Origin of the sequence: Streptomyces sp. NPDC056144 (genome assembly GCF_042264145.1) — a bacterium.
Lineage (GTDB): Bacteria > Actinomycetota > Actinomycetes > Streptomycetales > Streptomycetaceae > Streptomyces.
The window spans coordinates 1-56,795 of record NZ_JBHJVF010000015.1 but is presented as its reverse complement, the minus strand read 5'-3'; the positions used below and the strand labels follow the sequence as shown (position 1 = coordinate 56,795).

Annotated in this window: 49 protein-coding genes (1 of these 49 running past the window's edge); 14 read left to right on the top strand and 35 right to left on the bottom strand. The window is 70.9% G+C overall.

The features are described 5' to 3' along the window. On the top strand, positions 1-1,680 hold the 3' portion of the coding sequence (locus ACFC0Z_RS31460) for a CocE/NonD family hydrolase (RefSeq protein ID WP_376445212.1). The gene continues 321 nt to the left of window position 1, outside the view; 1,680 of the gene's 2,001 nt are visible here — the last part of the coding sequence; its start codon lies beyond the left edge, outside the window; it ends in the stop codon at positions 1,678-1,680. A 75-nt stretch (positions 1,681-1,755) separates the two neighbouring features. Here ACFC0Z_RS31460 and ACFC0Z_RS31455 read toward each other — a convergent pair whose 3' ends face one another. Further along, positions 1,756-3,168 (bottom strand): hypothetical protein, encoded by a 1,413-nt coding sequence (locus tag ACFC0Z_RS31455; RefSeq protein ID WP_376445210.1) that lies wholly within the window; start codon positions 3,166-3,168, stop codon positions 1,756-1,758. Between the two features lie 289 nt (positions 3,169-3,457). Here ACFC0Z_RS31455 and fahA point away from each other — a divergent pair, with 289 nt between their 5' ends. Then, positions 3,458-4,684, top strand: a complete 1,227-nt coding sequence (gene fahA / locus ACFC0Z_RS31450; RefSeq protein WP_376445208.1) for a fumarylacetoacetase — start codon at positions 3,458-3,460, stop codon at positions 4,682-4,684. A 15-nt stretch (positions 4,685-4,699) separates the two neighbouring features. Here fahA and ACFC0Z_RS31445 read toward each other — a convergent pair whose 3' ends face one another. Together ACFC0Z_RS31445 and ACFC0Z_RS31440 are read right to left on the bottom strand one after the other, a co-directional pair. Next, positions 4,700-5,542 carry a carbohydrate-binding protein gene (locus ACFC0Z_RS31445; RefSeq protein WP_376445205.1) on the bottom strand — a complete coding sequence of 281 codons (843 nt, stop codon included), beginning with the start codon at positions 5,540-5,542 and terminating at the stop codon, positions 4,700-4,702. A 39-nt stretch (positions 5,543-5,581) separates the two neighbouring features. Next, positions 5,582-6,526, bottom strand: coding sequence for an AraC family transcriptional regulator (locus ACFC0Z_RS31440; protein WP_376445202.1), 945 nt, complete (start codon positions 6,524-6,526; stop codon positions 5,582-5,584). 198 nt (positions 6,527-6,724) lie between these two features. Between ACFC0Z_RS31440 and ACFC0Z_RS31435 the strand changes: the two genes are divergently transcribed. Continuing rightward, positions 6,725-7,270 carry a hypothetical protein gene (locus tag ACFC0Z_RS31435; RefSeq protein ID WP_376445199.1) on the top strand — a complete coding sequence of 182 codons (546 nt, stop codon included), beginning with the start codon at positions 6,725-6,727 and terminating at the stop codon, positions 7,268-7,270. 65 nt (positions 7,271-7,335) lie between these two features. On the opposite strand, the gene nuoN is transcribed toward ACFC0Z_RS31435, so the two are convergent. From nuoN to ACFC0Z_RS31365, 14 genes are read right to left on the bottom strand one after another with little or no spacing between them, the layout of a single operon-like run. Next, the gene (nuoN, locus tag ACFC0Z_RS31430; protein WP_376445196.1) at positions 7,336-8,988 is read right to left on the bottom strand and encodes an NADH-quinone oxidoreductase subunit NuoN; all 1,653 of its coding nucleotides are present in this window, start codon (positions 8,986-8,988) and stop codon (positions 7,336-7,338) included. Beyond that, positions 8,985-10,565: an NADH-quinone oxidoreductase subunit M gene (locus tag ACFC0Z_RS31425; protein WP_376445194.1), complete on the bottom strand. Its 1,581-nt coding sequence runs from the start codon at positions 10,563-10,565 to the stop codon at positions 8,985-8,987. The genes nuoN and ACFC0Z_RS31425 overlap by 4 nt, the downstream gene beginning before the upstream one ends. Positions 10,566-10,571: 6 nt before the next feature. Then, positions 10,572-12,464, bottom strand: coding sequence for an NADH-quinone oxidoreductase subunit L (nuoL, locus tag ACFC0Z_RS31420; RefSeq protein WP_376445191.1), 1,893 nt, complete (start codon positions 12,462-12,464; stop codon positions 10,572-10,574). 11 nt (positions 12,465-12,475) lie between these two features. Further along, positions 12,476-12,775, bottom strand: a complete 300-nt coding sequence (gene nuoK / locus ACFC0Z_RS31415) for an NADH-quinone oxidoreductase subunit NuoK (protein WP_086826527.1) — start codon at positions 12,773-12,775, stop codon at positions 12,476-12,478. Further along, positions 12,772-13,602 carry an NADH-quinone oxidoreductase subunit J gene (locus ACFC0Z_RS31410; RefSeq protein WP_376445188.1) on the bottom strand — a complete coding sequence of 277 codons (831 nt, stop codon included), beginning with the start codon at positions 13,600-13,602 and terminating at the stop codon, positions 12,772-12,774. Before ACFC0Z_RS31410 ends, nuoK begins: the two co-directional genes overlap by 4 nt. Then, positions 13,599-14,195: an NADH-quinone oxidoreductase subunit NuoI gene (gene nuoI / locus ACFC0Z_RS31405; protein WP_376445185.1), complete on the bottom strand. Its 597-nt coding sequence runs from the start codon at positions 14,193-14,195 to the stop codon at positions 13,599-13,601. The genes ACFC0Z_RS31410 and nuoI overlap by 4 nt, the downstream gene beginning before the upstream one ends. After that, positions 14,188-15,549, bottom strand: a complete 1,362-nt coding sequence (gene nuoH / locus ACFC0Z_RS31400; RefSeq protein WP_376445182.1) for an NADH-quinone oxidoreductase subunit NuoH — start codon at positions 15,547-15,549, stop codon at positions 14,188-14,190. The genes nuoI and nuoH overlap by 8 nt, the downstream gene beginning before the upstream one ends. After that, positions 15,546-18,047, bottom strand: a complete 2,502-nt coding sequence (locus ACFC0Z_RS31395; protein ID WP_376445179.1) for an NADH-quinone oxidoreductase subunit G — start codon at positions 18,045-18,047, stop codon at positions 15,546-15,548. The genes nuoH and ACFC0Z_RS31395 overlap by 4 nt, the downstream gene beginning before the upstream one ends. Continuing rightward, entirely contained in the window at positions 18,044-19,405 is a 1,362-nt protein-coding gene (gene nuoF, locus ACFC0Z_RS31390; RefSeq protein ID WP_376445176.1) for an NADH-quinone oxidoreductase subunit NuoF, read from the bottom strand. The genes ACFC0Z_RS31395 and nuoF overlap by 4 nt, the downstream gene beginning before the upstream one ends. Continuing rightward, entirely contained in the window at positions 19,405-20,145 is a 741-nt protein-coding gene (gene nuoE, locus ACFC0Z_RS31385) for an NADH-quinone oxidoreductase subunit NuoE (protein WP_376445174.1), read from the bottom strand. The genes nuoF and nuoE overlap by 1 nt, the downstream gene beginning before the upstream one ends. Further along, positions 20,142-21,464, bottom strand: a complete 1,323-nt coding sequence (locus tag ACFC0Z_RS31380) for an NADH-quinone oxidoreductase subunit D (protein WP_376445172.1) — start codon at positions 21,462-21,464, stop codon at positions 20,142-20,144. The genes nuoE and ACFC0Z_RS31380 overlap by 4 nt, the downstream gene beginning before the upstream one ends. Further along, positions 21,461-22,192 carry an NADH-quinone oxidoreductase subunit C gene (locus ACFC0Z_RS31375; protein WP_376445169.1) on the bottom strand — a complete coding sequence of 244 codons (732 nt, stop codon included), beginning with the start codon at positions 22,190-22,192 and terminating at the stop codon, positions 21,461-21,463. Before ACFC0Z_RS31375 ends, ACFC0Z_RS31380 begins: the two co-directional genes overlap by 4 nt. Continuing rightward, positions 22,189-22,743, bottom strand: a complete 555-nt coding sequence (locus ACFC0Z_RS31370) for an NADH-quinone oxidoreductase subunit B family protein (protein WP_030208804.1) — start codon at positions 22,741-22,743, stop codon at positions 22,189-22,191. The genes ACFC0Z_RS31375 and ACFC0Z_RS31370 overlap by 4 nt, the downstream gene beginning before the upstream one ends. A 17-nt stretch (positions 22,744-22,760) precedes the next feature. Continuing rightward, the gene (locus ACFC0Z_RS31365; RefSeq protein ID WP_250299117.1) at positions 22,761-23,120 is read right to left on the bottom strand and encodes an NADH-quinone oxidoreductase subunit A; all 360 of its coding nucleotides are present in this window, start codon (positions 23,118-23,120) and stop codon (positions 22,761-22,763) included. Positions 23,121-23,781: 661 nt separating this feature from the next. Here ACFC0Z_RS31365 and ACFC0Z_RS31360 point away from each other — a divergent pair. After that, positions 23,782-24,738, top strand: coding sequence for a C40 family peptidase (locus ACFC0Z_RS31360; protein ID WP_376445166.1), 957 nt, complete (start codon positions 23,782-23,784; stop codon positions 24,736-24,738). 77 nt (positions 24,739-24,815) lie between these two features. Here ACFC0Z_RS31360 and ACFC0Z_RS31355 read toward each other — a convergent pair whose 3' ends face one another. The 5 genes from ACFC0Z_RS31355 to ACFC0Z_RS31335 form a co-directional block, all read right to left on the bottom strand. Then, positions 24,816-26,105, bottom strand: coding sequence for a geranylgeranyl reductase family protein (locus tag ACFC0Z_RS31355; RefSeq protein ID WP_376445163.1), 1,290 nt, complete (start codon positions 26,103-26,105; stop codon positions 24,816-24,818). Between the two features lie 56 nt (positions 26,106-26,161). Continuing rightward, positions 26,162-26,854 (bottom strand): demethylmenaquinone methyltransferase, encoded by a 693-nt coding sequence (locus tag ACFC0Z_RS31350; RefSeq protein WP_376445160.1) that lies wholly within the window; start codon positions 26,852-26,854, stop codon positions 26,162-26,164. 87 nt (positions 26,855-26,941) lie between these two features. Then, positions 26,942-27,541, bottom strand: coding sequence for a hypothetical protein (locus tag ACFC0Z_RS31345; protein WP_376445158.1), 600 nt, complete (start codon positions 27,539-27,541; stop codon positions 26,942-26,944). Positions 27,542-27,552: 11 nt separating this feature from the next. Beyond that, positions 27,553-28,752: a cyclic dehypoxanthinyl futalosine synthase gene (gene mqnC / locus ACFC0Z_RS31340; protein WP_376445155.1), complete on the bottom strand. Its 1,200-nt coding sequence runs from the start codon at positions 28,750-28,752 to the stop codon at positions 27,553-27,555. A gap of 203 nt (positions 28,753-28,955) precedes the next feature. Next, a complete protein-coding gene (locus ACFC0Z_RS31335) occupies positions 28,956-29,831 on the bottom strand; it encodes a menaquinone biosynthetic enzyme MqnA/MqnD family protein (RefSeq protein WP_376445153.1) in 876 nt (291 codons plus the stop codon). Between the two features lie 296 nt (positions 29,832-30,127). Here ACFC0Z_RS31335 and ACFC0Z_RS31330 point away from each other — a divergent pair, with 296 nt between their 5' ends. Further along, positions 30,128-30,331, top strand: a complete 204-nt coding sequence (locus ACFC0Z_RS31330) for a cold-shock protein (protein WP_376445150.1) — start codon at positions 30,128-30,130, stop codon at positions 30,329-30,331. 108 nt (positions 30,332-30,439) lie between these two features. Here the strand turns inward: ACFC0Z_RS31330 and ACFC0Z_RS31325 are convergent, their stop codons facing one another. Then, a complete protein-coding gene (locus ACFC0Z_RS31325; RefSeq protein WP_376445147.1) occupies positions 30,440-31,312 on the bottom strand; it encodes a M23 family metallopeptidase in 873 nt (290 codons plus the stop codon). 137 nt (positions 31,313-31,449) lie between these two features. Here ACFC0Z_RS31325 and ACFC0Z_RS31320 point away from each other — a divergent pair, with 137 nt between their 5' ends. Together ACFC0Z_RS31320 and ACFC0Z_RS31315 are read left to right on the top strand one after the other, a co-directional pair. Further along, positions 31,450-31,866, top strand: coding sequence for a DUF1992 domain-containing protein (locus ACFC0Z_RS31320; protein WP_376445145.1), 417 nt, complete (start codon positions 31,450-31,452; stop codon positions 31,864-31,866). Next, on the top strand, positions 31,863-32,363 hold the full coding sequence (locus ACFC0Z_RS31315; protein WP_376445144.1) for a DUF664 domain-containing protein: 501 nt from the start codon (positions 31,863-31,865) through the stop codon (positions 32,361-32,363). Before ACFC0Z_RS31320 ends, ACFC0Z_RS31315 begins: the two co-directional genes overlap by 4 nt. Here ACFC0Z_RS31315 and ACFC0Z_RS31310 read toward each other — a convergent pair. The 4 genes from ACFC0Z_RS31310 to ACFC0Z_RS31295 all read right to left on the bottom strand — a co-directional run bounded on the left by ACFC0Z_RS31310 (position 32,339) and on the right by ACFC0Z_RS31295 (position 39,415). Continuing rightward, positions 32,339-33,820, bottom strand: a complete 1,482-nt coding sequence (locus tag ACFC0Z_RS31310) for a GH1 family beta-glucosidase (RefSeq protein WP_376445142.1) — start codon at positions 33,818-33,820, stop codon at positions 32,339-32,341. The two genes, ACFC0Z_RS31315 and ACFC0Z_RS31310, sit on opposite strands and share 25 nt — an antisense overlap. 86 nt (positions 33,821-33,906) lie before the next feature. Further along, entirely contained in the window at positions 33,907-34,986 is a 1,080-nt protein-coding gene (locus ACFC0Z_RS31305; RefSeq protein WP_376445140.1) for a DUF1996 domain-containing protein, read from the bottom strand. 23 nt (positions 34,987-35,009) lie between these two features. Next, positions 35,010-37,169 carry a discoidin domain-containing protein gene (locus ACFC0Z_RS31300; protein ID WP_376445137.1) on the bottom strand — a complete coding sequence of 720 codons (2,160 nt, stop codon included), beginning with the start codon at positions 37,167-37,169 and terminating at the stop codon, positions 35,010-35,012. Between the two features lie 95 nt (positions 37,170-37,264). Then, positions 37,265-39,415, bottom strand: coding sequence for a discoidin domain-containing protein (locus ACFC0Z_RS31295; RefSeq protein WP_376445135.1), 2,151 nt, complete (start codon positions 39,413-39,415; stop codon positions 37,265-37,267). Between the two features lie 159 nt (positions 39,416-39,574). Here ACFC0Z_RS31295 and ACFC0Z_RS31290 point away from each other — a divergent pair, with 159 nt between their 5' ends. Then, the gene (locus ACFC0Z_RS31290) at positions 39,575-40,609 is read left to right on the top strand and encodes a LacI family DNA-binding transcriptional regulator (RefSeq protein WP_376445133.1); all 1,035 of its coding nucleotides are present in this window, start codon (positions 39,575-39,577) and stop codon (positions 40,607-40,609) included. Between the two features lie 26 nt (positions 40,610-40,635). Here ACFC0Z_RS31290 and ACFC0Z_RS31285 read toward each other — a convergent pair whose 3' ends face one another. From ACFC0Z_RS31285 to ACFC0Z_RS31270, 4 genes are all read right to left on the bottom strand, one after another. Further along, the gene (locus tag ACFC0Z_RS31285; protein WP_376445445.1) at positions 40,636-42,000 is read right to left on the bottom strand and encodes a GH1 family beta-glucosidase; all 1,365 of its coding nucleotides are present in this window, start codon (positions 41,998-42,000) and stop codon (positions 40,636-40,638) included. A gap of 74 nt (positions 42,001-42,074) precedes the next feature. Beyond that, complete coding sequence (locus ACFC0Z_RS31280) at positions 42,075-42,935, bottom strand: carbohydrate ABC transporter permease (RefSeq protein ID WP_376445130.1); 861 nt, start codon at positions 42,933-42,935, stop codon at positions 42,075-42,077. Continuing rightward, positions 42,928-43,920, bottom strand: a complete 993-nt coding sequence (locus tag ACFC0Z_RS31275; protein WP_376445128.1) for a carbohydrate ABC transporter permease — start codon at positions 43,918-43,920, stop codon at positions 42,928-42,930. Before ACFC0Z_RS31275 ends, ACFC0Z_RS31280 begins: the two co-directional genes overlap by 8 nt. A 63-nt stretch (positions 43,921-43,983) precedes the next feature. Further along, positions 43,984-45,291 (bottom strand): extracellular solute-binding protein, encoded by a 1,308-nt coding sequence (locus tag ACFC0Z_RS31270; protein WP_376445126.1) that lies wholly within the window; start codon positions 45,289-45,291, stop codon positions 43,984-43,986. Positions 45,292-45,473: 182 nt separating this feature from the next. On the opposite strand from ACFC0Z_RS31270, the gene ACFC0Z_RS31265 reads away from it, so the two are divergent. The 3 genes from ACFC0Z_RS31265 to ACFC0Z_RS31255 all read left to right on the top strand — a co-directional run bounded on the left by ACFC0Z_RS31265 (position 45,474) and on the right by ACFC0Z_RS31255 (position 51,512). Next, a complete protein-coding gene (locus ACFC0Z_RS31265) occupies positions 45,474-46,775 on the top strand; it encodes an ROK family protein (protein WP_376445123.1) in 1,302 nt (433 codons plus the stop codon). Between the two features lie 154 nt (positions 46,776-46,929). Beyond that, on the top strand, positions 46,930-49,161 hold the full coding sequence (locus ACFC0Z_RS31260; protein ID WP_376445120.1) for an FG-GAP-like repeat-containing protein: 2,232 nt from the start codon (positions 46,930-46,932) through the stop codon (positions 49,159-49,161). A 146-nt stretch (positions 49,162-49,307) separates the two neighbouring features. Continuing rightward, positions 49,308-51,512 carry an FG-GAP repeat domain-containing protein gene (locus ACFC0Z_RS31255; RefSeq protein ID WP_376445117.1) on the top strand — a complete coding sequence of 735 codons (2,205 nt, stop codon included), beginning with the start codon at positions 49,308-49,310 and terminating at the stop codon, positions 51,510-51,512. Here ACFC0Z_RS31255 and ACFC0Z_RS31250 read toward each other — a convergent pair. Continuing rightward, positions 51,488-51,922, bottom strand: a complete 435-nt coding sequence (locus ACFC0Z_RS31250; RefSeq protein ID WP_376445115.1) for an ATP-binding protein — start codon at positions 51,920-51,922, stop codon at positions 51,488-51,490. The two genes, ACFC0Z_RS31255 and ACFC0Z_RS31250, sit on opposite strands and share 25 nt — an antisense overlap. A gap of 92 nt (positions 51,923-52,014) precedes the next feature. On the opposite strand from ACFC0Z_RS31250, the gene ACFC0Z_RS31245 reads away from it, so the two are divergent. Together ACFC0Z_RS31245 and ACFC0Z_RS31240 are read left to right on the top strand one after the other, a co-directional pair. Next, positions 52,015-52,878, top strand: a complete 864-nt coding sequence (locus ACFC0Z_RS31245; RefSeq protein ID WP_376445113.1) for a helix-turn-helix domain-containing protein — start codon at positions 52,015-52,017, stop codon at positions 52,876-52,878. After that, entirely contained in the window at positions 52,875-53,123 is a 249-nt protein-coding gene (locus tag ACFC0Z_RS31240) for a DUF397 domain-containing protein (RefSeq protein ID WP_376445111.1), read from the top strand. Before ACFC0Z_RS31245 ends, ACFC0Z_RS31240 begins: the two co-directional genes overlap by 4 nt. A gap of 58 nt (positions 53,124-53,181) precedes the next feature. Here ACFC0Z_RS31240 and ACFC0Z_RS31235 read toward each other — a convergent pair whose 3' ends face one another. Together ACFC0Z_RS31235 and ACFC0Z_RS31230 are read right to left on the bottom strand one after the other, a co-directional pair. After that, the gene (locus tag ACFC0Z_RS31235; RefSeq protein ID WP_376445108.1) at positions 53,182-54,372 is read right to left on the bottom strand and encodes an FG-GAP-like repeat-containing protein; all 1,191 of its coding nucleotides are present in this window, start codon (positions 54,370-54,372) and stop codon (positions 53,182-53,184) included. A gap of 78 nt (positions 54,373-54,450) precedes the next feature. After that, positions 54,451-54,894, bottom strand: a complete 444-nt coding sequence (locus tag ACFC0Z_RS31230) for an SSI family serine proteinase inhibitor (protein ID WP_376445105.1) — start codon at positions 54,892-54,894, stop codon at positions 54,451-54,453. Between the two features lie 573 nt (positions 54,895-55,467). Between ACFC0Z_RS31230 and ACFC0Z_RS31225 the strand changes: the two genes are divergently transcribed. Next, positions 55,468-56,079: an HAD-IA family hydrolase gene (locus ACFC0Z_RS31225; protein WP_376445443.1), complete on the top strand. Its 612-nt coding sequence runs from the start codon at positions 55,468-55,470 to the stop codon at positions 56,077-56,079. A gap of 10 nt (positions 56,080-56,089) precedes the next feature. On the opposite strand, the gene ACFC0Z_RS31220 is transcribed toward ACFC0Z_RS31225, so the two are convergent. Continuing rightward, the gene (locus ACFC0Z_RS31220; protein WP_376445103.1) at positions 56,090-56,626 is read right to left on the bottom strand and encodes a hypothetical protein; all 537 of its coding nucleotides are present in this window, start codon (positions 56,624-56,626) and stop codon (positions 56,090-56,092) included. Positions 56,627-56,795 lie beyond the last annotated feature (169 nt).

Below are 56,795 nucleotides of genomic sequence, written 5' to 3'. Positions count from 1 at the left end.
GCCGAGCAGCCCTGGTGCACCGGCAAGGTCGGCATGTTCGGCATCTCCTGGGGCGGCTTCAACTCGCTCCAGATCGCCGCGCTCGCCCCCGAACCGCTCAAGGCCGTCGTCACCGTCTGCTCCACCGACGACCGCTACGACAACGACGTCCACTACATGGGCGGCTCGGTCCTCGGCGTCGACATGCACGCCTGGGCCGCGACCATGCTCGCCTTCGTCGCCCGCCCGCCGGACCCGATGTACGTCGGCGAGGCCTGGCGGGAGCAGTGGCTGGCGCGCCTGGAGTCCGTCGAGCCGCTCATCCACACCTGGCTCGGCCACCAGACCCGGGACGCGTACTGGAAGCACGGCAGCGTCTGCGAGGACTACTCCGCGATCCAGGCCGCCGTCCTCGCCGTCGGCGGCTGGCACGACCCGTACCGGGACACCGTCCTGCGGCTCGCCGAGCACCTCCCCCAGGACCGGGTGCGCGGGATCATCGGCCCCTGGTCCCACCAGTACCCGGACCGCGGCCTGCCGCCCGGCCCCGCGATCGGCTTCCTCCAGGAGACCCTGCGCTGGTGGGACCACCACCTCAAGGGCGCCGACAACGACGTGATGGCCGAGCCGCTGCTGCGTTCCTGGATCAGCGAGTCGCACCCGCCGGCCACCGTCTACGAGGAGCTGCCGGGCCGCTGGGTCGCCGACCCCGCCTGGCCGTCCCCGCACGTCGCCCCCGTGACGTACGCCTTCCAGGGCGCGCCGGTCGTCGTCGACTCGCCGCAGCAGACGGGCATCGACGCGGGCCGCTTCTTCCCCTTCGGCAACGACGCCGACCTGCCGCCGGACCAGCGCGACGAGGACGCCCACTCGGCCTGCTTCGACTTCCCCGTGCCCGAGGACGGCGGCCCGATCGAGATCCTCGGCCGCCCGTCGGTGAGCCTCGCCCTGAAGGCGGGCGCGCCGACCGGTCAGGTCATCGCCCGGCTCTGCGACATCGCGCCCGACGGCTCCTCGACGCTCGTCACGCGCGGCGCGCTGAACTTCTCCGCCCGCTACGGCCGCGACCGGGCGGTGGAGGCGCAGATCGGCGAGACGGAGAGCTTCGTCTTCGAGCTGAACGGCATCGGGCACACCTTCCCGCCCGGCCACCGGGTACGGCTCGCGGTCTCGTCGACGTACTGGCCGTGGATCTGGCCGCAACCGGACGCGGCGGGCTTCACGCTCGACCCGGCGGGCTCCTCGCTCACCCTCCCCGTACGCGAGCACACCGAGGACGCGGTCGAGTGGGAGGAGCCGGAGCAGTCCGCTCCGCTCGGCGTGTCCTACCCGCAGAGCCTGGAGGAGCCGCGCCCCGAGCGGGTCGTGGTCAGGGACGTGGCGAAGGGCGAGTGGAAGCTGGAGGTCGACCCGAAGTACGGCGGCACGCGCGTGTACCCGGACGGCCTGGAGTTCACCGAGGACGCCGTGGAGACGTACACGATCGACGAGGGCGACCCGCTGTCGGCGCGGACCCGCTCGGAGTGGTCCATCCGCCTCCACCGGCCGGAGCTGGCCTGGGACGTGACGGTCGACACGGTGTCGGAGATCGCCTGCGACGCGGACGCGTTCCTCACGCGGAACGAGGTCGTGTGCAAGGAGGGCGGCGAGGTCGTCTTCCACCGGACCTGGGAAGAACACATCCCCCGTACGGCGGGCTGAGGCCGCGCCGTACGGGGGACGTGAGGGGTCTTACGGGTCTTACGGTCCTAACGGGTCTTACGGGCCTTACGGGCCTTACGCCTTCGCGTCGGCCTTGCGGCGGCGGGCGAAGAACAGCGCGCCGGCGCCGAGGGCGACGGCACCCGCGGCGGTGAGGCCGATCGTGCGGGTGCTGTCGTTCGCGCCGGTCGCCGCGAGGGCACCCGTCGCGTGCGAGCCGCCCTGCGCGGTGGTGTTGGTGTTGCCGCCGGAGGTGGCGGTGGCCACCGGGGCGGGCGTGGTGGTCGTCACGGACGGCTCGGGCGAGGGCGTCGCGGTCGGCTCGTCGGTCGGCTTCTCGGTCGGCTCCGGGGTCGGCTTCTCGTCCTCGGCCGCGAGGATGTCGAACTCGGCGGTGTCCATGCCCATGCCGCAGTTCTCGGTGTCGGGCTCGTGCGCGCTCGCGCCGAAGACGACGCCCTGGCCGGCCGGGGCGTCCTCGTCGACGGTGACACGGAGCTTGACGTCCTTGGTGACGCCCCCGTTCAGCGCGCCGAGCACGATGGGGCCGCCCTCCTCGGAGAACTTGGTCCACTTCGGCTGGTCGGCGGTCGACCACTCGACAGTGACGAAGCTGCCGAAGAGGTCGTCCTCGTCGAGCTCGCTGTCCTCGTCGAGCTCGCCCTCCTCGTCGATCGCCTCGTCGGAGAGGGCGAAGGCGCTGGCGAAGGCCTCGACCTGGTTCATGGTCTCGTCGGAGGTGTTGGCGATCTTCATCGAGAACGCCGCGGCCTTGCCCGCGGTGACGGCCTCGGGGCCGGTCAGCGCGACCGTGAGGGCGGGGTCCTCGGCGCAGTCGTCCTTGCCGCCGCCGTTCTCGAACTCGTCGAGGGCGTCCTCCGCCTCGGCGAGCTCCTGCTCGGCGACGACGATGTCGGCGGCGAGCAGGCCGATCTTGCGGGAGAGGGCGACACGGGCGTCGTCCCAGGCCGTCTGCGCCTCCTCCAGGCGGAGCTGGGTGCCCGTCGCCGCGGCCTCCTTGCCCTCGACGGCGGTCTTCGCGTCGGTGACGGCCTGCTCGGCCGCGGTGATCTGCTCGGGAGTGGCGGTGGAGCCGGGCTCCTTCAGCTTCGCCAGGGCGTCCTCGGCGGCGGTGAGCGCCTCCTGGGCGGCGGTGAGCGCGGCCGCCGCCGCCGCGTCGGCGGCCTTGGCCTCGGCCAGCTCGGTCTTCACGGCCTCGCCGATGTTGCCGTCCCGGAGGTCCTGGAGGAGCGCCTTGCGCTGGGCCTTGAGGTCGTCGAGCTTCGCCTGGGCCTTCTCGACGGCGACGGCGAGCTTCTCGTACTCGTCGTAGTCGCCCTCGCCCGGGCCGTCGTCCTCGGAACCGTCCTGAACGGTCTGGCCCGGAACGCTCGGGGTGTCGGCGAACGCCGGCGCCGCCGAGAGGAACACGGCCGGAGTGGTCACGGCGGCGGCCACGGCGGTCGCGAGTATGCGTCGGATCTTCACAGTGCGGACCTTCTCCTGGTCAGGGAAATGACGAACAGAGAGTGAGGGGGCGTACCTCCGCGGGGACTTCACGCGAGACGACGCCATCGTGATCGTAGGCGGGGAAGGTCACCGGCGGGGAACGGGTTTCGGGGGCCGGATCCGTTTACGCCACCATCACGGATGACAAACCGCGCAAACCAGAGCAGTTGCCCACGGATAGCGCACTTTTCGTGTGATCCATGTCATCAGCGCCTCGCGACAAGACCCGTAACGTGTCCCCCACACACGGAAAGCGAGGCACGCACCGATGTCCGAGCACAGCCCGCTCGACCTGGCCGAGGGCGATCCCTTCGGCCCGCACAACCTCCCGTACGGCGTCTTCTCCACCGCCGACGAGCCCGAGCGGCGCCGACTCGGCGTCCGGATCGGCGGGTACGTCCTGGACGCGGGCGCCGCCGCCCACGCGCTCGGCTCCCCGTACGCGGCCCTCCTCGCGCAGCCGAGCCTGAACCCGCTGCTCGCCGCCGGGCGCACCGCCTGGCGCGACGTCCGCCGGGCCCTCACCGCCTGGGTGACCGTCCCCGCGCACCGCGCGGACGTCGAGCCGATGCTCCACCCTCTCGACGCGGTCACCCTGCACCTGCCGTACGAGGTCGCCGACTACGTCGACTTCTACGCGAGCGAGCACCACGCCACCAACGTCGGGAAGATCTTCCGCCCCGACGGCGACGCGCTCACCCCCAACTGGAAGCACCTGCCGATCGGCTACCACGGCCGCGCCGGCACGGTCGTGGTCTCCGGGACCGACGTCGTACGCCCCTCCGGGCAGCGCAAGGCCCCGACGGACGCGGCCCCCGTCTTCGGCCCGTCGGTCAAGCTCGACATCGAGGCCGAGGTCGGCTTCCTCGTCGGCACCCCCTCGGCGCTCGGCACGGCCGTCCCGCTCGCGGACTTCCGCGAGCACGTCTTCGGCCTGACGCTGCTCAACGACTGGTCGGCCCGTGACGTGCAGGCCTGGGAGTACGTGCCGCTGGGCCCGTTCCTCGGCAAGTCCTTCCAGACCTCCGTCTCCGCCTGGGTGACCCCCCTGGAGGCCCTGGACGCCGCCCGTACGGCCCCGCCGGCGCGCGACTTCCCGCTGCTCCCCTACCTCGACGACGCGCACGAGGAGGAGCCCGGCGGCTTCGACCTGCGCATCACGGTCGAGATCAACGGCGAGACGGTCGCCGAGCCGCCGTTCTCCTCCATGTACTGGACGGCCGCCCAGCAGCTCGCCCACATGACGGTGAACGGCGCCTCGCTGCGCACGGGCGACCTGTACGGCTCCGGGACGGTCTCCGGCCCCGAGGTGAACCAGCGCGGCTCGCTGCTCGAACTCACCTGGAACGGCCGGGACGCCCTCGAACTCGCGGGCGGCAAGCGGACGTTCCTGGAGGACGGCGACGAGGTCGTCCTCACCGCGTGGGCCCCGGGCCCCGACGGCACGCGCGTGGCGCTCGGCGAGGTCCGGGGCCGGATCGCCCCCTCCGCGTAAACGGTCGAGCTGTTCTCAGCGGAGCCGCCAGAGCGCCGGGACGTTCGGCGGCTCCCACCCGGGCTGGGCCGTGTGTGCCTGGAGGCACACATAGCCCAGCCCGCCGTACGTGACGGCGTCCCCCGCCTTGTAGGCGGTCCCGACGGCCCACGTGCCGCCGGGCGGCGGGGTCGTCGCCGTGGACGTCGGGGTGGGAGTGGGCGTCGGGGTCGGGCCGGGGTTCTGCGGCACGTTCAGGACGAAGTCGAAGGCCGCCTCCCGGGCGCCTCCCGCGTCCCGCACGGTCATGACGAGCCGCGGGTCGAAGATGGTGTCGGTGTTGTTGCGCGGCTCGTTCGGGAAGTACAGCTGCGTCGTGAGCACCGGGCGGCCGGGGGCCTGCACCTTCACGTGGATGTGCCGGGTGCGGCCGGGGTAGAGCCCGGGGACGATCGTGGTGAGCCGGAAGGCGCCGTTGGCGTCGGTGAACTGGTGGCCCCGGAAACGGTAACCGGTGTTGTCGTACGCGCCGTTGGTGTCGGCCTGCCAGAAGTCCATCAGGACGCCCGAGATCGGACGGCAGGCGAGCCCGAAGACGTAGCCGCTGACGGTCAGGCGCACCCCCGCGGTGCCCGCGTCCACCAGGCTCGCTCGCAGCGGCGAGTTCGGCTTGAAGTAGGGGCCCTCCATCTGCGCCGGGGTGGGGTCGTCGCCGTCGTCGCACTCCGGGGTGAGCTCGGGTGCCGCCTCGCCGGCGGTGAGGGTACGGGCGAGCGCCGGGACGCCCATGAGCACCGCGGGCGCCGCCATGCCGGCGGCGAGCGCGGCGCGCAGCACCGCCTTGCGGGTGACGTGCCCGGTCGTGGTCTCGCTGTCCATTCCTGCTCCTCGTGTGGGGGGCCGGGTTGCACCACGAACCTAGGACCGCGCGGGGCCGCCTTCGAGGGACGGAACGCGGCCGTCGTGGTGTTTTCGGAAGTCCCCCGGACTGCGGCCGGTCTCGCGCCGGAAGAAGCGGCAGAAGTACGCGGGGTCGTCGAAGCCGACCCGCCGGGCGACCTGACGTATCGACAGCTCGGTGCCGACGAGGAGCCGTTGGGCCTCGCGGGTGCGCGCCTCGCGGATCAGCGCGCCCGGCGTCCGGCCGCTGGCGGCCCGTACCGCCGCGGTGAGGTGGCCGGGGGTGACCCCGATCAGCTCGGCGCACTCCCGCACGGAGCGAGCCTCCTCGCCCGCCTGGCCCCCGGTACGGGCGAGGAGCCGGGCGAACTCCTCGGCGACCGCCCCCGGCCTGCGGCTCCCCTCTCCCTCTCCCTTCCCCTTCCCCGGAAGCCGCGCCGCCCGGACGAGCAGCACGCGCAGCAGCGAGCGCAGCACGGTCGCGAAACCGGGGCCCCCTTGGCCGTACTCCTCGACGAGCTCGGCCATCAGCCGGGCGGTACGGGCATGGGCCGGCGCGTCGAGCGCGAGCCAGGGGCGCTCGCCGAGGCGGCGCAGTAACTCCCGGTCTCCGGGCTGGTCGAGGAGGAAGTCCTCGGTGAAGAGGACGGCGGTGCCGTCCAGGCCCCGGGCGTCCTCCCAGTGGTGCACCTGGCCGGGCACGATCACGGCCAGGTGGGGCGGGCGGAGTTCCCAGCGGTCCAGGTCGACGACGTGGGCCCCGGTCCCGGCGGTCACGTGGACGATCTCGTAGAACGTGTGGCGGTGCGGGAAGGGCGCCCTGGACAGGGGGCCGAGGGCGTCCAGGCTCCCGACGGCGAAGGGCACGTCGTCGGGGAGGCGCAGTTCCAGGCGGTGGACGGGCGGGTCGCCCGCCCGCGGGGCGACGCAGGGGGTCCCGGGCAGGACGGTCGAGCCGCGCATCGTGACGCCTCCCTCTCGACGGCTGGTACAGACCATTCGGGGCGGCTCCACGATGGCACGGCGACCTCCAATGGGTCACCCCCGCGTGCGCCGCCCCCACCCCCCGGCCGATGCTTCAGGTGGCGGCAGGACCCGGGGAGAGTCCGCCCCCGTCACGCGCCCCGCACGGGCGCGCCCCCTCCCTAGGAGCACACCCACATGTCCGCTCGATCCCGTTCCCTCCTGGCCGCGATAGCCCTGGCCGCCACCGCGTCCCTGACCCTCGGAGCGGCCCCCGCCGTCTCCGCCACCGCTCAGGGCGACGGCTTCCCCCACCCCGACCTGAAGGTCACCCACGCCGCCACGGTGAAGTACAAGAACGAGCAGGCGGCCCTCGACGACGGCTACCTGCGCACCGACATGTGCGTCGAGGACCCGCAGCTCGGCGGCATGGGCTACCACTACGTCAAGCCCGCCCTGCTCGGTTCGGTCGACCCGGCGAAGCCCACCGCGATGCTGTACGAGAAGAACGAGAAGACCGGCAAGCGCGAACTCGTCGCGGTGGAATGGGTCGTCCCCAACACCGGTCAGCCCCGGCCGCGGCTCTTCGACCGCGGCTTCGACGGGCCGTTCGACTTCCCGCCCGTCGGCCCCCACTACTCGCTGCACGCGTGGATCTACAAGAAGAACCCGAAGGGCGTCTTCACCCCGTACAACCCGCGGGTCCACTGCACCACCTGCCCCGAGGATCACCCGAAGGCGTAGGGGTACGGGGAAGGGGCCCGGCTCTCGACGAGCCGGGCCCCTTCCCCGTACGAACTCCCCCGCGGCTACCGGACGAAGACGCTCGCCTGGTTCGCCAGGTCCAGGAAGTACTGCGGCGCGAGGCCGAGCACCAGCGTCACGACGACACCGGCGGTGATCGTCATCGTCGTCAGCGCGGAGGGCACGGCGACGGTCGGGCCGTCCGCCTTCGGCTCGCTGAAGAACATGAGGACGATGACCCGGATGTAGAAGAACGCGGCGATCGCCGAGGACAGCACACCGACCACGACGAGCGCGCCCGCGCCGCCCTCCGCCGCCGCCTTGAAGACCGCGAACTTGCCGGAGAAGCCGGAGGTCAGCGGGATGCCGGCGAAGGCGAGCAGGAAGACCGCGAAGACCGCCGCGACGAGCGGCGAACGGCGCCCGAGACCGGCCCACTTGGAGAGGTGGGTGGCCTCGCCGCCCGCGTCCCTGACCAGCGTGACGACCGCGAACGCGCCGATCGTCACGAAGGAGTACGCCCCCAGGTAGAACAGGACGGACGAGATGCCGTCCGGGGTGGCGGCGATGACACCGGCGAGCAGGAACCCGGCGTGCGCGATGGACGAGTACGCCAGGAGCCGCTTGATGTCGGTCTGGGTGATGGCGACGATCGCACCGCCCAGCATCGTGAGGATCGCGACGCCCCACATGACGGGCCGCCAGTCCCAGGTGAGCCCCGGCAGCACCACGTACAGGAGCCGGAGCAGCGCGCCGAACGCGGCGACCTTGGTCGCGGCGGCCATGAAGCCGGTGACCGGGGTCGGGGCGCCCTGGTAGACGTCCGGGGTCCACATGTGGAACGGGACGGCGCCGACCTTGAAGAGCAGGCCCATGAGGACCAGCGCGAAGCCGATGAGGAGCAGGACGTCGTTCCCCATGGTGTCGGCGAGCGCCGGGTCGACGGAGACGACGGCGCCGTCGACGACCCGGGCGATCGTGGCGTACGAGACGGAGCCCGCGTAGCCGTAGAGCAGGGCGATCCCGAAGAGCAGGAAGGCCGAGGAGAAGGCGCCGAGCAGGAAGTACTTGACGGCCGCCTCCTGCGACATCAGCCGCTTGCGGCGGGCGACGGCGCAGAGCAGGTACAGCGGGAGGGAGAAGACTTCCAGGGCGACGAAGAGCGTCAGGAGGTCGTTGGCCGCCGGGAAGACGAGCATGCCGGCGACGGCGAAGAGGGCGAGCGGGAAGACCTCGGTGGTCGTGAAGCCGGCCTTGACGGCCGCCTTCTCCTGGTCGCTGCCGGGGACGGCCGCGGCCTCGGCGGCGAAGGAGTCGACCTTGTGACCGTGGTCGGCCGGGTCGAGCCTGCGCTCGGCGAAGGTGAAGATCGCGACGATCGAGGCGAGGAGAATGGTGCCCTGGAGGAAGAGGGCGGGTCCGTCGACGGCGATGGCGCCCATGGCCGCGATGTGGGCCTTGGTGGAGCCGTACCCGCCGGCCGCCAGGCCGACGACGGCGGCGAAGGCGGCGGCGAGGCCGAGGACGGACAGGAAGACCTGGGCGAACCAGCGGCCCTTGCGGGGCACGAAGGCCTCGGCGAGGACGCTGACGATCGCCGCGCCGACCACGATGAGCACGGGCGCGAGCTGCGTGTACTCGATGTGGGGGGCCGGGATCTTCTGGAGCGGTTCCACCGCCGCCGTCGTCCACAGGCTGTGGACAGCCGTTGCACTCACTTGGCCGCCTCCACGGTGGGCACGGTGGGCTGGGGGTCCTTCTGCTGGACGTCCGACATGGTGTGCCGGACGGCCGGGTTGACGACGTCCGTCAGCGGCTTCGGGAAGACGCCGAGGAAGATCAGGAGGGCGATCAGCGGGACGACCACCGCCAGCTCGCGCACCCGCAGGTCGGGCAGCGCGCGCACCTCCTCCTTCACCGGCCCGGTCATCGTCCGCTGGTAGAGGACGAGGACGTAGAGCGCGGCGAGGACGATGCCGGTGGTGGCGACGATGCCGGCCATCGGGTAGCGGGAGTACGTGCCCACCAGGACGAGGAACTCGCTGACGAACGGGGCGAGTCCGGGCAGCGACAGGGTCGCGAGGCCGCCGATCAGGAAGGTGCCGGCGAGCACCGGGGCGACCTTCTGCACACCGCCGTAGTCGGCGATGAGCCGCGAGCCGCGCCGGGAGATGAGGAACCCGGCGACGAGCATGAGCGCGGCCGTCGAGATGCCGTGGTTGACCATGTAGAGCGTGGCACCGGACTGGCCCTGGGTGGTCATCGCGAAGATGCCCAGGATGATGAAGCCGAAGTGCGAGATCGACGCGTAGGCGACGAGCCGCTTGATGTCCCGCTGGCCGACGGCGAGCAGCGCCCCGTACACGATGCTGATCAGCGCGAGGACGATGATCGCCGGGGTGGCCCACTTGCTGGCCTCGGGGAAGAGGCCGAGGCAGAAGCGGAGCATCGCGAAGGTGCCGACCTTGTCGACGACGGCGGTGATGAGGACGGCGACCGGGGCGGTCGCCTCCCCCATCGCGTTCGGCAGCCACGTGTGCAGCGGCCAGAGCGGCGCCTTCACGGCGAAGGCGAAGAAGAAGCCGAGGAAGAGCAGCCGCTCGGTGTTGGTCGCCATGTCGAGCGAGCCGTTGGCCCGGGCCTCGGCGATCTCGGTGAGCGAGAAGTTCCCCGCGACCACGTAGAGCCCGATGACGGCGGCGAGCATGATGAGGCCGCCGACCAGGTTGTAGAGCAGGAACTTGACCGCCGCGTACGACCGCTGGGCCGCCGCGTTCTCGTCGGAGCCGGAGTGCGCGCGGTCGCCGAAGCCGCCGATGAGGAAGTACATCGGGATGAGCATGGCTTCGAAGAGCACGTAGAAGAGGAAGACGTCGGTGGCCTCGAAGGAGAGGATCACCATCGCCTCGACCGCGAGGATCAGGGCGAAGAAGCCCTGGGTCGGCCGCCACCGCTTGGAGGAGGTCTCCAGCGGGTCGGCGTCGTGCCAGCCGGCGAGGATGACGAAGGGGATCAGCAGCGCGGTGAGCGCGATGAGCGCCACCCCGATGCCGTCGACGCCGAGCTCGTACCGCACGCCGAAGTCCTTGATCCAGGCGTGCGATTCGACCAGCTGGTACCGGTCGCCGCCCGGCTCGAAGCGCGCGAAGACGACGCCGGCGAGCACGAGCGTGGCGAGCGAGACGAGCAGCGCCAGCCACTTGGCGGCGGTGCGGCGGGCGGCGGGGACGGCGGCGGTGAGGATCGCACCGGCCGCCGGCACCACGGCCGTCAGGGTGAGGAGCGGGAGAGACATGATCGGTTACACCGCCCTCATCAGCAGGGTCGCGGCGATCAGCACCGCAGTACCTCCGAACATGGAGACCGCGTACGAGCGGGCGTAGCCGTTCTGGAGCTTGCGCAGCCGGCCGGAGAGTCCGCCGACCGCCGCCGCGGTGCCGTTGACGACGCCGTCGACGAGGGTGTGGTCCACGTACACCAGCGAGCGGGTGACGTGGGTGCCGCCGGTGACGAAGACGGCGTGGTTGAAGTCGTCCTGGAGGAGGTCGCGGCGGGCCGCCCGGGTGAGGAGCGAGCCGCGCGGGGCGACGACCGGGACGGGCTTGCGGCCGTACTGGAGCCAGGCGAGGCCGACGCCGATCACCATGACGGCGACGGTGGCGGCGGTGACGGCGGCGGCGCTGATCGGCGGGTGGCCGTGCTCGAAGTCCGTGACGGGCTCCAGCCATTCGACGAACCCGGCGAACTCGAAGAACGCGCCTCCGGCGACCGAGCCGACGGCGAGCAGCACCATCGGGATCACCATGGACTTCGGCGACTCGTGCGGGTGCGGCGGGTTGCCCTCCGCGTCGGGCTGCCAGCGCTTCTCGCCGAAGAAGGTCATCAGCATCACGCGGGTCATGTAGTACGCGGTGATGGCCGCGCCCAGGAGGGTGACCGCGCCGAGGATCCAGCCCTCGGTGCCGCCCTTCGCGAAGGCCGCCTCGATGATCTTGTCCTTGGAGAAGAAGCCGGACAGACCGGGGAAGCCGATGATCGCGAGGTAGCCGAGGCCGAAGGTGACGAAGGTGACCGGCATGTACTTCCGCAGGCCGCCGTAGTGGCGCATGTCCACCTCGTCGTTCATGCCGTGCATGACCGAACCGGCGCCGAGGAACAGCCCGGCCTTGAAGAAGCCGTGCGTCACCAGGTGCATGATCGCGAACACGTACCCGATGGGGCCGAGGCCGGCCGCCAGGATCATGTAGCCGATCTGCGACATCGTCGAGCCGGCGAGGGCCTTCTTGATGTCGTCCTTCGCGCAACCGACGATCGCACCGAAGAGGAGCGTGACGGCGCCGACGATCGTGACGACGAGCTGGGCGTCCGGCGCCGCGTTGAAGATGTCGGCGGAGCGGACGATCAGGTAGACGCCGGCGGTCACCATCGTGGCCGCGTGGATGAGGGCCGAGACCGGGGTCGGGCCCTCCATCGCGTCCCCGAGCCAGGACTGCAGCGGCACCTGGGCCGACTTGCCGCAGGCCGCGAGGAGCAGCATGAGGCCGATCGCCGTCGCCGTGCCCTCGGAGACCTCGCCGCTCGCCTCCAGGACCGGCCCGAAGGCGAAGGTCCCGAAGGTCGTGAACATGATCATGATGGCGACCGAGAGGCCGATGTCGCCGACCCGGTTCACCAGGAAGGCCTTCTTCGCGGCCGTGGCCGCGCTCGGCTTGTGCTGCCAGAAGCCGATCAGGAGGTACGAGGCGAGGCCGACGCCCTCCCAGCCGAAGTACAGCAGCAGGTAGTTGTCGGCGAGGACGAGCAGGAGCATCGCCGCGACGAACAGGTTCAGGTAGCCGAAGAAGCGGCGGCGGCGCTCGTCGTGCTCCATGTACCCGATCGAGTACACGTGGATGAGCGTGCCGACACCGGTGATCAGCAGGACGAACGTCATCGACAGCTGGTCGAGCTGGAACGCGATGTCCGCCTGGAAGCCCTCGACGGGGATCCAGGTGAAGAGCCGCTGGTGCATCGCCCGGTCCTCGGCGCCCTTGCCGAGCATGTCGGCGAAGAGCGCGAGCCCGATGACGAAGGAGACGCCCGCGAGCAGGGTGCCGAGCCAGTGCCCGGCCTTGTCGAGCCGCCGTCCGCCGCAGAGCAGGACGGCCGCGCCGAGCAGGGGCGCCCCGACGAGCAGCGCAATGAGATTTTCCACGGGTCAGCCCCTCACAGCTTCATCAGGCTGGCGTCGTCGACCGAGGCCGAGTGGCGGGCACGGAAGACGGACACGATGATCGCGAGCCCGACGACGACCTCCGCGGCGGCGACGACCATCGTGAAGAACGCGATGATCTGGCCGTCGAGGTTGCCGTGCATGCGGGAGAAGGTGACGAACGCGAGATTGCAGGCGTTGAGCATCAGCTCGACGCACATGAACAGCACGATCGCGTTGCGCCGGATCAGGACCCCGACCGCACCGATGGTGAACAGCAGGGCCGCGAGATACAGGTAGTTGACGGGGTTCACCGGGTGGCCTCCTCTTCGTCCCGGTCGCGGCCGAGCCGCTCCTCGGAGCGCTGCTCCAGGGCCCGGAGGTCGGCCAGCGCCTCGCTGGACACGTCCCGGACCTGGCCCCGCTTGCGCAGGGTCGAGATGACGGTGAGCTCCGACGGCGTGCCGTCGGGCAGCAGACCGGGGACGTCCACCGCGTTGTGCCGGGCGTAGACGCCGGGGGCGGGCAGCGGCGGTACGTGCTTCCCTTCCCGTACGCGCTGCTCGGCGAGCTCGCGCTGGGTGCGGGCCCGCTCGGTGCGCTCCCGGTGGGTCAGCACCATCGCGCCGACGGCGGCGGTGATGAGGAGCGCGCCGGTGATCTCGAAGGCGAAGACGTACTTGGTGAAGATGAGGGCGGCGAGGCCCTCCACGTTCCCGCCGTAGGCCGAGTTCGCCGCGCCGAGCCCGTTGAACTCGGTCAGCGAGGCCTGGCCGATGCCGGCGAAGAGCAGGACGCCGAAGCCGAGGCCGCAGGCGGCGGCCCACCAGCGCTGGCCCTTGATGGTCTCCCGCACCGAGTCCGCGGCCGTGACACCGACCAGCATGACGATGAAGAGGAAGAGCATCATGATCGCGCCGGTGTAGACGACGATCTGGACGATGCCGAGGAAGTACGCGCCGTTGGCGAGGTAGAAGACCGCCAGGATGATCATCGTCCCGGCCAGCGACAGCGCGCTGTGCATGGCCTTCTTCATCAGGATCGTGGCCAGGGCGCCGGCGACGGCGACCGTGCCGAGGACCCAGAACTGGAAGGCCTCCCCGGAGGAAGTGGCGTACGCGGCGAGGTTGGTGGCGCTCATGCGTCCGCCCCCTCCGGCTCGGCGTTCTCGCTGCCCTCGCCCTGCTCGCCCTTGGAGACGGCGACCTGCGGGACCGTGCCCGGCGCGGCCTCGGTGACGAGACCCCGGTAGTAGTCCTGCTCGGTCATCCCCGGGAAGATCGCGTGCGGGGTGTCGACCATGGTCTCTTCGAGCCCCGCGAGCAGCTGCTCCTTGGTGTAGATCAGGTTCTCGCGGGAGGAGTCGGCCAGTTCGAACTCGTTCGTCATCGTCAGCGCGCGCGTCGGGCAGGCCTCGATGCACAGCCCGCACAGGATGCAGCGGGCGTAGTTGATCTGGTAGACGCGGCCGTAGCGCTCGCCGGGCGAGTAGCGCTCCTCGTCCGTGTTGTCCGCGCCCTCCACGTAGATGGCGTCGGCCGGACAGGCCCAGGCGCACAGCTCGCAGCCGACGCACTTCTCCAGACCGTCGGGGTGACGGTTGAGCTGGTGCCGGCCGTGGAAGCGCGGCGCCGTCGTCTTCTCCTGCTCCGGGTACTGCTCGGTCAGCCGCTTCTTGAACATGGCCTTGAAGGTCACGCCGAAACCGGCCACCGGATTCTGGAAGTCAGACACCGTCCGTCTCCTTTCCGTCACTCGCAGTAGCAGTATCTTGGGCGCCACTGACAACGAGGTCCCTGTCGTGCCGCGGCCTGCGCCGGGGCACGGGCGGCAGGGACTGTCCGGGCTTGGGCGGTACGGGGAAGCCTCCGGCCATCGGGTCGAAGGCGGGCGCCTGCGCGGCCCCCTCGGCCGCCTTCGCCTTCCGGTCCCGGAACAGGTCGAAGAGGAAGGAGAGCAGGAGCAGTCCGAGGACGGCACCCGCCACGTACAGGACGATGTCGGAGAACGCGATGTTCTCGTTCCGCAGGGCCCGGACGGTGGCGACCAGCATCAGCCAGACCACCGAGACCGGGATGAGGACCTTCCAGCCGAGCTTCATCAGCTGGTCGTAGCGGACGCGGGGCAGCGTGCCGCGCAGCCAGATGAAGAAGAACAGCAGCAACTGCACCTTGACGACGAACCAGAGCATCGGCCACCAGCCGTGGTTCGCGCCCTCCCAGAACGTGGAGACCGGGTACGGGGCCCGCCAGCCGCCCAGGAAGAGCGTCACCGACACGGCCGAGACCGTCACCATGTTCACGTACTCGGCGAGCATGAACATCGCGAACTTGATGGAGGAGTACTCGGTGTTGAAGCCGCCGACGAGGTCGCCCTCGGACTCCGGCATGTCGAACGGGGCGCGGTTCGTCTCGCCGACCATCGTGATGATGTAGATGATGAACGACACCGGCAGCAGGATCACGAACCAGCGGTCCGCCTGCGCCTCGACGATCGCCGAGGTCGACATCGACCCGGAGTAGAGGAAGACCGAGGCGAAGGCCGCGCCCATCGCGATCTCGTACGAGATCATCTGCGCGGCCGACCGCAGACCGCCGAGCAGCGGGTACGTCGAGCCGGACGACCAGCCGGCGAGGACGATGCCGTAGATGCCGACGGAGGCGACCGCGAGGACGTACAGCATCGCGATCGGCAGGTCGGTGAGCTGCATCGTCGTGCGGTGGCCGAAGACCGACACCTCGTTGCCCGCGGGCCCGAAGGGGATCACGGCGATCGCCATGAACGCGGGGATCGCGGCGATGATCGGGGCGAGGACGTAGACGACCTTGTCGGCCTTCTTGACGATCAGGTCCTCCTTCAGCATCAGCTTGATGCCGTCCGCGAGGGACTGGAGGAAGCCCCAGGGGCCGTGCCGGTTGGGGCCGATGCGCAGCTGCATCCAGGCGACGACCTTGCGCTCCCACACGATGGAGAAGAGCACGGTCACCATCAGGAAGGCGAAGCAGAAGACCGCCTTGATCGCGACGAGCCACCAGGGGTCCGTCCCGAACAGGGAAAGGTCCTCCGCGGCCAGGACGTACGCGCTCATGCCTGCGCCTCCTGCGAGGTGGCCGGGGCGGCCGGGGTCGCCGGGCCGATGCGGACCAGGTCGCCCGGGTGGGCGCCGGTGTCGGAGAGGACGCCGGAGCCCGTCGAGTTCAGCGGGAGCCAGACCACGCGGTCGGGCATCTCCGTGACCTGGAGGGGGAAGGTGACGGAGCCGGCGGGGCCGGAGATCTCCAGGGTGTCGCCGTCCTTGACGCCGGTGTCGGCGGCGGTGGCCGCCGAGAGCCGGGCGACCGCCGCGTGGCGGGTTCCGGCGAGGGCGGTGTCGCCCTCCTGGAGCCTGCCGAGGTCGAGCAGGAGACGGTGTCCGGCGAGGACGGCCTCTCCGTCGCCCGGGCGGGACGCGACCTGGCCGGAGGCGGCGGGCTCGGAGGCGCGCTCCTCGGTCCAGCGGCCGAGCCGGTCCAGTTCGCCGCGGACCGCCCGCAGGTCGGGCAGGCCGAGGTGGACGTCCATGGCGTCGGCGAGCATGTGCAGCACGCGCGCGTCGGTCGGCGCGAGCGGGCGGGTCATCTGCTCGGGCTTGAGCGCGGCCTCGAACATCCGCACCCGGCCCTCCCAGTTGAGGAAGGTGCCGGCCTTCTCGACGACGGCCGCGACCGGGAGGACGACGTCGGCGTGGTCGGTGACCTCGCCGGGCCGCAGCTCCAGGGAGACCACGAAGGCCCGGTCGAGCGCCTCGCGCGCGCGTGCCGGGTCGGGAAGGTCCGCGACCTCGACGCCCGCGACGAGCAGCGCGCCGAGCTCGCCGGTGGCGGCGTGCTCCACGATCTGCCCGGTGTCGCGGCCGTAGCGGTGCGGGAGTTCGCGTACGCCCCAGGCCGCGGCGACCTCCTCCCGCGCGCGCGGGTCGGTCGCGGGCCGGCCGCCGGGCAGCAGCGCCGGGAGGGCGCCCGCCTCGACGGCACCGCGCTCTCCGGCGCGGCGCGGGATCCACACCAGCCGGGCGCCGGTGGCGGTCGCGGCGCGCAGGGCGGCGGTGAGCGCGCCGGGCACGCCCGCGAGCCGCTCGCCGACGGCGATGACCGCGCCGTCCTGGCGCAGGGCCTCGGCGGCGGCGGACCCGTCGCCCGACAGGCCGACCCGGGAGGTCAGCGCGTCGAGCCACTCGGTCTCGGTGCCGGGCGCGGCCGGCAGCAGCGTGCCGCCGGTCTTCTCCAGGCCCCGGGTCGCGAACGCGGCGACGGCGTACGTCTTCTGCCCGTGCTTGCGCCAGGCCTTGCGGAGCCGCAGGAAGACGCCGGGGGCCTCCTCCTCGGACTCCAGGCCGACGAGCAGGACCGCCGGGGCGGCTTCGAGCGAGGTGTACGTGACACCCGTACCGTCCAGGTCCTTGCCGCGTCCGGCGACGGCGGAGGCCAGGAAGTCGGCCTCCTCGCCGGAGTGGACCCGGGCCCGGAAGTCGATGTCGTTGGTGTCGAGGGCGACCCGCGCGAACTTCCCGTACGCGTAGGCGTCCTCGACCGTGAGCCGTCCGCCCGCGAGGACGCCGGTGCGGCCCCGGACGAGTCCGCGGGCGGCGGCCTCCAGGGCCTCCGGCCAGGACGCGGGCTCCAGCTCACCGGTCTCGGCGTCGCGGACCAGCGGCGTGGTGAGCCGGTCGCGCTGCTGCGCGTACCGGAAGCCGAAGCGGCCCTTGTCGCAGAGCCATTCCTCGTTGACCTCGGGGTCCTCGGCGGCGAGCCGCCGCATGACCTTGCCGCGCCGGTGGTCGGTGCGGGTCGCGCAGCCGCCCGCGCAGTGCTCGCAGACCGACGGCGTGGAGACCAGGTCGAAGGGGCGCGAGCGGAAGCGGTAGGCGGCCGAGGTGAGGGCGCCGACGGGGCAGATCTGGATGGTGTTGCCGGAGAAGTACGACTCGAAGGGGTCGCCCTCGCCGGTGCCGACCTGCTGGAGCGCGCCGCGCTCGACGAGCTCGATCATCGGGTCGCCCGCGACCTGGTTGGAGAAGCGGGTGCAGCGGGCGCACAGGACGCACCGCTCGCGGTCGAGCAGCACCTGCGTGGAGATCGGGACCGGCTTCTCGTACGTCCGCTTGACGCCGTCGAACCGGGACTCGGCCTGCCCGTGGGACATGGCCTGGTTCTGCAGGGGGCACTCGCCGCCCTTGTCGCAGACCGGGCAGTCCAGCGGGTGGTTGACGAGGAGCAGCTCCATCACGCCGTGCTGGGCCTTCTCGGCCACCGGCGAGGTCAGCTGCGACCGGACGACCATGCCGTCGGTGCAGGTGATCGTGCAGGAGGCCATCGGCTTGCGCTGGCCCTCGACCTCGACGATGCACTGGCGGCAGGCGCCGGCGGGGTCGAGGAGGGGGTGGTCGCAGAAGCGCGGGATCTCGATGCCGAGCTGTTCGGCGGCGCGGATGACCAGCGTCCCCTTGGGGACGGAGATCTCGATGCCGTCGATGGTCAGCGTGACGAGGTCCTGGGGCGGGAGCGCCGCCTCGCCGCCTCCGGAGGGGGCGGACGTGGTGACTGTCATGCGTTCACCTCCCTGTGGTCTGCGCGCCGGTCGGCCCAGACGGTCGACTTGGCGGGGTCGAAGGGGCAGCCCTTGCCCGTGATGTGCTGCTCGTACTCGTCGCGGAAGTACTTGAGCGAGGAGAAGATCGGCGAGGCGGCGCCGTCGCCGAGGGCGCAGAACGACTTGCCGTTGATGTTGTCGGCGATGTCGTTCAGCTTGTCGAGGTCGTCGAGGGTGCCCTTGCCGGCCTCGATGTCGCGGAGCAACTGGACCAGCCAGTAGGTGCCTTCGCGGCAGGGGGTGCACTTGCCGCAGGACTCGTGGGCGTAGAACTCGGTCCAGCGGGTGACGGCCCGGACGACGCAGGTGGTCTCGTCGAAGCACTGGAGGGCCTTGGTGCCGAGCATGGATCCGGCGGCGCCGACGCCCTCGTAGTCGAGGGGCACGTCGAGGTGCTCCTCGGTGAACATCGGGGTGGAGGAGCCGCCGGGGGTCCAGAACTTGAGGCGGTGGCCCGGCCGGATGCCGCCGCTCATGTCGAGGAGCTGGCGCAGGGTGATCCCGAGGGGCGCCTCGTACTGGCCGGGCGAGGCGACGTGGCCGCTCAGCGAGTAGAGCGTGAAGCCCGGGGACTTCTCGCTGCCCATCGAGGTGAACCATTCCTTGCCCCGGTTGAGGATCGCGGGAACGGACGCGATGGACTCGACGTTGTTCACCACGGTGGGGCAGGCGTACAGACCGGCGACCGCGGGGAAGGGCGGGCGCAGCCGGGGCTGGCCGCGGCGCCCTTCGAGCGAGTCGAGGAGCGCGGTCTCCTCGCCGCAGATGTACGCGCCGGCGCCGGCGTGCACGGTGATGTCCAGGTTCAGTCCGGTGCCGAGGATGTTCTCGCCGAGGTAGCCGGCGGCGTAGGCCTCGCGGACGGCCTCGTGGAGCCTGCGCAGGACGGGGACGACCTCGCCGCGGAGGTAGATGAACGCGTGCTCGGAGCGGATCGCGTAGCAGGCGATGATCATTCCCTCGATGAGGGAGTGCGGGTTGGCGAAGAGGAGGGGGATGTCCTTGCAGGTGCCGGGCTCGGACTCGTCGGCGTTGACGACGAGGTAGTGCGGCTTGCCGTCGCCCTGCGGGATGAACTGCCACTTCATGCCGGTGGGGAAGCCGGCGCCGCCGCGTCCGCGGAGGCCGGATTCCTTGACGTACGCGATGAGGTCGTCGGGCGTCATCGCGAGGGCCCGCTTGAGGCCCTGGTACCCCTCGTGCCGCTCGTAGGTCTCCAGGGTCCAGGAGTTCGGCTGGTCCCAGAAGGCGGAGAGGACGGGGGCGAGAAGCTTCTCGGGGCTGTTGTTGGTGTCGATCTCGGCCGCCAAGGTCATCACTCCCCCTCCTGACGGGTGGCCTCACCGCGCGGGTGAACGATTCGGTGGGTGGGCGCCTCGCCCTTGGCGAGCCGCAGGCCGACGAGGGAGGCGGGGCCCGCCCCGCCGGTGGCCTCGACGGCGCCGGGGCGCTCGTCGGGGAAGCCGGCGAGGATGCGGGCGGTCTCCTTGAAGGTGCACAGGGGCGCGCCGCGGGTGGGTTCGACGGTCCGGCCGGCCCGGAGGTCGTCCACCATCTTCTTGGCGGACTCGGGGGTCTGGTTGTCGAAGAACTCCCAGTTGACCATCACGACGGGCGCGAAGTCGCAGGCCGCGTTGCACTCGATGTGTTCGAGGGTGACCTTGCCGTCCTCGGTGGTCTCGTTGTTGCCGACGCCGAGGTGCTCCTTGAGCTCCTCGAAGATGGCGTCGCCGCCCATGACCGCGCACAGCGTGTTCGTGCAGACGCCGACCTGGTAGTCGCCGGAGGGCTTGCGCCGGTACATCGTGTAGAAGGTGGCGACGGCGGTGACCTCGGCGGTGGTGAGGCCGAGGGTCTCGGCGCAGAACGCCATGCCCGTACGGGTCACGTGGCCCTCCTCCGACTGCACGAGGTGCAGCATCGGGAGGAGCGCGGAGCGGGAGTCCGGGTAGCGGGCGATGATCTCCTTCGCGTCCGCCAGGAGGCGGTCGTGGACCTCCGCCGGGTAGGCGGGGGCGGGGAGCTGGGGCATCCCCAGGCTGACGTTCTCCGTCATCGGTCGACGCCTCCCATCACGGGGTCGATGGAGGCGACGGCGACGATGACGTCGGCGACCTGGCCGCCCTCGCACATCGCGGCCATGGCCTGGAGGTTGGTGAAGGACGGGTCCCGGAAGTGGACCCGGTAGGGGCGGGTGCCGCCGTCGGACACGACGTGCGCGCCGAGCTCGCCCTTGGGCGACTCGACGGCCGCGTAGGCCTGTCCGGCGGGGACTCGGAAGCCCTCGGTGACCAGCTTGAAGTGGTGGATCAGGGCTTCCATCGAGGTGCCCATGATCTTCTTGATGTGGTCGAGGGAGTTGCCGAGGCCGTCGGGGCCGAGCGCGAGCTGCGCGGGCCAGGCGATCTTCTTGTCGCCGACCATGACCGGCCCGGGGGCGAGACGGTCGAGGCACTGCTCGACGATCCGCAGCGACTGGCGCATCTCCTCCAGGCGGACGAGGAAGCGTCCGTAGGAGTCGCAGGTGTCGGCGGTCGGGACGTCGAACTCGTAGTTCTCGTAGCCGCAGTACGGGTCGGTCTTCCGCAGGTCGTGCGGGAGGCCGGCCGAGCGCAGGATCGGGCCGGTGGCGCCGAGGGCCATGCAGCCGGCGAGGTCGAGGTAGCCGACGTCCTGCATGCGGGCCTTGAAGATGGGGTTGCCGGTGGCGAGCTTGTCGTACTCCGGCAGGTTCTTCTTCATGGTCTTCACGAACTCGCGGACGGCGTCGACGGCGCCGGGCGGGAGGTCCTGGGCGAGGCCGCCGGGGCGGATGAACGCGTGGTTCATGCGGAGGCCCGTGATCAGCTCGTACAGGTCCAGGATCATCTCGCGGTCCCGGAAGCCGTAGATCATGATCGTGGTGGCGCCGAGCTCCATGCCGCCGGTGGCGATGCACACCAGGTGCGAGGAGAGCCGGTTGAGCTCCATGAGCAGGACGCGGATGACGCTCGCCCGGTCCGGGACGTCGTCGGTGATGCCGAGCAGCTTCTCCACGCCGAGGCAGTACGCCGTCTCGTTGTAGAACGAGGTGAGGTAGTCCATGCGCGTGACGAAGGTGGTGCCCTGCGTCCAGGTCCGGTATTCGAGGTTCTTCTCGATGCCGGTGTGGAGGTAGCCGATGCCGCAGCGGGCCTCGGTGACGGTCTCGCCGTCGATCTCCAGGATGAGGCGGAGCACGCCGTGGGTGGACGGGTGCTGGGGGCCCATGTTGACGACGATCCGCTCGTCGTCGGCCTTGGCCGCGGACTGGACGACCTCGTCCCAGTCGCCGCCGGTCACCGTGTAGACGGTGCCTTCGGTCGTCTCGCGGGGAGACGCGTGGGAAGTGCTCACGAGTACGACCTCCGCTGGTCCGGAGCCGGGATCTGGGCGCCCTTGTACTCGACGGCGATGCCGCCGAGGGGGTAGTCCTTGCGCTGCGGGTGGCCCGGCCAGTCGTCCGGCATCATGATCCGGGTGAGGGCGGGGTGGCCGTCGAAGACGATGCCGAAGAAGTCGTACGTCTCGCGCTCGTGCCAGTCGTTCGTCGGGTAGACGGCGACGAGCGAGGGGATACGGGGATCGGCGTCCGGCGCCGAGACCTCCAGGCGGATCAGCCGGCCGTGGGTCAGCGAGCGCAGGTGGTAGACGGCGTGCAGCTCGCGGCCCTTGTCGCCGGGGTAGTGCACGCCGGAGACGCCGGTACAGAGCTCGAAGCGGAGCGCCGGGTCGTCGCGCAGCGTGCGGGCGACGCGGACGAGGTGCTCGCGCTCGACGTGGAAGGTGAGCTCGCCGCGGTCGACGACGGTCTTCTCGATGGCGTTCTCGGGGACGAGCCCCTGCTCCTCAAGGGCGCCTTCGAGTTCGTCGGCGACCTCGTCGAAGTAGCCGCCGTACGGGCGGGTGGCCGCGCCCGGCAGCCGGATCGAGCGGACGAGACCGCCGTAACCGGACGTGTCGCCGCCGTTGTTGGCGCCGAACATGCCACGCTGGACGCGTACTTCCTCGCCGTGCTCACCGCGCTGGCCCGGCAGGTTCTGCGCGCTGAGGTCCTTCTCGGGATTGGGTGTCTCGTCGCTCACCGGAGCAGACCCTTCAACTCAATGGTCGGCAGCGCCTTGAGCGCCGCTTCCTCCGCCTCCCGGGCCGCCTCCTCGGCGTTCACGCCGAGCTTGGAGGTCTGGATCTTCTGGTGGAGCTTGAGGATCGCGTCGATGAGCATCTCCGGCCGCGGCGGACAGCCGGGCAGGTAGATGTCGACGGGCACGATGTGGTCGACGCCCTGCACGATCGCGTAGTTGTTGAACATGCCGCCCGAGGAGGCGCAGACGCCCATCGAGATGACCCACTTGGGGTTGGGCATCTGGTCGTAGACCTGCCGCAGGACCGGCGCCATCTTCTGGCTGACCCGGCCCGCGACGATCATCAGGTCGGCCTGGCGCGGCGAGCCGCGGAAGACCTCCATGCCGAAGCGGGCCAGGTCGTACCGGCCGGCGCCGGTGGTCATCATCTCGATGGCGCAGCAGGCGAGGCCGAAGGTCGCGGGGAACACGGACGCCTTGCGCACCCAGCCCGCGGCTTGTTCGACCGTCGTCAGCAGAAAGCCGCTCGGGAGTTTCTCTTCGAGTCCCATAGGTGCCCCTCAGCCCTTCAGTCCCATTCCAGGCCGCCCCGCCGCCACACGTACGCGTAGGCGACGAAGACGGTGAGCACGAAGAGCAGCATCTCCACGAGCCCGAAAAGCCCCAGGGAGTCGAACGTGACCGCCCAGGGGTAGAGGAAGACGATCTCGATGTCGAAGACGATGAAGAGCATCGCCGTCAGGTAGTACTTGATCGGGAAGCGGCCGCCACCGGCCGGAGTGGGCGTCGGTTCGATGCCGCACTCATATGCCTCAAGCTTTGCCCTGTTGTACCGCTTTGGCCCGATAAGCGTGGCCATGACCACGGAGAAGATCGCAAACCCCGCACCCAGGGCACCGAGCACGAGGATGGGCGCGTACGCATTCACGCTCCTCGCTCCTTCCAGTCGTCCTTGACCGTTGGATCGCACGGCCGGGCCCTGAAAGATCGCCCCCATGTGAGGCAGTTCACAAGCCCGGCTGCCCCGCATCTTATGCCCGCCCCTCTGTGATCTGCGACACGGGTGTCAGCAACTAGTTTGTGATCTCCACCACCTGACGAAGGATCATGAAGTCGGATGAGCGGTGATCTTGTCGCGCGAAGCGCCCAGGTGATCACCAGATGTGACATCCGTACCGGAAATCGCTGGTCGGGGGGGTGTCGCACTATCAAGCGTTGCCCCATGCAGGCAAATTGGCGATGGGACTCGTACGAGTGATAAAGGAGCCGGTCTTCGCCCGGTCGGGGGGGTCCGGCGTCGCGAGGTGGACACGTGCGCCCGTTCACGAGCTCGGATGTGACCTGCGTCACTCGCCAAGGGGGCCCGGGGAAGCGGGGGTTGGCCACAGAGGTGAAGAGGTGGTAAGTGACGGGCAATTCGGACTATTCATCGAAAACCCATGATCAAGCCGCCGATGGGCCGTGCCCGATTTGCCCGTTACGGCGTCAATAAGGGTGCCGGAGAAGCGGATTCAGGCCTTCCTGGCCCAACTGTGGCGCAGCCCACGTTTCTTGAAGGGAACCGCGAAGCCCTGATAGCGGTTGTACCCATGTCCCACACCGCTCCCATACCCAGCCACCGGAAGCCCCGCCGCAGCGCCTCGAAGCTCGCGCTCCGCGCCGGAGTCGCCGGTGGTTTCCTCGGCACCATCGCGGTGGCCGGTGCTGCCGGGCCGGCCAATGCCGAGCCGGTGACCGAGACCATCGAAATGCCCACGCTCGGATCCCTCGACACGGGTGGCCTGGCGAACGCCGTCGCCGCCTCCGCCGACGCGTCCCAGCAGGAGGCCCTCGACCAGAGCCTGGAGGCCCAGGAGAACAAGGCCCTCCAGAAGGCCGCCAAGGAGGCCAAGAAGGCCAAGGCCGAGGCGGACCGCAAGGCCGAGGCCGAGCGCGCCGAGAAGGCCCGCGCCGAGGCCGAGGCCAAGGCGGCCGCGGAGAAGGCCGAGCAGGAGCGTCAGGAGCGCCAGGAGGCCGCCGCCCGCGCCTCCCGCGACAGCGCCCGCACCCAGCTCTCCACCACCTCCGCGAGCTCCTCCTCGTCGTCCTCCTCCGCTTCCTCGTCCTCCTCGGACAGCGGCTCGTCCTCGTCCTCCTCGGACGCGGGCTCCACCGCCTCCTCCGGCAGCTCGAACACGACGCAGGCCGCCACCGGCTCCGCCGCCGCGATCGTGGCCTTCGCGCGCGCCCAGGTCGGCGACGCGTACGTCATGGGCGGCACCGGCCCCAACTCGTGGGACTGCTCGGGCCTCGTCCAGGCCGCCTACCGCCAGGCCGGCATCGACCTGCCGCGCATCTCCGGCTCGCAGTCGAGCATGGGCACCTCCGTCTCCCTGAGCAACCTCCAGCCGGGCGACGTCCTCTACTGGGGCAGCCGCAGCGGCTCGTACCACGTCGCCATCTACGTCGGCGGCGGCAAGTACGTGGGCGCGCAGAACCCCTCCACCGGCGTCGTCGAGCGCTCCCTCAGCTGGGACACCCCCTCGGGCGCCGTCCGGATCCTCTGATCCCCACCCCTGCCTGACACGCTGAAGGGCCGACACTCCTCGGGGGAGTGACGGCCCTTCGGTCGTTTTCCGGGCGCCTAAGCCTTCGGGGCCACCTTCGAGAGGCCGTTGATGATGCGGTCCATCGCGTCGCCGCCCGTCGGGTCCGTGAGGTTCGCCAGCATCTTCAGCGTGAACTTCATCAGGAGCGGGTGCGTCAGGCCCTTCTGGGACGCCAGCTTCATGATCTTCGGGTTGCCGATGAGCTTCACGAACGCGCGGCCGAGCGTGTAGTAGCCGCCGTAGGTGTCCTTGAGGATCTGCGGGTAGTTCCGCAGGGCCAGTTCGCGCTGGGCCGGGGTCGTGCGGGCGTGGGCCTGGACGATGACGTCGGCCGCGATCTGGCCGGACTCCATCGCGTACGCGATGCCCTCGCCGTTGAACGGGTTGACCATGCCGCCCGCGTCGCCGACGAGCAGCAGGCCCTTCGTGTAGTGCGGCTGGCGGTTGAAGGCCATCGGGAGGGCGGCGCCGCGGATCGGCGTCGTCATGTTCTCCGGGGTGTAGCCCCAGTCCTCCGGCATCGACGCGCACCAGGCCTTGAGGACCTCGCGCCAGTCCAGCTCCTTGAACGCCGAGGAGGAGTTCAGGATGCCGAGGCCCACGTTCGACGTGCCGTCGCCCATGCCGAAGATCCAGCCGTAGCCGGGCAGCAGCCGGTCCTGCGGGCCGCGGCGGTCCCACAGCTCCAGCCAGGACTCCAGGTAGTCGTCGTCGTGGCGCGGGGAGGTGAAGTACGTGCGGACCGCGACGCCCATCGGGCGGTCCTCGCGGCGGTGCAGCCCCATCGCCAGGGACAGGCGGGTCGAGTTGCCGTCGGCGGCGACCACGAGCGGCGCGTGGAAGGTGACCTCGCGCTTCTCCTCGCCGAGCTTGGCGTGGACGCCCGTGATCCGGCCCGTGCGGTCGTCGACGATCGGCGCGCCCACGTTGCAGCGCTCGTACAGCCGCGCGCCCGCCTTCTGCGCCTGCCGGGCGAGCTGCTCGTCGAAGTCGTCGCGCTTGCGGACGAGTCCGTAGTCCGGGTACGAGGCGAGCTCCGGCCAGTCCAGCTCCAGGCGCACCCCGCCGCCGATGATCCGCAGGCCCTTGTTCCGCAGCCAGCCGGCCTCTTCGGAGATGTCGATGCCCATGGAGACGAGCTGCTTCGTCGCGCGCGGGGTCAGGCCGTCGCCGCAGACCTTCTCGCGCGGGAACGCCGTCTTCTCCAGGAGCAGGACGTCGAGCCCGGCCTTGGCCAGGTAGTACGCGGTGGTGGAGCCGGCCGGGCCCGCGCCGACGACGATCACATCTGCGCTGTGCTCGGAGAGGGGCTGCGGCTCGGTCACGGCGGATCTCCCGAAGGGGTCGAGGGAAGGACGGGGAAAGTTTATGGGCCGGGCGGTTACGGCTTGAAGCCGCGGTGCAGGGCCACGATCCCGCCCGACAGGTTCCGCCACGCGACCTTCTCCCAGCCGGCCTTCTGGAGCATGCCCGCCAGGGTGGGCTGGTCCGGCCAGGAGCGGATGGACTCGGCGAGGTACACGTACGCGTCCGGGTTGGAGGAGACCGCGCGGGCCACCGGCGGCAGCGCGCGCATCAGGTACTCCTCGTACACCGTGCGGAACGGCGCCCAGGTGGCGTGCGAGAACTCGGAGATGACGACCCGGCCGCCGGGCTTCGTCACCCGGTACAGCTCGCGCAGCGCCTTGTCCGTGTCCTGGATGTTGCGCAGGCCGAAGGAGATGGTGACGGCGTCGAACACGTCGTCGCGGAACGGCAGGTTCATGCCGTCGCCGGCCGTGAACGGCATCCACGGGTGCCGCTTCTTGCCGACCTGGAGCATGCCGAGCGAGAAGTCGCAGGGGACGACGTACGCGCCCGCGCGGGCGAAGGGCTGCGAGGAGGTCGCCGTACCGGCCGCGAGGTCGAGGATCCTCTGCGCCGGGCGGGCGTCGACCGCCTTCGCGACCTCCTTGCGCCAGCGACGGTCCTGCCCGAGGGAGAGCACGTCGTTGGTGAGGTCGTAGTTGGCCGCCACGCCGTCGAACATCGTGGCGACTTCGTGCGGCTGCTTGTCCAGGGATGCGCGGGTCACTGCCGTTCGGCCTCGCAGACTCGGTGACGGGAGGGTGGGGTCATTCTTTCAGGGCCCGTACGGCCCTGAGGTCGGCGGGCCCTGAGGTCAGCGGGCCCGGTGGACGAGCCTGCCGCCGATGACCGTGGCGACGCAGGTCGACGCGCCGAGACGGACCAGCGACGCCCGGTCCGGGACGTCGAAGACCGCGAACCGGGCCGGGGCGCCCGGCTGGAGGGCGGGGAGCAGGATCAGCGGCGTGGGAGAGAACGACGGGGTGCCCGCGAGCTTCTCCGGGCGGCGGCCCACCGCCAGGCCCGCCCGGCGGACAGCGTCCGCCGCCGCCGGGACGCGGAGCTCGCCCGCGACCGCGACCGTCCCGTGCGCGAAGAGCCGCTGCACGGCGCGGCGCGCGGAGGCGCTGCGGCGCGAGGCGTCCATGCGGAAGATCCGCTGCGCGCGCTCCCCCGTGATCGGCTCGGTGCCGAAGCCCTCGGCCTCCCGGGGGTCCGGGTGGTACATGCCTTCGAGGAGTTCGGGCGCGTACGGGTTGAGCAGGCCGGGCGTGAGGATGCCCGGCCACTCGCGGACCCGCGCGTCGGGGCGGACGGCGGCCAGGTCCTCGTACGGGCCGACGGCCGCGACGAGGCCGCCGTCGACGAGGACGGCGGTCTCGGGGGTCGCCTCGGCGACGTGGATCGTCAGCAACCGGGCCTCACTCAGTTCGCGTCGAGGAGCTTCAGCTCCGGGTGGGCCGTGCCGCCCTCGATGGCGACGGACGAGATGTGGGAGACGACGCGGTCGTCCACCGGGTCGTTCGCCGGGTCCTCGTGGACGACGAGGTGCTCGTACGTCGTGGCGCGCTGCGCCGGGACGCGGCCCGCCTTGCGGATCAGGTCGATGATCTCCAGGCGGTTCGAGCGGTGCTTGGCACCGGCCGAGGAGACCACGTTCTCCTCCAGCATGATCGAGCCGAGGTCGTCGGCGCCGTAGTGCAGCGACAGCTGGCCGACCTCCTTGCCCGTCGTCAGCCACGAGCCCTGGATGTGGGCCACGTTGTCGAGGAAGAGGCGCGCGATGGCGATCATGCGCAGGTACTCGAAGAGCGTCGCCTGCGTGCGGCCCTTGAGGTGGTTGTTCTCGGGCTGGTACGTGTACGGGATGAAGGCCCGGAAGCCGCCCGTCCGGTCCTGCACGTCACGGATCATCCGCAGGTGCTCGATGCGCTCGGCGTTCGTCTCGCCCGTGCCCATGAGCATCGTGGAGGTCGACTCGACGCCCAGCTTGTGGGCGATCTCCATGATCTCCAGCCAGCGCTCGCCCGACTCCTTGAGGGGCGCGATGGCCTTGCGGGGGCGCTCCGGGAGGAGCTCCGCGCCGGCGCCCGCGAAGGAGTCCAGGCCGGCCGCGTGGATCCGGGTGATGGCCTCCTCCACGGAGACCTTCGAGATGCGGGCCATGTGCTCGACCTCGGAGGCGCCGAGGGAGTGGATGACCAGCTGCGGGTACGCCTTCTTGATCGCGGCGAAGTGCTCTTCGTAGTACTCGACGCCGAAGTCGGGGTGGTGGCCGCCCTGGAACATGATCTGGGTGCCGCCGAGCTCGACGGTCTCCGCGCAGCGGCGCAGGATGTCGTCGAGGTCGCGGGTCCAGCCCTTCTTCGTGTCCTTCGGCGCGGCATAGAAGGCGCAGAACTTGCACGCCGTCACGCAGACGTTCGTGTAGTTGATGTTCCGCTCGATGATGTACGTCGCGATGTGCTCGGTCCCCGCGTACCGGCGGCGGCGCACCGCGTCGGCGGCCGCGCCCAGCGCGTGGAGGGGAGCCGAGCGGTAGAGGTCGAGCGCCTCCTCCGGGGTGATCCGGCCGCCGGCTGCTGCGCGGTCGAGAACGGACTGCAGATCGGCCTTCTCGGTCACCGGGTACGTCCCTTTCGGAGGAGTTCTGGAGGAGTTCTGGAACGGTTCTGAACGACCGAGCCAGCCTACGCCAGCGGTCGTCGCGCGATCGGCGGGGTGCGGTCGGACGGGCACGGGCAGGGCCCGGGGGAAAGGTGAATGGGGCATGACTGACACGTGAAATGTGTGCGCCTTTCCCGCGCGGGAATTCGCCCCGCCCTCTCTCAATTCACGACGGGGCTCTTCAGGAGTTCCACCACGACATCCGCCGGGAATCCCGTCGTCGGTCCCGTGCGGCGGGCGAACTCGCGGACGCCGGCGAGCTGCTCGGGGCCGAATCGGAAGTCGAGCGTGCGGAAGTACCGCTCCAGGAGTTCCGCGTCGAAGGTCTCCCAGCGCGCCGCCTGCTCCGCCACCTTGGCGACCTCTTCGAGGGAGAGGTCGCGGGAGGCCAGGAAGGCCTGGTGGACCTCGTGGACGGTCTCCGGCTCGCGCGCCAGGTAGTCCTTGCGGGCCGCCCACACGGCGAAGACGAACGGGAGGCCCGTCCAGTCCTTCCACATGAGGCCCAGGTCGTGGACCTGGAGCCCGAGGCGGGGGGCGTCGTGGAGGGAGGCGCGGAGGGCCGCGTCGCCGATGAGGACCGCCGCGTCCGCCTCCTGCATCATCAGGCCGAGGTCGGGCGGGCAGGTGTAGTAGTCCGGCGCGACCCCGTACCGCTCGGAAAGCAGCAGCTGGGCGAGGCGGACGGAGGTGCGGGAGGTGGAGCCGAGGGCGACGCGGGCGCCGTCCAGGTCCTCCAGGGGCCGCTGCGAGACGATCACGCAGGACATGACGGGCCCGTCGCAGCCGACGGCGATGTCGGGCAGGGCGACCAGGTCGTCCGCGTTGCGGAGGTACTCGACGAGGGTGATCGGGCCGATGTCGAGGTCGCCCCGCACGAGCCGCTCGCTGAGCTTCTCCGGGGTGTCCTTCGTGAGCTCCAGGTCGAGCAGCGTTCCCGTTCTCGCCAGGCCCCAGTAGAGGGGGAGGCAGTTCAGGAACTGGATGTGTCCGACGCGGGGCCGGTTGCGCTGGTGGTCGTCGGTTGCATTGTCCACATCGCGAGGCTAGTCCCGTCTCGTACGACGGGCATCGCCGGGGCGCCCGGGGAAGGCCGGGGACCCTGTGTTCGAGCGTCTGAACGTCAGCGCTGAACCGCAGATCAAACCTGTGGGTGACGTGATCTTTCCCTCTACCGCCCGTCGCGTCCTGCGTGCTAGGCTCGACGCAAGTTGCAGTTTGGTTTCCCTTGCAGTACAGAGCCTGCGGAGCATGTGACCCGCAGGCTTTTGTAGTTTTCAGACTTGTTTGCAGGTTCTGGAGCAGGGCGACCCTTTGGCCCATAGGAGGGCTCATGGCTACCGGAACCGTGAAGTGGTTCAACGCTGAAAAGGGCTTCGGCTTCATCGCCCAGGACGGCGGCGGCCCGGATGTCTTCGTCCACTACTCCGCGATCAACGCGAACGGCTTCCGTTCGCTTGAGGAGAACCAGCCCGTGACCTTCGACGTCACGCAGGGCCCGAAGGGCCCGCAGGCGGAGAACGTCACCCCGGCCTAAGTGCCAGGGTCGGCGGATACGCCCGACTAGCGCAGTACCCAAGGAGCCCCGCTCCGTGTCTCGGCACGAGCGGGGCTCCTGCCCTTTTCCTGGCCTTTTCCTGGCCGGTCAGCAGGTGGGGATGACGGTGCCGTTGTTGTCGCGGGCCTCGTCGTTGCCCCAGCGGGACAGGTAGTAGGCGGAGACGTACGCCCCGTAACCGTTCTTCCCGGAGTAGACGGTGTCGAGGTCGGTCCGCAGCCACCAGTGGTTGAAGTTGCCGGAGCCGTCCCTGACCTCCTGGCCCCAGACCTTGCAGTAGACGTAGTTCGTGCCCGCGTTCAGCACGCCCTGGGCGTCGTTCGTGTTCGCCTGGGCGTAGCCGGTGGCGTTGGCGAAGGTGTCGACCCAGTACTTCCCGCCGCCCCCGCCCGAGCAGCCGTTGTCGCTGGTCAGGTACTTGGAGCCGTACGAGCCGGGGTAGGGCGCGAGGGAGACGCCGTTGATGACGATGGTCTGGCCGACGCCGTTGTAGAGCTGCTCGTAGTGGATGTGGGCGCCGGAGCTGTTGCCGGTGGTGCCCGTGGTGCCGACCTGCTGGCCCTGGGAGACGGCGGCGCCGTTGGCGACCGAGTAGGCGTTCAGGTGGAAGTAGTACGTCTTCCAGCCGCCGCCGTGGTCGATCACGATGTAGTTGCCCGCGCCGGTCGGCTGGGAGTACCGGTAGGCGGTGCCGGAGGCCGAGGCGAGCACCGGGGTTCCGGCGGTCGTGCCGCCGTCCGACCTGATGAAGTCGAGGGCCTGGCGGACCTCGGCGGAGTGGTGGCTGTAGGTCCACTTCTGGCCGCAGGGGAAGGGCGCCTTGAAGAGCGGCGCCGCCTGGGCGGGAGTGGCGGTCACCAACGCGGTGAGCAGGCCCGCGAGGAGCGCGAGCACGGCGGCGAAGCCGGTGCGGCGGGTGAGGCGGGTGCGGTGGGTGCGGTGGGTGGGGCGGTGACGCATGCTTCCTCCAGTAGCTGGTGAGCCGGTGGGGGCAGGGGTCGACGCGCGTTGAACGACAGCAGCGTGCCGGAAGATCTCGTGCCGTAGTAGCCCGCGAGAACCACACTCGTACCGGGGTGATTACGTAGTCTGGACACATGACCGAACGGAAACCCCCCGGCGTCAGCTTCGAGTCATTCGTGGACAAGCAGATCCGCGAGGCCTCCGAGCGCGGCGACTTCCGGAGTCTGCCCGGCTTCGGAAAGCCCCTGGCCGACGACTCCGCCCCGTACGACGAACTGTGGTGGATCAAGGGCAAGATGCACCGCGAGGGCGCGGCCGTCCTGCCGCCCTCGCTCGCGCTGCGGAAGGCGGCCGAGGACGCGGAGGCGGAGATCGCCGAGGCCGCGTCGGAGCACCAGGTCCGCCGGATCCTCGGCGAGATCAACACCAGGATCGCCGAGGCTCTGCGCCGCCCGCCGGCCGGTCCCCCGCTGAACCTCGGCCTCTTCGACGTCGAGGAGACCGTCGCCCGCTGGAAGCGGAACAGGGAACGGAACAGGGAGACGTCATGAACAGCGCCGGGCTCCTCACCGACGCCTTCGGGCGGATCCGCGAGGTCGTCCACGAGGCGGTCGAGGGCCTGACGGACGGACAACTGGCCACCCGGATCGACCCGGACGCCAACTCGATCGCCTGGCTCGTCTGGCACCTCACCCGTATCCAGGACGACCACCTCGCCGGCGCCTTCGGCACCGCACAGCTGTGGACGGCGGACGGCTGGCGCGACCGCTTCGGCCTCCCCTTCCCGGCGGCGGCCACCGGCTACGGCCACACCTCCGCCCAGGTCGGCGCGGTCCGCGCCTCCGCCGAGCTCCTCCTCGGCTACCACGACGCCGTCCACGCCCGTACGGAGGAACTCCTCGCCCCGGTCACGAACGCGGACCTCGACCGGGTCGTCGACACCTCCTGGGACCCGCCGGTCACCCTCGGCGTACGGCTCGTCTCGGTGATCGCGGACGACCTCCAGCACGCGGGTCAGGCGGCCTACGTCCGGGGGCTGCTCCCCTGATTCCCGGCGGCTCCGGCGCCTCCGCTGCCTCCGGCGGCTCCGCTGCCTCCGCGCACGCGGAGGGCCGTGTCGCGGAGCCAGTGCGCGCTCCGCTTCGGCGTGCGCGTCTGGGTCGCGTAGTCGACGCGGACGAGGCCGAAGCGCTGGGCGTAGCCGTACGCCCACTCGAAGTTGTCGAGGAGCGACCAGGCCAGGTAGCCGCGCACGTCGGCCCCCTGCTCGCGGGCGCGGGCCACGGCGGCGAGGTGGGCGGAGAGGTAGGCGGTGCGTTCTCGGTCGTCGACGAAGCCGTCCTCGTCGGGGCGGTCCTCGTAGGCGGCGCCGTTCTCGGTGATCACCACGGGGATGCCGGGGTAGTCGCGGGCGACGCGGAGCAGCAGGGCGGTGAGGTCGTGCGGCATGACCTCCCAGTCGAGCCCGGTGACGGGCAGTCCGCCGTGCGGGAGGCCCCGGGTGACGGGGAGGCCGCGGGCGTCGGCGGTGGCGCCGTCGGGTCCGGTGCCGGAGGACTTCATGGAGCGGTAGTAGTTGACGCCCAGGGTGTCGATCGGGGTGGCGACGGCGGCCAGGTCGCCGTCGTGGACGGGGATCTCGACGCCCTGCGCGGCGAGGTCGGCGATCAGGTCCTCCGGGTAGGCGCCGCGGAGGATCGGGTCGAGGTAGAAGCGGAAGCCGAAGGCGTCGGCGCGGCGGGCCGCCTCCCGGTCGGCGGGGCTGCCGGTGGCGGGGGCGCTGGTGCCGAGGAGGTGGGTCACGGCCAGGTCGAGGGGGCCCCGGGCGGCGGCGCGCAGCCGCTGCGCGGCGAGGCCGTGGGCGAGGTGCAGGTGGTGCACGGCGGCGACGCCGTCGGCGAGGGAGCGCCCGCCGGGCGCGTGGACGCCCTCGACGTGGCCGAGGACCGCCGAGCAGAAGGGCTCGTTGAGCGTGGTCCAGTGGGTGACGCGGTCGCCGAGCCGGTCGTGGACGAGGGCGGCGTAGTCGGCGAAGCGGTGGGCGGTGTCGCGCTCGGGCCAGCCGCCGGCGTCCTGGAGCTCCTGGGGCAGGTCCCAGTGGTAGAGCGTCAGCCAGGGGGCGATGTCCCGGGCGAGGAGTTCGTCGACGAGCCGGTCGTAGAAGGCGAGGCCCTTCGGGTTGGCGGGGCCCCGGCCGCCGGGCTGGACGCGCGGCCAGGAGACGGAGAAGCGGTACGTGTCGAGGCCGAGGTCCGCCATGAGGGCGACGTCCTCGGGCATCCGGTGGTAGTGGTCGCAGGCGGTGTCCCCGGTGTCGCCGTTGTCGACCGCTCCGGGCACGCGGCAGAAGGTGTCCCAGATGGAGGGGGTGCGGCCGTCCTCGGCGGTGGCGCCCTCGATCTGGAAGGCGGAGGTGGCGGCGCCGATCCGGAAGCCGGGCGGGAGGCGGTCGATGAGGGCGTCGTCTTCGGGGAAGCGGTCGGGGAGACGTCCGGCGGAAGGCATGAGGGCTCCGGGGCGGTCGGGCGTACGGGGGCGGCCCGGCACCGCGACGGGTGTCCGGGCCGCCCCGTACGGGGTGGACGGGGGTGTCAGGGCAGGACGTAGGCGTCGTTCAGCACCTGGCCGCGCTCGGGGCGGTACAGGTCGAAGCCGCGCGCGTCGCACTGCAGGCCGCCGTTGACGCAGTGGTCGACGAGGGCCTTGAGGGTGCGCTCCTCCCACGCGTTGAAGAAGTCGTAGTGGAAGGAGTAGCCGCGCCCGCTGGCGAGGCGGACCTGGCTCATGTCGCCGTTGACCGGCCACGCCATCTTGAACTCGATCATCGGCAGGGCGACCGGGTGGGAGGCGGGGCACATGTTGTCGTTGGTGCCGGGCTTCACGACCGGGTAGGCCATGTGGCTCTTGTGGTCGGGGGTGTCGAGGTACAGGCCGTTCCAACAGCTGGGGGCCTGCATGCGCAGGTTGAGCTGCACGTCGGGCCGGTTCGGACAGCTCGCGGGGATGTCGGTGTTGAAGAAGCTGTCACCGCACTCCCAGCCCTCGACGAAGCCCTTGTGGGCGCGGAACTCCTGCTCGGTCTGGGTGGGGCTGCCGACGACGAACCGCAGGCCCTTGGGGAAGGGCCGCACGCTCCGGTAGTCGGTCACGCCCGACTTGTAGTAGATGACCTGCGGGCCGACGGGCAGGATCTTCTGGTCGCCCTTGAGCAGCGTGGGCATCCAGTACGCGGAGGCGTCCGCCGGTGCCTTGCAGGTGGTGGCGCCGCCGTAGAGGGAGGCGGTGACGCTGGCGGCGTTGGTGGAGGTGTTGCCCATGAACGTGTGGTCGTGGGACTTGCCGAACTGGCCCGGGTAGACGATCGGGTCGTCCCCCGCGGTGTGGGAGACGGCGCAGTTGGCCTGGAACTCGTGGTGGTAGGCCGGCGGCGGGACCGCCGTGGACGGGGTGACGCCGGTGACCTGCGGGACGGCGGGGATGTAGCCGTCCCCGTCGGCGTCGTCGCCCGAGGCCTGGGTGGAGGCGGCCATCTGGTGGCCGACGTGGCCGATGCCGATCTGCTCGGCACGGGGGCCGTCCGAGGCCTGGTTCATGGTGCCGAAGCCGAGGGCTCCGGCGATGAGGGCCGTGCTGACGAGCAGGAACGAGAGTCGCTTCGGACTCGATCTCATGGGGGTCTCCTTGCTCTCCTGGGTTAGGCGTAGACACCGAACTCGTGCAGCGAGTAGCCCCACCCGGTGCCCCGGGCCGTCAGCGAGAGCCTGACGTGGCGGGCGGTGGCGGAGGCCACGACGGTGTCGACGTCGCCGTTGCCGGCGGTCTGGGTGTGGATCGTGCGCCAGGTCTGTCCGTCGTCCGAGACCTGGACCTCGTACGCGCGGGCGTACGCCGGGTCCCAGACGAGCTGGAGGCGGCTGAAGGAGCGGACCGCGCCCAGGTCGACCTGGATCCACTGGGGGTCGCTCCAGTCGCTGGCCCAGCGGGTGGTGAGGTTGCCGTCGGTGGCGTTGCCGGCCGGGCAGGGGCAGTCGCCGTACGAGGCCTGGGAGGAGGAGGCGGTGGTGGGGCGGCCCAGGGCGAGGTTCGTGCCGGCGACCGGCGGGGCGACGACCTTGACGGACTTCGTCTCGATGCCGGCGTTGCCGCGGCCGTCCTCGGCCTGGACGTAGACCTTCCAGACGCCGAGCTTCTCGGGGGCGGTGACGGCGAGCGAGCCGTCGGCGTTGCGGCGGTACGGGGTCTCGATCAGGCGCTTGTCGCCGTTGGCGTAGTTGCCGCTCAGGAAGACCTTGGTGGTGACGGGGTCGCCGTCGGGGTCGCGGACGTCGGCCCGGACGGTGAACTCGCCGCCGGCCGGGGCGGATCCGGACGGGGTGACGGTCATGTTCGTGATGACCGGCGGGGTGTTGTCGCCCGCGGTGCTGCCCGTGTACGCCTTCTTGAGGGCGTAGTACGAGAGCCGCTTGAGGCCGTCGGGCAGGAGGTTGAACCAGACGCCGCCGAAGTCGTGCTCGGTGCCGTAGTGGAAGACGGTGGCGCCCAGCGCGACGCCCTGGTGGCCGGTGACGCAGTTCCAGGCGCGGGTGTAGCCCTCCGCCTTCTGTACGTCGGTGGGCTCCTCGGCGACGCCGTTGGCGTCCTTCGGGGTCTCCCACTCGCCCGCCGGGCCGGTCTCGGTGATGAGGTACGGCTTGGTGTAGCCGCCCTGCTCCCAGTCCGTGCGGACGCGGCACATGTCGCCGTAGGCGTTCATCGAGTACAGGTCGAGGTCGGGGGCGTTGCGCTTGTAGTACGGCCAGGCGCCGGTCCAGGCGTCGGTGGAGGTCACCGGGTGGTCCGGGTCGATGGAGTGGATCTTCTTGGCGACGTCGTTGACGAAGGTCGTGTACGCGTTGCGCTGGGCTTCGAGCGCGGTGCCGGAGTAGCAGTTCTGGAGGCCGAGGACGGACTCGTTGCCGACGTTCCACATGAGGGTGGCGGGGTGGGTCTTGTAGGCCTCGACCCACTTGGCGAACTCGCCGAGCATGGTCGTCTTGTACGCGGTGTCGGTGACGTAGTCGACGCAGCCGCCGGACCCCGGGCCGCCGCCGGGCTGGAGCCAGAAGCCGTTCATGACGCGGATGCCCTGGGCGGCCGCCGCGTCCAGGAGGGGCTTGGTGCTGCCGTCGGTGCCCCAGGTGCGGATGGTGTTGACGCCCAGGGACTTCACGTCGGGCATGTAGCGGCCGGCGTCGGCGACGGACGGGCCCCAGGTGACGCCCTTGACGGTGTACGGCTGTCCGCCGACGGTGAGCTGCCAGGCGCCCTGGGTGCCGGTGACGCGGACGGCGCCGCCGGTCGGGGGCGGGGTGGTGCCGCCCTCCTCCCCGTACACCTTGAACTCCCAGAGGGAGAGGCCGTATCCGCCGGAGCGGGTGACGCCCTGGAGGCGGACGTGGCGGCCGGTGCCGGTGACGGCGATCTCGTCGGTGCCGCCGTCGGAGCCGGTCACGGACTTCACGGTCCGCCAGTCGGTGCCGTTGTCGGAGAGCTGGATGTCGTACGCGGTCGCGTGGGCGGCCTCCCAGCTGAGGACGATCCGGCTGACGGTGACGGTACGGCCCAGGTCGACCTGGAGCCACTGGCCGTCGGTCCACTGGCTGGCCCAGCGGGTGCCGGGGTCGCCGTCGACGGCGGCGGAGGCGGGGAATCCGGCGCCCTCGGTGGAGGAGGCGGTGGCCGTCCGGCCCTGGGAGAGCAGGGTCTCGGCGGCGGAGGCGGGGGCGACGGCGAGGGCCGTCAGGGAGGCGGCGAGCAGGGCGCCGAGGGAGAGGAGGGAGGTGGTGGTGCGGGTCGCGCTGCCGTACGGGGTCATGGGGGGACCTTCCGCGAGGGGGAGGGAGGGCCTTCCGGGCGGCGCGGCGGGACGGATCGCCGCCCGGAAGGAGTGGGTGGTGAACCTTCAGGCCGTCACGGGAAGTTGACGACGGTGGACGGGACGGTCGCCGTGCCCTCGGTCGGGGCGCCGATGTCGTTGATGACGTGGTTGAACTGGCCGTTGCCGCCGAGGGAGACCGTCAGCAGGCTGTGGAACTTCACGCCGGGCTTCACCGGGGCCTTGAAGCCGTGGTCCTGCCGGATGGTGGGGTCGACGTTGTAGTAGCAGTAGCTGCCGAGGCCCCAGCCCTCGTGGGTGTTGACCGAGTCGTCGACCCGGTAGGCGGCGTAGCCCTTGGTCGCGCCGTTCTGGATGGCGGCCTGGTTGGGGGCGTCGTACGCCTTCTCGTTCTGGAAGAAGATCGTCCGGCCGCGCTCGCCGTACCACTCGACGTCGTACTTGTTGAAGTGCTCGACGAAGAGGCCGGTGGCCAGGACGTCGTCACCGGTGACGCGGACGCCGTAGTCGGCGCGGTTGGTCTCCCAGCCGACGCCCTCGCCGTGGTCGGCGCGCCAGACCCAGGTGTGGTCGACGATGACGTCGTCGCTGTTGACGGCCATGCTGGTGGTGGCCTTGCCGGGGCCGGCGCCGCCGATGCGGATGTAGACGTCCTGGACGGTCGTCGGGTTGGCGGTGTGGTCGGCGGCGGAGTTCTGCGGGCCGATCTCCAGCAGGACCGGGGAGTTGACCGGTCCGGCGTCGACGAGGAAGCCGGCGAGGCGGACGCCGTCGACGTCGGCGACCTTCATCGCGGCGACGCCGTTGTCCGGGATGAGCGTGGCGAGGCCGAGGCCGAGCACGATCGTGCCCGCGCGGTTGATCTCGACCGGCCGGTCGACGTGGTAGACGCCGGGCGTGAAGAGCAGGTGCAGACCCTGCTGGACCGCCTGGTTCATGGTCGCCGCGGTGGTGCCGGGCTTGACGACGTAGAACTGGCTGAGCGGGATCTTCTCGCCCTGCGGGGCGCCGTTCGCCCAGCTGGTGCCGCGGGCGTTGGTCCGCTTGGCCGGGGAGAAGACCTTGTACTGGCCGTCCTCCCAGATCAGGTACGGCTTCTCGCGGGAGATCGGGGTGGTGTCGAGGGTGGTGTAGCGCGGCTCGGGGAAGGCGGTCGCGGGCGCGCCCTCGGTGCCGGAGAAGACCTGGTTCCAGACGCTGTTGGACCAGCCGCCGATGGAGCTGTCGCGGGTGTACCACTGCTGCTGCGAGTAGTTGCCGACCTGGCCGTCGATCTTCGAGTCGGCGATGTAGCCGCCGGAGGCCCAGCCGTAGCCGTCGGGGGCGAGGTTGAGGCCGCCCTTGACGTGCATGCGGCGGAAGGAGGAGGCCTGGGAGACGGCCCAGCGGTCGGTGCCGTTGACCGGGTTGAGGGCGAGGCCCTCGGCGCCGCGCCAGAAGTTCTGGGTGGCGTTGCCGTTGAACCAGCCCGCGTCGACGGTGACGTCGCCGTTGATGGTGGTGTCGTCGGGGCGGACGCCGAGGCCGGCGATCTGGGTGTAGAAGCCGAGCTGGGCGTTGAGGCCGCTGTACGTGCCGGGCTTGAGGAGGAAGGCGTGGCGGCCCGCGCCGAACTGGGCGGACTCCTGCTCCTGGAACACGGCGTCCAGCTTGGCCTGGAGGCCGGACGTCGACGGGTCGTAGACGTGCACGTTGGGGCCGAGGTCGCCGCCGCCGGGCAGGGTCGGGCCGGTGCCGTCGGCGGAGCCGTACACCTGGAACTCCCAGAGGGAGTAGCCGTATCCGGTGCCCCGGGCGAGGCCGTTCACGCGGACGTAGCGGCCGGAGCCGGAGAGGGCGACGTCGTCGGTGCCGCCGTCGCCCGCGGAGACGGTGGTGACGGTGCGCCAGTCGGTGCCGTTGTCGGAGGCCTGGATCTCGTAGTTCCTGCCGTAGGCCGCCTCCCAGGTGAGGACGGCCCTGCTGAGCTGCCGGGAGGCGCCGAGGTCGACCTGGAGCCACTGGGCGTCGGTCCACTGGCTGGCCCAGCGGGTGCCGAGGTTGCCGTCGACGGCGGCGGAGGCGGGGAAGGCCGCGCCCTCGACGGTCGAGGCGGTGGCCGTCTTGCCCTGGGAGAGCAGGGTGTCGGCGGCCTGTGCCGAGGCGGCGGGGACCACCGCGAGCAGGGTGCCGGCCAGGGAGGCGACGAGGGCGCCGACCGTGGACCGGCGGAGGGGGGAGGGCATGGATCTCCTCTGGGGAAACATGACGGACACGTGGGAGAGCGCTCTCCGAAACCTTGCCCGGGGCCGGAGTTGACGGTCAAGGCATGTGACACGACTTTTCTTTTGGCTTGCATTAAGCACGTACATCCACCGGACACAGCGCACCGATAAAGTGCGCGGATGGGGAACCGGGGGCCGACTCTCGAAGACGTCGCACGCGAGGCGGGGGTGTCACGCGCGACGGTCTCCCGCGTGGTCAACGGCGTGCGGAACGTGGCCCCGGAGATCCAGGAGGCGGTCCGCGCGGCCGTCGACCGGACCGGCTACGCCCCCAACCAGGCCGCCCGCTCGCTCGTCACCCGGCGCGCCGGCGCCGTCGCCCTGGTCCTCTCCGCGACCGGCGGCTCCTTGACCGGCGGCTCCTTCACCGCCCGCCTCTTCTCCGACCCCTTCTTCGGGCGCGTCGTCGACGGCGTGCTCCCGGTGCTGCGCGCACGCGCCGTACAGCCGGTCCTGCTCGTCGCCGAATCCGAACCGGCCCGCCACCAGCTCGTCTCCTACCTGCGGCGCGGCGGCGCCGACGGGGCCGTCGTCGTGCCGCTCGACGAGGACGACCCGCTGCCCGGGGCGCTCGTCGCGGCCGGCCTGCCCACGGTGCTCTTCGGGCGCCCGCGCGCCGGGGTCCCCTGCGGCTGGGTGGACCTGGACAACGGCGCGGGCGCCCGGCTCGCGGCCGAGCACCTGTGGGCGGCCGGGCGGCGGCGGCCCGCGGTCATCGCCGCGCCGGAGTCGGCGCCCGCCGCGCGCGAACGGCTCGACGGCTTCACGGCCGCCCTCGCCGCGCGCGGGGTGACCGGCGTGCCGGTCGAGCGGGGCCGCTTCACCGAGGAGAGCGGCCGGGACGCGATGGCCCGGCTCCTCGACCGGCACCCGGACCTCGACGCGGTCTTCGCCGCCAACGACCTGATGGCCCGCGGCGCCTGCCGCCTCCTCGCCGAGCGGGGCGTCGCCGTGCCGGGGTCCGTCGCCGTGGTCGGCTTCGACGACTCGGCGGCGGCCCGGGACGCCACTCCCCCGCTGACCACCGTGCGCCAGCCGGTGGAGGAGATGGCGGCGGCGCTGACGGGCGCGTTGCTCGACCAGCTCGACACGGGCACACCGGAGACCGGTTCGAAGGTCTTCGAACCGGTCCTGGTGGCACGGGAGTCGGCCTGATCAGCCGTCCTGATCAGCCGTCCTGATCAGCCGCTGATCTCCCGGTGGGCGCGGATGATCTCCGCGTACCGCCGACCGCTGGTCTTCACGGTCCGCCGCTGGGTCGCGTAGTCGACGTGGACGAGGCCGAACCGCTTGTCGTAGCCGTAGGCCCACTCGAAGTTGTCCAGGAGCGACCAGGCGTAGTACCCGGCGAGCGGGGCGCCCTTGCGGACGGCGCTCGCGCAGGCGGCGAGGTGCTGCTCCAGGTAGCGGGTGCGGTCGGGGTCGTGGACGGCGCCCTCGGGGCCGACGGCGTCGGGGAAGGCCGAGCCGTTCTCGGTGACGTACAGCTCCCGGACGCCGTACTCCTCGGTGAGCCGCATCAGCAGGCTCTCCAGGCCCGCCGCCTCGATCTGCCAGTCCATGCCGGTGCGGGGCACGTCGGGCAGGCGGACCTCGCGGGCGTACGGGACGGGGCCCTCGGGGTCGTCGGCGACGGTGACCGGGAAGTAGTAGTTGAGGCCGTGCCAGTCGAGCGGGGCGGCGATGGTCTCCAGGTCGCCCGGCTGCTCCGGGAGCTCGGCCCCGTGCCGCGCGTACAGCTCGCGCATGTCGGCGGGGAAGCCGCGGCCGTACACCGGGTCGAGGAACCACCGGTTGCTGTGCCCGTCCATGCGGCGGGCGGCGGCGATGTCCTCGGGGCGGCTGGAGGCGGGCTCGACGGTGGAGTGGTTGGTGACCAGGCCGATACGGGCGCCGGGGGCGGCGGCGCGGATCGCGGCGGTGGTGAGGCCGTGGCCGAGGAGCAGGTGGTACGAGGCGCGGACGGCGGCCGTCAGGTCGGTGAGGCCCGGGGCCATCCGGCCCTCCAGGTGCCCGATCCAGGCGGAGCAGAGCGGCTCGTTGAGGGTGGCCCAGCTGGTGACGCGGTCGCCGAGCCGCTCGGCGACGACGGAGGCGTACGCGGCGAGGTGTTCGGCGGTCTCGCGGGAGGTCCAGCCGCCCCGGTCCTGGAGGGCCTGTGGCAGGTCCCAGTGGTAGAGGGTGACGGAGGGGTTGATGCCGGCGTCGAGGAGGCCGTCGACGAGCCGGTCGTAGAAGTCGAGTCCGGCGGCGTTGACGGGGCCGTCGCCGCCGGGGACGACGCGGGGCCAGGCGATCGACATCCGGTACGTGTCGGTGCCGAGCTCCTTCATCAGGGCGAGGTCCTCGGGCCAGCGGTGGTAGTGGTCGCAGGCCGTGTCGCCGGTGTCGCCGTTGTCGATCGCGCCGGGGACGCGGCAGAAGGTGTCCCAGATGGAGGGGGCGCGGCCGTCCGTGTCGACGGCACCCTCGATCTGGTAGGCGGAGGTCGCCGTGCCCCAGGCGAAGGAGGGCGGGAAGGCCGCCAGGTCGATCGGGACGGCGATGGGGTCGGACACGGGGTGCCTTTCTGCGGTGGCGAGGGCGGTACGGGGCTGGGGCGCACGGGGCTGGAGGGGGATCACTTGACCGCACCCGCCGTGAGCCCGGCGACGAGGTAGCGCTGGAGGAGGAGGAACCCGACGACGACGGGCACGCTGACCACGAGGGAGGCGGCCATGACCTGGTTCCAGTAGACGTCGTTGAGGGTGGCGTAGCCCTGGAGTCCGACGGCGAGCGTGCGCGTGCTGTCGGTGGTCATGACGGAGGCGAAGAGGACCTCGCCCCAGGCCGTCATGAAGGCGTAGATCGCGACGGCGACGATGCCGGGCCGGGCGGCGGGCACGATCACCCGGAACAGCGCCGTGACCGGGCCGCAGCCGTCGACCTTCGCCGCCTCGTCCAGCTCGCGCGGGATCGAGTCGAAGTAGCCGGTGAGCATCCAGATGGAGAACGGCAGCGAGAAGGTCAGATAGGTGAGGATCAGGCCCTCGCGGGAGCCGAAGAGCGCGATGCCGGTGGCGTTGCCGAGGTTGACGTAGATGAGGAAGAGCGGCAGCAGGAAGAGGATGCCGGGGAACATCTGCGTCGACAGGACGGTGACGGTGAAGACCCGCTTGCCGCGGAAGGTGTAGCGGCTGACGGCGTACGCGGCGAAGATCGCGACGATCACCGACAGGACCGTGGCTCCGCCCGCGACGACGATCGAGTTCACGAAGTAGTCGGCGAGCGGGACCGTCTCCCAGATGTCGAAGTAGGGAGCGACGGTGAGCCCGGAGGGGATCCACTCGAACTTGCCCGAGACGTCCTCCAGCGGCTTCAGGGAGCTGGAGATCATCACGTACACCGGCAGCAGCACGAAACCGGTGAGGAGGGTGAGGACGATCCGCCGGGTCCACAGGAAGGACCGGGGCGGGGCCATGGGAGACCGTGTCTCAGACATCGGAGGCCTTCCTTCCCCGAGTGGTGAGCAGGAGGTAGACGCCCGTGACGAGGAGGAGGAAGAGCAGCAGGAGCACGGACATGGCCGAGCCGGTGCCGAAGTTCCACGTCTGGAAGGACGACTGGTAGATGTGGAGCGAGATGAGGTCGGCGGCTTCCGGCGCCGCCTCGCCGAAGAGGACGAACGGCGTGTTGAAGTCGTTGAACGTCCACAGGAAGAGGACCAGGACGAGGACCTGGTTGACGGAGCGCAGGGACGGCAGGGTGATGTGCCGGATCTGCTTCCACACGCCGGCCCCGTCGAGGGCGGCCGCCTCGTACATGTCCCTGGGGATGTTCTGGAGTCCGGCCATGACGGTCAGGAAGGCGAAGGGCCAGCCCTTCCAGACGGAGACGACGAGCAGGGCCCAGAAGCTGTTGTCGCCGATGAGCCAGAAGGCGGGGCTGTCGCCGATGCCGAGCTGGTCGTGGAGGACGTGGTTGATGACGCCGTTGTCCCGCTGGAACATGAACGCCCAGGTGATGACGGCGGCGTAGACCGGCAGGGCGTACGGGACGAGGAACAGGGTCCGCAGCACGCCCCGGCCCCGGAAGTTCTCCTGGAGGAGGACCGCGGCGGCCGTGCCGAGGAGCCAGCACAGGCCGACGGAGAGCACGGTGAACTGGCAGGTGGTCAGGAAGGACTTCAGCAGGGACTGGCCGACGGCCGCGTCGAAGTCGAGCGAGACCGAGAAGTTGTCGAGTCCTGACCAGGGGGCGGCGGCCCAGTCCCGGATGTAGAACTGGGTGAGCTCCTTGAAGCTCATGGCGATGCCCATGAGCATCGGCACGAGGTGGACGAGGAGTTCGAGGAGCAGGGCGGGCAGGAGCAGGACGTAGGGCAGTGCGAGGCGGCGGCGCCCGGAGCGGCGCGCGGGACGCGCCCCTCCGGGTGCGGCCTTGCGCACCGCCGGCTCCCGCTCGGGGGTGACGGCGGTCTGGGTCATGGGGCGGGGGCCCACTTCTTCGTCATGAGGCGAGTGCCTGCTTCTTCGTCATCGGGCGGGTGCCTACTGCTTCGCCATCTGCTGCTGGGCCTTGTCGAGCTTGGCCTTCACGGACTCGGTGGTGACGGGCCGGCCGGCGGCGGCGTCGGCGAACAGCTCCTTGACGGCGGTGCCGACGACGGTCTCGAACTGGGACTCCGCCGGGACCTGCGGGAGGGCGGCGGCGCTGGTGGAGAGGGTGTCGCGGATGACGGCGAGGGAGGGGCCGGAGAAGGCGGCGTCCTTCTGGGCGGTCTTGACCGGCGGCACGGAGCCGTAGGTCTTGTTGAGGTCGATCTGCTGCTCGTCGCTGGTCATGTACTTCACGAACTTGAGGGCGCCGTCGAGGTTCTTGGTGTTCTTGAAGACGGCCATGTTGATGCCCGCGACCATGGAGTTGGTGGCGGTGCCGGTGCCCGGCTTGCCCGACGGGACGGGGGCGGGGACGACGCCCCACTCGTCCTCGGACATGCCCTGGGAGGCGAAGGTCTGGGACGGGGTCTGCCACAGGACCATGCCGGTCCGGTCCTTGGCGAAGTCGCTGAGGGACTGGTTCTGGGCGTACTCGGCGTTGCCCGGGGCGACGATCTTGTCGGCGGCCATGAGGTCGACGTACTGCTTCACGGCGGCGACGGCCCCGTCGGAGGTGAAGTCGGGCTTGCCGTCGGCGGTGAAGAAGTCGGCGCCGTGCTGCTTGGCGAGGACGAACACCTGGTGGATGTTGTTGGAGAGGTTGGAGCCCTCGACGCCGATGCCCGACTTCCCGCCCTTGCTGAGCTTCTTGCCGGCGGCGACCACCTCGTCCCAGGTCGTCGGCGGCTTGGCGATGCCGGCGTCCTTGAACATCTGCTTGTTGTAGTAGAGGGCGTACGCCATCGAGTACAGCGGGACGGCGGCCGGGTCCTGGCCGGGGGCGCCGGTGGAGCCGAGGGCCGACTCGACGAAGCGGTCCTTGCCGCCGATGGCCTCGAAGTTCTTCGCGTCCCAGGGGAGCAGGGCGCCGGTGGCCTGGAGGGAGGCGCTCCAGGTGTTGCCGATGTTGAGGACGTCGGGGCCCTGGCCGGAGGTGGTGGCGGTGAGGATCCGGTTGAGCAGGTCGGACCACGGGATCACCTCCAGCTTGACCTTGACCCCGGTCTGGCGCTCGAACTCGTCCAGTTCGGGCTGGAGGACGTTCTTGTCGACCTCCAGGCTGGAGCCCTGGTTGGTGGCCCAGTAGGTGAGGGTCTTCTTCGCCTGGCCGCCGTCGTCCCCACCGCCGCCACAGGCGGTCGCGGTGAGAGCGAGGGAGAGGGTGACGGCACCCGTGACGGCGGCTCTGATTCTGCGCATGGCTCCTGGTCCCTTTCAGGGAAGGCGGGAGTACCGACAGGGGAGCGCCCGGACCGCTCTCCGCCGCATCGGCTTAATTTAGGATGTGAGTTAAACCCCATGAGAAAGTCGCGTCAAGGCTTCGCGCCAACGCTTTCGTGCGGGTATGTTGCAGCCGACGACTACGACGGACGGGGACGAGAGTGCACGCGAAGAGTGGCCGCACAGTGCGCGACCTGCGGCGCGAGAACCGGACGGCGGTGCTGCGGAGGCTCTACTTCGACGGTCCGATGAGCCGCCTGAAACTGGGCCCCGCGACCGGACTCAGCTCCGGATCCATCAGCAACGTCGTCGCCGAGCTGGTCACCGACGGCCTCGTCGAGGAAGCCGGCAGCGTCGACTCCGCCGGCGGCCGCCCCCGCACCCTCCTCCGCATCGCACCGGCCAGCGGCTGCATGATCGGCGTCGACATCGGCGAAACCCGCGTACGGATCGAGCTGTTCGACCTCGCACTCACCGAACTCGCCCGCACCGAACGCCCGTTGGCCACCTCGGGGCCCCGCACCGAGCGGTACGAGGTCGGGGTCGTCGTCCACCACCTGCGGGACGGCATCGCGGAGGTCCTCCGCACCGCCGGAGTGGACGCGGAGCGGCTGCTCGGCGTCGGCATCGGCGTCCCCGGCATCGTCGAACACACCGCCGACAGCGGAGCCGTCGTCCACGGCCAGACCATCGGCTGGGACGCCGTCCCCCTCGAACGCCTCCTCCGCGACGCCGTCGACCTCCCCCAGGAGGTCCCGTACCGCATCGAGAACGGCGCCAAGACCCTCGGCCAGGCCGAGATGTGGTTCGGCTCCGGCCGGGGCGCGGGCAGCGCCGTCGTCGTCCTCTTCGGCTCCGGCGTCGGCGCCTGCGTCGTCACCGACCCGCTGGGACCCGGACGGGCCCTGGAATGGGGCCACTTGACCGTACGGGTCAGGGGCCGGCGCTGCCGCTGCGGCGCCCAGGGCTGCCTGGAGGCGTACGCGGGCGCCGAAGCCCTCCTCGAACGCTGGCGCGAAGCGGGCGGCGAGCCCCCCGCCGGCGCCGACGAGGAAACCGCCCTCACCGCGATGCTCGCCGCCGCCTACCCCGCATCCGGCGCACCCGACGCGACGGCCCTCGCCGTCCTGGAGGAGACCGCCGAGTACCTCGGCGCGGGCATGGCCGACCTGATCAACCTCTTCCAGCCCGAACGCATCCTCGTCGGCGGCTGGGCCGGCCTCCAGCTCGGCCCCCGCTTCCTCGCCGCCGTGTCCGACCACGCCCGCGCGTACGCGCTCCGCCACCCCGGCGACCGCACCGAAATCGCCCTCGGCACGCTGGGCCCGGAGGCGGTGACGGTCGGCGCGGGCCTGCTCCCGCTGGTCGACTTCTTCGCCCAGGGCGGGCGGCGCGCGGAACTGGCGCCGAGCATCCCGGCACCGGCGTGGCAGACGGCGCTGCGGGACCGGGCTACGACGTGAGGCGGGGCGGGGGCTGAGAGCGGGCGGGCGCTGACTCCGTCCGGGCTCGGCGTACTTGACGTACTCGGCGTACAACCTTTCGATCCCCCTGCGGGTCTTGGGGCTGGTGGTGCGACGACAGGCGTCGCGCCCCGTCCCCGGGGGGAGCGTCCTCTTGTCCCGTACGTCCCGCACGTCCCACATCCGGCTCGCCGCCGCGCTTGCCGTCACCGCGTCCCTCACAGTGGGCGCACTCGCCACCGTTCCAGCGGTGGCGGCGACGGCGACGGGAGGCGCCGTTGCGGCCTCCGCCGACGACACGGCCACCGTCCTGCCGTTCCCCAAGGACACCTCCCTCTGGGGCTCGGGCCCGGAGGGTTACGCGACCAAGCAGTACAACGCCAACAGCACCGTCCAGCGCTGGACGCGCCACCGCGACGGGGTCACGACCGTCCTTCCCGCCGGTACGTACGACCTCCCCTCGCCCCAGTCCGACATCGTGCCGCAGACCCTCGGCAACGGCCGTTACGCCATGCACGATATGAGCGCGGGCACCGTCCTGCAGCTCGACATCAGCTCCCTCGGCGCGGGCTACCAGCTCGCCGCGTACGCGGGCGCGGACATCGTCGCGAAGAAGGCCAACGCGACCGGCGGCACCGACCTCCACGTCATCGGCAAGCGAGCGGGCGTCCTCGTCGACGACATCGTGACCGGCCTCCCCGCCGACACCGTGATCAACGCGGTCACCCCGCAGGGACCGAGCAGCGTCCTCGTCCGCTACTCCGCCACCGTCAACGGTGCCCAGCAGAGCCGCCTGGCCATCGTGGACACCCCGTCCCACGCGGTCACCGAGCAGTACGACGTGCCCGCCAACGCCACCGGCTCCGTCGACGTGTCGGCCACCCACATCGCCTGGATCGAGAAGCCCAGCCAGTTCAAGTCGGTGGCAGCGGTGACCCCTCGGCGGACGACCGCGACCAAGAGGTACGCCCTGGGCCCCTACGAGCGCTACTCCGTCTGGCTGGTGGGCGACTGGCTGACCTACGCGACGACCGGGAACGTCGCGCGGTACCCGTTCAGGGTCGCGGCCCCGCTCATGGCCCAGTCCCTCACCGTCGCCAGCCGCCCCGTGCCGCTCCTGGACAACACGGTGAACGCCGCCGAGAGCCCCGACGGAACCCTGCTGGTGCGGGGCGGCACGTTCGACCAGGGCGAGGGCCTCTACCGGATCGACCCCCGCGACGGCGCCACCCAGCCGCCCGCCACCCTCGTGGCGAGCTCGGGCCAGTCCACCAACCTGACACTGGTGAGCCAGGCCGCCTCCGGGACGTTCGCCCTCGACCGGCCCGGTACGCCGACCACCCTGTCCTGGAAGCTCAGCTTCCCCAACAGCCGCGTGCGCGTCGAGGTGACGCACAAGGCGACCGGGAAGACGTGGATCCGGTACCCCGACGCCAGCGGAGCGGACGAGGCACACCGCATCTCCTGGACGGACCTGGCCGAGACGGACGAAGGGCTCACCCCCCTCCCCAACGGCGACTACACCTGGCACCTCACGGCGCGGTACTTCAACGCGAACGGCCCCGCCCTGGACAAGAAGGGCGCCTTCACGATCGCCCGCAAGACGGTCCCGCACGACTTCAACGACAACGGCTCCCCCGACCTGCTCGACCGGGACGACGCCGGGCAGCTGAACCTCTTCAACACGCCCACGCCGGTCGGGACCCGGCACAACGTCTACCCGCAGACGATCGGCACCGGCTGGAGCGGGTACGACCGGCTGCTCACCCCCGGCAACATCGGCGGCGCCCGCTACCCCGACCTCGTCGCCCGCGACAGGACCGGAGTCCTCTGGCTCCACCAGGGCACGGGCCGCGGCGGCTTCTCCACCCGTACGAAGATCGGCGGCGGGTGGAACGCGTACACCCAGCTCACCGCCGGAGGCGACTTCACCAACAACGGCAAGCCCGACCTCCTCGCCGTCGACAAGACCGGCAGACTCTGGCTCTACAAGGGCACCGGCGACGCGACCCGCCCCTTCACCAGCCCCACGAAGATCGGCACCGGTTACGGCGGCTACAACAAGATCGTCGCCACCGGCGACATCACCGGAGCCCCCGCCGGAGACCTCGTCGCCCGTGACAAGGACGGCGTCCTCTGGCTGCACTCCGGCAAGGGCGACGGCACCTTCAACACCCGCACCCGCATCAGCGGCGGCTGGAACGAGTACTCCAACATCATCGGCATCGGCGACCTCGACCACGACGGCCGTGGCGACCTGGTCGGCATCAGGAAGTCCGACAACGTCCCGATCTTCCGCAAGGGCACCGGGGACTGGCGCGCGCTCTTCAAGGCCGGCACCCGGGTGTACGCGAACGTCACCCACAACACCGGAGGCACGTTCTAACCCCCACCGGCACCCGGGCGCGGCGTACTTGACGTACTAGGCGCGCCCGACGTGCTCCACGTACAACCTTTCGATACCCCTGGGGGTCTTGGGACCGGTGGTGCGACGACAGGCGTCGCGCCGCGTCCCCCGGGGGGAGCGTCCTCTTGTCCCGCACGTCCCGTACGTACCGCTTCCGGCTCGCCGCCGCGCTTGCCGCCACCGCGTCGCTCACGGTGGGCACACTCGCCACCGTTCCGGCCGCGACGGCTGCGACGGCGACGGAGAGCGGCACCGCCGCCTTCGTGGCCCCGTTCCCGAAGGGCGACGCCGTGATCACGTCCGCAGGCCCGAAGGGCTTCTCGACGCGGCAGTACAGCGGCACCTCGTACGTCGCCCGGTGGACGCGCTACTCGGACGGGGCCACGACCGTGTTGCCCAGCGGCCAGTACCACGTCGACGTACAGACGGACATCGTGCCGGAGATCCTCGGGCAAGGCGTCTACGCGATGCACGACATGAGCACCGGCGCCGTTACCCAGCTCGACGTCAGCTCGCTGGGCTACACCGTGGCCGGGTTCGTCGGGCCCGACATCCTGATGAAGAAGACCACCACGACCGGCGGCACCGAGCTCCACGCGGTCGGCATGCGGGCGGGCGTCCTCGTCGACGACGTCGTGACCGGGCTGCCCGAGGACGCCGCGATCGCCAAGGTCTTCCTGGAGGGCCCCACCACGGTGGTCGTCTCCTATTCGGGCACGGTGGACGGCGTCCAGCGGAAGCGTGCGGCCGTGGTCGACATCACCGGCCGCACAGTCGTCGAGGAGTACGACCTCCCCGCGACCTTCGAAGGCTTCATGGACCTGTCGTCGACACATATCTCCTGGCTCGAGAAGCCCACCGACACCACGTTCACGGTGGCGGTGATCCCCCGGAAGACCACCACTGCCCCCACCATCGCGCGGTACTCGCTGGGCCAGCTGAGGGAGCCCGTATACCCGAAGCTGGTCGGCGAGTGGCTAACGTACATGCAATGCGGACGCATGGCGGGGGACGCGTGCCCCCTGAATGCCCGTTCCCTGACGACCGGTGAGACCATCACGCTCCTGGAGGACATGAAGCACTCCGTCACCGACCCCACCGGCGCTCTGATGGTGCGAGGAGGGACGGCCGCCCAAGGCGAGGGCCTCTACCGGATCGACCCCAGCAACGGAGCCACCCGGCCCGCCGTCACCCAGGTCGCACGCACCGGTGAACCCTCCTCGATGGAGCTGGTGAGCTACTCCGTCCCCAGCACGATCGACGCCGACAAGCTCACCGGTCCGGTCACCATGAGCTGGCAGCTCAGCAGGACGGGCTCGTCGAAGACGGTCGTGCTGACCCACAAGGCGACCCAGAGGAAGTGGTCGCTGTCGTTGTTCCTGAGCGGGGGTCTCTACAAGGGCCAGTGGACTGCCCTGTCCGGCGTGGACCACAAGAGCACCCCTCCCGCCCCGAACGGCGACTACACCTGGCACCTCACGGCCACCCCGGACAACAAGATCGGCCCCGTCCTCGAAAAGAGCGGGACGTTCAAGGTCGTCCGCAGGACGGTCCCGCACGACTTCAACGACAACGGCACCCCCGACCTGCTCTCCGTCGAACGCGACGGCAGCCTGCTCCTCCACAACACCCCCACGCCGCTCGGGTCCGGGTGGGACAACTCCTCCACGGCCATCGGCATCAGCGGCTGGCGCGCGTACGACCGGCTGCTCACCCCGGGCAACGTCGGCGGCACCGCCTACCCGGACGTCGTCGCCCGCGACAAGACCGGCGTCCTCTGGCTCCACCAGGGCACCGGCCGCGCCTTCTCCACCCGCACGAAGATCGGTGGCGGCTGGAACGCGTACACCCAGCTCACCGCCGGAGGCGACTTCACCGACAACGGCAAGCCCGACCTCCTCGCCGTCGACAAGACCGGCGGACTCTGGCTCTACAAGGGCACCGGCGACACGACCCGCCCCTTCACCAGCCCCACGAAGATCGGCACCGGCTACAACACGTACAACAAGATCGTCGCCACCGGGAACATCGCCGGCGGCCCCGCCGGAGACCTCGTCGGCCGGGACAAGGACGGCGTTCTCTGGCTCCACCAGGGCACCGGCCGCGGCGGCTTCTCCACCCGCACGAAGATCAGCGGCGGATGGAACGCGAACTCCGCGATCATCGGCATCGGCGACCTCGACCGCGACGGCCGCAACGACCTCGCGACCATCTCAACGACCAGCAACGAGGCCTACTTCCACAAGGGCACCGGCGATTGGCGCGCACCCTTCAAGGCCGGCACCCGCGTGTACTACGACCACGGCTACTGGGGCGAACCCGCGTTCTGACTCCCCACCGGCACCACCGCCCACACCGTCTTCCCCACACACCGCTTCCGCACCCCCCACCCCGTCGCGAGCGCGGCCACGAGCACCAGCCCGTAGCCGCTCTCCGCGTCGACGGCCGTCCGGCCGGGGCGGGGGCGGCGTTCGCCGCGCGCGTCCGACAGTTCGACGAGTACGTGGTCGGGCGCGCGCTCCATCCGGACCTCGAAGTCCCGGCCGGGCACCCGCCCGTGCAGGACCGCGTTGTTGGCGAGTTCGGCGACGACCTGTTCCACCGCGAGCGCGGCGGAACCCGTCACTCCCCAGTCGTGCAGTTGCTGCACAGCGAGTAGCCGCGCCAAACGTGCGCCCCGGCGTGTCGAAGAGAGCCGGAGCGCGAACTCACCGGTTGGAGTGGCGATTTCGGATTTCATGCCCCGGAGCCTGTCCGCTCCCCCGTACCCTGACCAGCAGCGACGCCACGACGCTGAGTAACTGTACGAGTACGCCAAAGAAGGCGGTACGGATGTCGGGGAACGAGGACGAGAGGCCGGAACGGCCCTCCGAAACGGACGGTACTGCGCACCTTTTCCGTGCGCTAGGGAAAATCATCAAGCTCCTGCGAAGGAACGCGGGCCTGAGCCAGGCAGAGCTGGCGGAGATCGCCCATTGCAGCGAGGACCTGGTGTCCTCGATCGAGAGGGGCGTACGGGTCCCCCAGCCGGAGTTCCTGCTGGCGGTGGACGGTCCGCTGGGCGCGGACGGGCTGCTGAAGGTGGCGGTGGACGACGTACGGGAGGCGATCTCGCGGGCGCGGGTACGACATCCGGACTGGTTCCGGACCTTCGCTGCGGCGGAGGCGGCAGCGGTGGCGCTGCACTACTACGAGGCGACTGCCATCCCGGGCCTTCTCCAGACTGCCGCCTATGCGGAGGCACTGTTCCGCCAGCGTCGCCCGCTCTACGACGAGCTGACGCTTGAGAAGCGCGTGGCCGACCGGCTGGCCCGTCAGGCGATCCTCGAACGGCAGCCCGGTCCGACGATCAGCTTCGTCATCGAGGAGTCGGTCCTGCGCCGACCGCTGGGCGGCCGGGACGCCTTCCGGCAGCAGCTGCGGCGCCTCACAGAGACCTCCCGGCTGCGCAACGTCCACCTCCAGATCATGCCGGACGATGTGGACGAACATCCCGCCCTGGACGGCTCGTTCACCCTGCTCACCCACAAGGGGCGCCGCGAGGTCGCGTACATCGAACGGTATGGGCACGCCAACCTGATCACCGACCCGGAAGAGGTCCGCATGTACACCGAACGCTATGGGATCATCCGGGCGCAGGCGCTTACCTCCGGAGAGTCCCTGTCGCGGATCGAGAAGATTTTGGGAGAGCTATGAGCACCAAGGATCTGTCCTGGTTCAAGAGCAGCTACAGCAGCGGCGAGGGCGGCGAATGCCTCGAAGTCGCCTACGACTGGCGGAAGTCCAGCTACAGCGGCCAGGAAGGTGGCAACTGCGTCGAGATCGCCGTCCACCCCACCACCATCCACCTCCGCGACTCCAAGAACACCGAAGGCCCCCAGCTCGCCGTGGCCCCCGCGACCTGGTCGTCCTTCGTCTCGTACGCGTCGACTCAGGCGTGAGCAGCGGGCCCGGTGCCGAGGGAAACCGGCACCGGGCCCGACGACCGTCAGCGGCGGATCAGAAGGCCTGGGCGCCTTCCAGCAACCACCAGGAGCTGTACGTCTCTCCGGACTTGGACAGGCTGCCGTCGGCGCTGCCCAGGTACTGGTAGAGCGTCGACAGGTCGGCCGCTTGCAGGTCGGGGCGCCCGTCGCCCGACCTGTCGCCGACGGCGAAGAGCTTGCCCACGTAGTTCCAGTTGTTGCTGCCGACGGCCTTGCGCGTACCGAAGATCCCGCGGCTGGTGCCGGGGTACAGCCACAGCTTGCCCGTGGCCTTCTCCCGCGCGAGGAGGTCGTCCAGGCCGTCGCCGGTCAGGTCGCCCGCGCCGACGAGGGCGTTCATGGCGTTCCAGCCGCTCGAACCGACGGCCTTGCGCACGGCGAGGGTGCCCGTGCTGGTGCCGGCGTAGACCCAGAGCTTGCCGGTGGACTTCTCCACGGCGAGCACGTCGGGGCGGGCGTCGCCGGTCAGGTCGCCGAAGGCGGCGATCGGGCCCATGGAGTTCCAGCCGCTGCTGCCGATGAGCTTGCGCGCCCCGAGAGGGCCCCCGCCGGTGCCGGGGTACAGCCACAGCTTGCCGGTGGACTTCTCGCGGGCGATCACGTCCTCGCGGCCGTCGCGGCTGAAGTCGCCGTGCCGCAAGAGGTCGTACGCCCCCCAGCCGCCGGACCCGATCATGCGGCCGGTGCCGTTGCCGGGCATCAGCCACAGGCGCCCGGCCGAGTCCCGCAGCAGGACGTCCGCCCGGCGGTCGCCGTTCATGTCGCCGAACCCACCGACCGTCGGCGACGTCTTCGCCTCCCAGTAGGGGTAGGCGTCGTCCGAGCACTCGCGCTCGGTGGGAACGAGCTTGATGGAGCTGACCAAGCCCAACCCGCTGTTGGCGACGGATGCCTGGCGGGGAGCGTCCACGAGGGCTCCGCCCTCGAAACCGTAGTTCGGATCGTCATACTGGCAGGAGTACAAGTTCGTGCGGTTGATCGACGACTTGAGCTTGTTGTCCCAGGTGCCCAGCGTGGGCATGCTGACCTGCGTCTTGAGCATCGCACCCTTGGCGTACTCGTCGACCCAGGCGCAGAAGTAGCCCACCGGGCAGTCGCTCACCGCCGCCTGCGCGGGGGCCGTCCCCGCCCCTAGCAGGCCGGCTGCCGTGAGCCCCAGCGTCGTGGCCAGAGTGGCCGCACGCCGCAGCAGAGTGTTGCGCATGGGGTTTCCCCTCCCTCACGCGGCACGGAGCAGGATCTCGACGTGACCGCGCGAGGAAGATACCTCAGGCAACGACCCTCAGAACGCGAATACCGGCGTCGTCCCCGCCGTCAGCTCGCACGCGTTGCCGAAGACCTTTTCCCAGGAGACCGGGACTTTGTCATATGTGCCCTCCGCCGTCGCCGTGACGGGCGCGTACTCGTCCGTGCAGGGCATGTCCGGGTCGCCCTTGAGCGCGTCGAAGTCGCCGCCCACCTCGTGCAGGGCCCCGCAGGCGAGCTCCGCGCTCGGGTGGTTCCCGCCCGTGGGGCGGCAGCCGAGGAAGACGTCCGTCACCACGCCCGCCGCGTCGGTGACCGTCAGGTGGAGGCGGGTGGCCGGGGTCGGGGCCGCCGGAACCGTACCGGTGGTGGCGAGGGTGTCGCCGGGGTCGGGGGACGCGGTGGCGGAGGCGGTGAGCCCGAGGCCGAGGAGGGTGGTGGCGGCGAGGGGCAGGGCGAGGGAGCCGAGAGTTCTCTTCATGCCGGGGTTCTCCCCGTCCACCCGGCCCCCCGCATCCTCTTCGCCGACGACGGCACTCCGATGGACGAGGGCCCCCGCCTGACGCAGGTGCAGCGGGAGCGATCCGGGCCGGGAAGACGCACCGGTACGGTTCTGAGCATGGCGATCCACACAGGCTTCTACGAGGTTCCTGGTACGGGCATCCCCGGGATAGTCGACGAGGCCGCTCGTCAGGGCGTTCCCGTGTTCACGCTCGCCACCGCCGGGCGGACCGACCGGGAGGCCTTCGTCGCGGCTGTACGGGCGGCAGCACTGCCCCTGGATCCGCCGCTCGCGAGCGGCAAGGTGTGGGACGCCGTCTCGGACTCGATGTGGGGCGGGCTCGCCGAGCTGGAGTCTTCCCGCGCGGTCATCGTCTGGCCCGACGCCCCGCCCGTCGCGGGCGCCGAGGGCGATTTCCGGATCGCTCTGCAGATCCTCCGCGATCTGGTCGAAGAGCTCGCCGAAGACCGGTACGCCGACGGAAGGGCGACCCACCTTTCGGTCTACGTCGCATCGGCCGTCGATTCGGCTTCCGCCTCTGCCGCCCCCGCCGTGAAGTACGTCCTCTTCGACGTCGACGGGACCCTGATGGACGCCGTCGAGAACCAGCGCCGCATGTGGCACACGTGGGCGGAGCGGTACGGGCTCGACGGCGCCGAGGTGTGCGCGGTGGCGCTGCGGACGCGGCCGGTGGAGACGTTCGCGACGGTGGCGCCGGGCGCGGACCCGGCCGAGTGTCTCGCCCTCCTGCACGAGCTGGAGGACGAGGACGTGCGGACGGGCACGTACGAGGCCTTCGCGGGCGCGGCGGAGCTGCTGGGCGCGCTGCCGGCGGACCGGTGGGCGCTCGTCACGTCGAACTACGCGCACCGGGTCCGGGGACGGTTCGAGCGCACCGGACTCCCCCTGCCGGGCCTCCTCGTGGACGCGGCCTCGGTGACCGAGGGGAAGCCGTCCCCGGTGCCGTACCTGCTCGCGGCGGAGCGGCTGGGCGCCTCGCCTGCCGAGTGCCTGGTGATCGAGGACGCGCCGTCGGGCGTGCGGTCGGGCCTGGCGGCGGGGATGACGGTGTGGACGGTGAACGGCCCGGAGGCGGGTGAGGGCCACCGCCACTTCGCGACGCTGGCGGAGGCCGCACCCGAGATCCTGGCGCTGGTGGGATAAGAGGGGCCCCTCACGGGAAGTACAGGGCGGCCTTCCCGAGGACGTGGTTCGTGAACATGCCGCCCCAGACGGTGCCGCCCCGGTACATCGAGGTGCGGATGCCCTGCGGGGTCGTCTCGACGGTGATGGGGCGGCTGATCAGGGTCGTCCCGAGGATCCGGGCGTCCTGGGCGGCCCACTGCGCCGCCTCGGGCTGGACGCGGGCACCGACCAGGGCCGGCAGCACGAAGGCCGCGTTGCGGGCGCCGGCGATACCCCTTCGCAGGCTCTTGGCGTAGTCCATGGCCCACCCCGTGAACTCCCCCAGAGTCACCAGATCGACCTCGGGTACGGCGGCCGCGAAGACGAACACCTCCACCTTCGTCCCGAACCACCGGGCCTTGCGGTCCCCCCGGGCACCGGCCACCACGGGGTGGTCACGCCAGGGCGGCGAGGTCACGGTGCAGCCGTCGGCGGTCATGCGCCGGTTGAGCGCGGCGAGGTAGGAGACCGCGGCAGCAGCGGCGGGCTCGGTCGATCCGTTCGATGCGTTCGCATGCGGATTCATGCGGCCGATCCTCCAACACCCGTACGCAGTAAGGGAAGAGGGGCCATGGAAGAGGTCTCCGAGGCGCCAGAGGCGGGGGTTTCCTATGGGCTCCTGGTGGGACCGCCCTCTTTCCGAGAGTCGCAGCTTCCGGCGCCGCGTCAAGGGCAAGTCGGCGAAGCCGATGGCC

Bases quoted from the DNA above. Each gene is read 5' to 3' on its own strand.
- fahA (WP_376445208.1), top strand. From the start codon at position 3,458: ATGTCCGAGCACAGCCCGCTCGACCTGGCCGAGGGCGATCCCTTCGGC.
- ACFC0Z_RS31445 (WP_376445205.1), bottom strand. From the start codon at position 5,542: ATGGACAGCGAGACCACGACCGGGCACGTCACCCGCAAGGCGGTGCTG.
- ACFC0Z_RS31440 (WP_376445202.1), bottom strand. From the start codon at position 6,526: ATGCGCGGCTCGACCGTCCTGCCCGGGACCCCCTGCGTCGCCCCGCGG.
- ACFC0Z_RS31435 (WP_376445199.1), top strand. From the start codon at position 6,725: ATGTCCGCTCGATCCCGTTCCCTCCTGGCCGCGATAGCCCTGGCCGCC.
- ACFC0Z_RS31425 (WP_376445194.1), bottom strand. From the start codon at position 10,565: ATGTCTCTCCCGCTCCTCACCCTGACGGCCGTGGTGCCGGCGGCCGGT.
- ACFC0Z_RS31410 (WP_376445188.1), bottom strand. From the start codon at position 13,602: ATGAGCGCCACCAACCTCGCCGCGTACGCCACTTCCTCCGGGGAGGCC.
- nuoH (WP_376445182.1), bottom strand. From the start codon at position 15,549: ATGAGCGCGTACGTCCTGGCCGCGGAGGACCTTTCCCTGTTCGGGACG.
- ACFC0Z_RS31395 (WP_376445179.1), bottom strand. From the start codon at position 18,047: ATGACAGTCACCACGTCCGCCCCCTCCGGAGGCGGCGAGGCGGCGCTC.
- nuoF (WP_376445176.1), bottom strand. From the start codon at position 19,405: ATGACCTTGGCGGCCGAGATCGACACCAACAACAGCCCCGAGAAGCTT.
- nuoE (WP_376445174.1), bottom strand. From the start codon at position 20,145: ATGACGGAGAACGTCAGCCTGGGGATGCCCCAGCTCCCCGCCCCCGCC.
- ACFC0Z_RS31370 (WP_030208804.1), bottom strand. From the start codon at position 22,743: ATGGGACTCGAAGAGAAACTCCCGAGCGGCTTTCTGCTGACGACGGTC.
- ACFC0Z_RS31360 (WP_376445166.1), top strand. From the start codon at position 23,782: ATGTCCCACACCGCTCCCATACCCAGCCACCGGAAGCCCCGCCGCAGC.
- ACFC0Z_RS31330 (WP_376445150.1), top strand. From the start codon at position 30,128: ATGGCTACCGGAACCGTGAAGTGGTTCAACGCTGAAAAGGGCTTCGGC.
- ACFC0Z_RS31325 (WP_376445147.1), bottom strand. From the start codon at position 31,312: ATGCGTCACCGCCCCACCCACCGCACCCACCGCACCCGCCTCACCCGC.
- ACFC0Z_RS31320 (WP_376445145.1), top strand. From the start codon at position 31,450: ATGACCGAACGGAAACCCCCCGGCGTCAGCTTCGAGTCATTCGTGGAC.
- ACFC0Z_RS31315 (WP_376445144.1), top strand. From the start codon at position 31,863: ATGAACAGCGCCGGGCTCCTCACCGACGCCTTCGGGCGGATCCGCGAG.
- ACFC0Z_RS31310 (WP_376445142.1), bottom strand. From the start codon at position 33,820: ATGCCTTCCGCCGGACGTCTCCCCGACCGCTTCCCCGAAGACGACGCC.
- ACFC0Z_RS31305 (WP_376445140.1), bottom strand. From the start codon at position 34,986: ATGAGATCGAGTCCGAAGCGACTCTCGTTCCTGCTCGTCAGCACGGCC.
- ACFC0Z_RS31300 (WP_376445137.1), bottom strand. From the start codon at position 37,169: ATGACCCCGTACGGCAGCGCGACCCGCACCACCACCTCCCTCCTCTCC.
- ACFC0Z_RS31295 (WP_376445135.1), bottom strand. From the start codon at position 39,415: ATGCCCTCCCCCCTCCGCCGGTCCACGGTCGGCGCCCTCGTCGCCTCC.
- ACFC0Z_RS31290 (WP_376445133.1), top strand. From the start codon at position 39,575: ATGGGGAACCGGGGGCCGACTCTCGAAGACGTCGCACGCGAGGCGGGG.
- ACFC0Z_RS31280 (WP_376445130.1), bottom strand. From the start codon at position 42,935: ATGTCTGAGACACGGTCTCCCATGGCCCCGCCCCGGTCCTTCCTGTGG.
- ACFC0Z_RS31275 (WP_376445128.1), bottom strand. From the start codon at position 43,920: ATGACCCAGACCGCCGTCACCCCCGAGCGGGAGCCGGCGGTGCGCAAG.
- ACFC0Z_RS31270 (WP_376445126.1), bottom strand. From the start codon at position 45,291: ATGCGCAGAATCAGAGCCGCCGTCACGGGTGCCGTCACCCTCTCCCTC.
- ACFC0Z_RS31250 (WP_376445115.1), bottom strand. From the start codon at position 51,922: ATGAAATCCGAAATCGCCACTCCAACCGGTGAGTTCGCGCTCCGGCTC.
- ACFC0Z_RS31245 (WP_376445113.1), top strand. From the start codon at position 52,015: ATGTCGGGGAACGAGGACGAGAGGCCGGAACGGCCCTCCGAAACGGAC.
- ACFC0Z_RS31240 (WP_376445111.1), top strand. From the start codon at position 52,875: ATGAGCACCAAGGATCTGTCCTGGTTCAAGAGCAGCTACAGCAGCGGC.
- ACFC0Z_RS31235 (WP_376445108.1), bottom strand. From the start codon at position 54,372: ATGCGCAACACTCTGCTGCGGCGTGCGGCCACTCTGGCCACGACGCTG.
- ACFC0Z_RS31230 (WP_376445105.1), bottom strand. From the start codon at position 54,894: ATGAAGAGAACTCTCGGCTCCCTCGCCCTGCCCCTCGCCGCCACCACC.
- ACFC0Z_RS31220 (WP_376445103.1), bottom strand. From the start codon at position 56,626: ATGAATCCGCATGCGAACGCATCGAACGGATCGACCGAGCCCGCCGCT.